Here is a 55700-nt window from a genome sequence, read left to right as displayed (position 1 = left end):
TTGCCGGCTGTTTTGGTATAGTTATTATAGTAGACCTGTTGGGTGGAAAATCCCTTATTGAGGGCCTGCTTCTCAGCGTTATAGAGGGCAAAATACTGGGGGATGGGGATCTGTTTGGGGCAGCCGTCGACGCAGTAGCGACAGCCGGTACAGGGGACGGCGATGGCGGCGCTAATCAGGTCTACTGCCTGGCGCACCACCGCCTGCTCTTCATCGCTGAGGGGAATAAACTGCTGCATATAGCCGGTATTATCGAGCAGCTGCGGCAGGCTGGACATGCCGCTGAGCACCACCATGACCCCCTCTAAGCTGGCGGCAAAGCGAATGGCCCATGACGGGACCGAATTTTGCGGCGCAAAACGGGTGAAGAGCTCTTTGGCACTGGGGGGCACTTCGGCCAGCGTACCGCCTTTTACCGGCTCCATAACGATGACCGGCTTGCCGTGCTTTTGCGCTACCTGGTAGCAGGCGCCCGACTGAATGCTGGGATTGTCCCAATCGAGATAGTTGAGCTGCAGCTGCACGAATTCCACCTCGGGGTGAGCGGTCAGGATCTCGTCGAGCAGCTGGGCATTGTCGTGGAAAGAAAAACCGATATGGCGGATCTTCCCCTCTGCTTTTTTCTGGCTGATAAAGTCGAAGCTGTGAAACTTCTGCGCGATCTGGTAGTGGGACACATTGAGATTGTGCAGCAGGTAGTAATCGAAGTACTCCACACCACATTTTTCGAGTTGTTCATCGAAGATACGCTGCTGATCCTCTTCCTTTTTTAAAAACATGATGGGCATTTTGGTGGCTACGGTAAAGGCATCTCGCGGGTGCCGTTTGACCAGCGCCTCGCGCAGGACCTCTTCGCTGTGAAAGGCGTGGTACATATAGGCGGTATCGAAATACGTAAAACCGCGCTGTAAAAATGTATCTACCATCTGCTCGACCTGGGTCATATCTACGCTGGTCTGGTCAGCGGCGTCGCGCACGGGCATGCGCATCAAGCCAAAGCCCAATTTTTTTACCGGTCTTTCCATCCTGTAAACCTCCTGTTTGGGGCAGTCCCGACATCGGGGCGTACTGTTTCACCTGTGTTAATTTATAGTAACACCTGGAGTGGGCTCCAAGTCAAGTGATACCGAAAAATTTTGTCAAACGCCTGCTGGCAGGTGAAGCTCTGTGCAGCAGACGCGGATCTACGAAAAGGGAAACAAGGCGGCGGCCCAGTACGGGCAGCCGCCTTATTCATTGTAAGACACGTTATAAGCATGTTCAAAATAAAACTTTCCCACCGTCCATCATAAACGGAAGTCGTTTCTTCTCTATCAGGATAAGTATTTACAACAGGAGGAATTCTGTTATGGAGCCATCCCCCCACTTGACCGCCAACTAGATGGGTGGAGCAATTGACACAATAGGCAGCATGTGATTATCCACAAACGCATATGGCGATTCCTGTGCACATAATCACTAGACAAGTTACGTGATCGTATCTATAATGACAATAAAGATTTAGGGAAACGTTTACCTATAACGTTAACCTACAATAACTTTTATATAAATTGATTGTGAGGGGTAGAAATTGAAGAAAAAAACGATGAAAGATATCGCGATGGAAGCTGGCGTTTCTATCACAACGGTTTCTAAAATATTGAACAACGTGGACATGCATATCAGTGAAGCGACCAGAGAAAGAGTATTGGGGATCGTTCAGAAGTACCACTATGTTCCCAATGAGATCGCCAAGGGACTGCGGCGTAAGAGCAGCAATATGATCGGGGTCGTTACCTATGATATAGCCGACCCTTATATCGCTAAAATTGTAACTGGGATCGAATCGGCATGTAGGGCAAAAGGTATCAGCGTTCTCATTTGTAATACCGATACAGAGAAATCCTCAGAGCTGGATAGTTTTCGTTTCCTGCGCTCAAAAATGGTTGATGGGATCATCTTTCTGCGCAGCCTATCTTCTGAGAATGCGGAATCTATCTCGCAATTCAAAATCCCAATTGTTGTTGTCGACCACGGTTTTTCCACAGACATATCTGATGTAGGTATCGTCGATGTCAACTCCCATGCGGCAGCCTATAAGGCCACTGAACTACTCATCCGCAAAGGCTGCCGTCAGATCTCCTATATCGGTCCCTCCCCCTCCACCGGTTCCACCCGTATTGAGGGCTATATAAATGCCCTAAAAGACTGTGGCCGGGAGATCCGTGCAGATCTCATATACCAACAGGGCGATTTTAGCTCCGAAACAGGACTCCATGGGATCGCGAGCCTTTTCGCTGGCGGGTGCATCGATGGGGTCTTGTGTGGCAACGACCTGATCGCAGCAGGCGCGCTTCTTGCCCTCAGCGAAAAGCGCTTGCGTGTACCCGAAGACATCAAGGTGGTCGGTATCGATAATATCTCTATTTCCCAATATCTCAATCCCCCCCTCACAACTGTGGACCTGCACGGCCGCGAAGTGGGCGTTGAGAGTGCAGAAATGCTGATGTCCCGGATCCAAAACGATGTTCCCCTGGGCGAAAAATTCATTGACTGTGAGATCGTGTCACGAAAATCCGTATAAGAGTCCAATGTTTTTATTTGTGTGAACTTACATGATATATTTTGCCGCGGTGCCAGCCGGCAACGCCCCTCTTCTCTCCGGCATGGTGGTCCTTGTTTTTGCCCGCTGTTTGGCCACAAGGCTTACCCTGACGACGTTTCACCACCCAGCATAGATTTTGGGCTGTATCCCCTATATTTTCGCTATTTTGCTGTTTATCAGCAGTGGAATAAAAAATTATTTAAGGAGGGGGAGCGATACTTTCACATATTGCTCCCAGAGAAAGTATGAAACATTTTATGGAGAACGACATGTTTGCCCTGTATACTGCCCGCGTGTATTACGATTGGCAGCAGGCGCGAGATGAGGGGCGCGACGTTGCGCATCTAGAGGAGGTGTGTAAAGCCATACAAAAAAGATTCTACTCGGACGACCGGCAGGATTCCATTGGCGATCTTGAGGTCGCTTATGCCCTGGAAAGGAAGATGCGGGAAGCGCCGATCAAGGAAAAAACGGATCATGTTGAGCCGTCGGTCTACGAGGAAATTCTGCAAGAGCGGCCTGAAAAAAAGCGGGAAATCGCCAACATACCGGATAAGACCATCAAGGATCGCATCCTTGGAGGCTGGACGGGAAGAATCGTCGGCTGTCTTCTCGGCAAGCCCCTCGAGTTTTGGAAGCATGAGAACCTCCTCAATATGTTAAAAGAAATAGGCAACTATCCCGTAAATCGCTATGTATCCACCAAAGACTTTACCCCGGACATGATCGAAAAATACAACATCAAGACGGGTTCGCCTCTGATCAAACAGCCGTGGATCGACGAGCTGAAGGGGTATGCGCCTACGGACGATGACACCAACTATACTGTACTCAATCTGAAACTCATGGAGGAGTTTGGGTACGATTTTGACCCTGGTGATGTGCTGTTTGCATGGATCAACTGGGTCCCAGCTGGGCTGTGTTTTACGGCGGAACGAATAGCCTATAAAAATGTGCTCCGAGGGCTGTCTGCTCCCGCGACTGCCACCTTCCAAAATCCTTATAGAGAGTGGGTGGGGGCGCAAATCAGAGCGGAGATGTTCGGTTGGGTGAATCCCGGCAATACCGTGGCCGCCGCCGAAGCAGCTTTTCGGGATGCTTGCGTATCTCATACGAGAAATGGCATCTACGGCGAGATGTTTACAGCAGCCATGGTAGCAGCTGCCATGCATCTTACGGATGTGCGCGAGATCATAGAAGCGGGGCTTGCGGAGATCCCTGAGAACTCCAGGCTCACCAAAGCCGTGCGCTCCGCGATCGCCGAATTCGACAGTGGGATGACACTCGAGGAGTCTATAGAAGCGCTACATAACCAGCACGATGAATACAATATATTCGAGTGGTGCCACATTGTTCCCAACGAAAAAATCGTGGTGCTTTCCCTGCTACATTCGGGTGGTGATTTTTCACGGGCGATCGGAAACTGTGTATCGTTTGCCTTTGATACCGACTCCAATGCCGCGGTGGTAGGTGCGATCATGGGGACGCTCCTGGGCACTGCGGGCATCGAAGAAAAATGGACGATGCCCCTCGGTGGGCGCTTGGGAAGTACGGTGCTCGGCGAGGAGATGAACCGTATTGAAGATCTGGCAGAGCGGACATTCAAAATTGCCAAACGGGAGGTCACACCAAACACCGAGATAAAAGATGAATACCGTTACAGCGAAACCTTTGCGTAAACCTTTTGCATCATTGTGGCAGATAGCATCGATCCTGTCGCTATACCATCACGAACAATGCTGCGGAAGGACAAACCGGTACCGATGAAAATCGTGCCCGCAGGAGCCTGTGCTCATATTTTAAAGTGAGGGAAGAACAGGTAACGGCTTCTCCCAAAGGCAGCAGGATATTCAAAGCTCGATTCCGGCTAAAATGGGGAGTTAAAATAGACTTACATCAAGCTGTGAGGCGATATCGAATAGATACCGCCTCACAGCTTTTGTCTACAGCTCTTTAGAGCAAAATAAAGATCCGAACTCCTCCCCAATTGGGAAAAATCCGGATCATATCAGTTTGGTGCGGGAGATGGGACTTGAACCCACACACCGAAGTACTGGCTCCTAAGACCAGCGCGTCTGCCATTCCGCCACTCCCGCAAACACGATAGTAGTATACCGTATTTACAGGGGCGTGTCAATCAGCTGCGGCGGTCGATCTGCCGCACGTTCTGGGCGGCGGTGAGGACCCCGATCTGGCCGGTGGCGAAGTTGAGCCCGCCCTGAAACCAGACGGCAAAAGGCTCGCGGATGGGAGCGTCGGCCGAGAGCTCGATAGAGGAACCCATGGTAAAGGCGCCGGCGGCCATGATGACCTGCGACTCATAGCCCGGCATGTCGCAGGGCTCGGGCACGGCGGCGCTGTCCACTGCGCTGCCGGCCTGGATGCCCTGACAGAAGGCACACAGCCGCCTTTCATCCCCCAGGCGAATAGCGGAGATGATATCGCCGCGGGGCTCTGTCACTTTGGGGAACACCTCGTACCCCAACAGAGAAAACAGCGCGTTGGCAAATACCGAGACTTTCGTAGCCTGCCCGGTGACGGTGGGGGCGTGGTAGAGCCCCATATACAGCGCCCGATTTTGCCCCAGCGAACAGCCCAGCTCGCGGCCGGTACCGGGCGAGGTGAGACGGTAGGCGCAGAGCTCGACCAGGTCGTGGCGTCCGGCGATGTAGCCGCCGGACTGGGCGATACCGCCGCCGGGGTTTTTGATGAGCGAGCCCATGATGAGATCGGCCCCCACCTGAGTGGGCTCGATCTTCTGCACGAATTCACCGTAGCAATTATCTACCATGATGATAGCACGGGGCTCGTGCTGGCGCACCAGGGAGATGACATCGCCGATCTCCTCGACGGTGAACGAGCGGCGCAGCGAGTACCCGCGGGAGCGCTGTATGTACACCACTTTTTTACCCACGCAGCGGCGGGCGATCTCGGTGCGGTCGAAGGTGTCGTCTTTTAGCTCGACCTGTTCGTAGTGGATGCCAAAGTCTTTGAGCGAGCCGTTGCCGGTGCCCCGCAGACCGATGACCTCTTCCAGTGTGTCGTAGGGCTTGCCGGTGATCGACAGCATGGTATCGCCGGTGCGCAGTACACCGAACAGGGCCACTGTCAGCGCGTGCGTACCCGAGGCAAAGCCGCTGCGAAACAGGGCGTCTTCGGCTCCCACGATGGTGGCGAACACAGCGTCCAGTGCGTCGCGGCCACGATCGCCATAGCCGTAACCGGTGGTATCGACCAGGTGCGACTCGGCGATCTGGTGCTGCTGGAACGCGTGCAGCACCTTGAGCTGGTTATACTGCGTGATCTCGTCGAGTTCGGCAAATTTATCGGCGCAAAGGTCCATGGCCTGACGCTCTAGTTGCAGCAGCTCGTCGTCAAATGTAAAAAAATTTTGATCTATCACAAGTTTCCCTCCACAATGGTCCCAGCGGGGACATATCCGTTCTTTAAATAAAATGGCACCCGTTCTTCTCGGCAGCAGAGCCACAGCTGCTGCCCGACAAACTGGCCCTCTAGCGCACCCAACAGCGCGCTGGCCAGACCCCGGCGGCGCCAGTCGGGCAGCACCGCGACCCCCTCTATGACACAGCCGCTTGGGGCGGCGGTATATACACCGGCGGTGGCCACCAGCTGGCCGCCCTGATACCGGCCCAATACCCGGGCCTTTGAGTGGCGGACCCGGTGAGACAGATCGCAGTACAGCCCGTCCACATCCAGCCCGCAAAATACCTGGCTCAAAAGCTGGGCTACTTCCCGCAGCGGCGGGCAGACAATCGCCGTATCGGCGGCAGGTCCCGCTCGTGCTCGCCTGCGCAACACGGGGCGTTGGCGCTCACACAGGGAAAACAGCGGCCGGTCGGCATAGTAGCGGCGCACTCCCAGCATGGGTAGAGCAGTAGGCGGCAGGGCCGTTACCCCGCACAGTGTAGCTATGTCGCCCTGCACGCAGAGCAGGCCATCTTCGCCGGCGCGATAAAACTGCAGCAGCGGGCTTTGCAGGCCGTAAGCCGCAAGCAAGCCTGCCAGCTTTACCGCCGGCAGGCCTGAAAGCACCGCTGTTTTTTCGTCCGCCAAAAATCCCGGCGGCAGCTGCTGCCGGCAGTGTACCGGCGTTAGGAGCAGCTGCTCAGCACACATGGTCGATCACGGCGTGCGTGAGTTCCATTACCGCCTGCAGGTCGCCCCAGTCGGCCACGCCGCTGGCCGTGTGCAGATTGCGGCAGGGCAGCGAGATAGCCAGCGTGCGCACCCCGGCGCGGGACTGGTGGATAGCCCCGGCATCGTTGCCGCCGAACACCCCTTTTTTGTACTGCAGAGGAATATTTTTTTCGCGGGAGAGATGGCCGGCCAGCTGTACCAGCTCCCGATCATAGATGGTGGAGCGGTCCATAAAGCCCACCACTGCGCCGGCGCCCAGATCGCATACTGTATCGGCGGCGGACAGGCCCAGATTATCGGCCGCCGTGGTCGCCTCGATGATCAGGGCAACAGCGGGGTCGACGGAAAATGCAGCTGTTTTGGCCCCGCGTAGCCCCACCTCTTCCTGGGTACAAAATACCACCGTACAGCTGTTTTGCAATTCCTGCTCCAGCAGCCACAACAAGACCGCGCAGCCCGCCCGGTCATCGATGGCTTTGCCGGCAAAGCGATTGTCGCCCAGCTGGGTAAACGGATAGGCAAAATAGGCCATATCGCCCGGCTGCACCACCTCTAGCGCCTGCTGGCGGTCAGCGGCGCCGATATCGATGGCCATATCGGAAAACTCGATACTCGCCTCGCGCTGTTTTTTGCTGAGCAGGTGGATGGGCACATTGCCGATAACGCCTGGGTGGCCGTTTACAGCGACGGTACGGCCCGGCGCTACCCGCGGATCGATCCCCCCTACCGGGGCAAAGTGCAGGTACCCCTGTTCATCGACCGAGGTGATGATAAAACCCACCTCATCCATATGTGCACTGACCATGATCGGTTTTGCGGGTATGCGGCGGCCAGTTTTTTGCACGATCAGGTTGCCCAGCGCATCGGTCTGCCAGGAGAGTCCCAATCGCTCTACCTCGCTGGTCAGATAGGTGCGCACTGCGTCTTCGCTGCCCGAGGCGCCGTTTATCGCGCACAGTTCAGCTACCCTTCTCATCATTTTACTATTCACTTCCACTGCGCTCCCCCCTCACTGAGCCAACTGGCTGACATAGGCGGCGATAAGCGCCGCTGTATGCTCGATATCCTGCAGATCCACCACCTCGACTGGGGTGTGCATATAGCGCTGCGGCACCGAGACCAGCAGCGTGCGCACCCCCGCCCGCGACACGGCGATCGCATCGGCGTTTGAGGCGGTGAGCCCGCCCATGATCTCGGGCTGGTAGGGGATGCCCTGTTTCTGGGCCAACGCACAAAATGTGCAGTACATATCGCGGTCGAGTATTGGGCTGTAACCGATCATAGGACCTTTACCGAGCTCACCGCACTTATCTGCATCGCAGCCCGGCGACATGCCAAAACTCACGTCCACCGCTACCGCATGGGTGTAATCGGCGCCAAAGGCCCCTGTTTTTGCCCCCTGCTCGCCGGTCTCCTCCAGCGAGGAGAACAGCAGATCGACACCCACTCCGGCAGGTGCTGCCGCTTTGATCTGAGCGGCAGCCAGCAACTGCACCACACAGCCCGCCCGGTCATCCAGCGATTTGCCGCTGACCCGACTGCCGAGCAGCTGTTGCAGCTCTGTTCGATAGCTGGCTCGATCACCCAGTGATACCAGTTCCTGCAGCGCTTCTCTGTCGTAACCGGTATCGATATAGAGCTTATCGATGTCAGGTATCTCTTCATAGCCCTTCATACCCGAGAGGTGCGGCGGCAGACAGCCAATGACACCAAAGACCGGCTGACTGCCGCTGATGACCACCTGCGAGGCCGGCAGCAACCGCTTGTCGATCCCCCCTACCGGCGCCACTTTGACAAAACCGGCATCGTCGATGGCGGTGACCACAAAGCCCACCTCGTCTAGATGAGCATCTAGCAGCACCCGTGGACCGTTATCCGCAGCCGGTACTACGTGGCAGAGCAAACTGCCCAGCGGGGTGACCTCTACTGGCCCCAGCGGAGCCAGCAGCGAGGCGGCGGCACTGCGCACCGCTGTCTCGCTGCCCGAGACGCCCCGCGCATCGCACAGCGTTTTTAGCATGTCAAATGTATCCATTTCGCACCTACTCTTTCTGTCCGCTCTCTTCTGTATTTCTACACTGTGTTGATAATAGCTTTCTAAATATACGTAAAGTATTATTTTTACAAATATATACTATATATTGGTAATTTTGACTTAAACCGCATTATACATATCGTATTATTAGATTATTCTAAACATTATGTTTAAAGGCTGTTGACGATCTCTTTAAAGTGCCGGCCCCGCACCTCAAAGTTTTTATACAGGTCGAAACTGGCCGATGCCGGCGACAGAGAGATCACATCTCCCGACTGCGCTCCTTTAAAGGCCAGCTTTACTGCCTGCTGCATATCGCTGGCGTGCACGATCTCGAGCCCGCTACCGGCAAAGTTCCCAGCCGCGCGCACCGCCGCTTCGATCTTGGGGGCGGTGGCGCCCATGAGCACCAGCTTTTTGACCCGCTCGCACACCACTGGACCCAGTGGCTCGTAGGGGATCTTTTTGTCGTAGCCGCCGGCGATCATAATGATCTTTTGCGAGAATGCGTACAGGCCGGCGATGCTGCGGGTGGGGCTGGAAGCGATAGAGTCGTTATAGAACTTGACCCCACCGATCTCCCGCACGAACTCGATGCGGTGCTCCACCCCGGCAAAGGTATTCGCCACATGGCGCATGACCTCCGGCTCTACCAGGCCCCACACGGTGGCGATCGCACCCAGGTAGTTTTCGACGTTGTGTTCGCCGGGTATCTTGATCTCGCTCTTGTGGAAGAGCTTTTGCTCCCCCTGCGGGGTGCGCATACAGATATTGCCGTCCCGGTCCAGATAGGCGCCTTTTTCGACCGGCTCGAACCGGTCGAAAAAGTACAGCTTGCCCCGCACATCGGGCGAAAAGCTACGGGTTATGGCGTTGTGGGCATTGAGCACCGTTTTAGAAAAGGCATCTTGATGGGCATAGAGGTTGCGCTTGGCGTCGACATACTCCTCCATATCCCGGTGCATATCCAGGTGGTTGGGTGCCACGTTGGTGATAAGGGCAATATCTGGGCTGTGCCGCATAGAGATGAGCTGGAAGCTGGACAGCTCCACCACCGCCCAGTCGTCGGGTTTTACCTGCTCGATAATGGGCAGCAGTGCACGGCCGATATTGCCGCCAAGGTGTACGGTGTAGCCCTGCTCTTTCATAAAGGCGGCGATGATCGTCGTTGAGGTGGTCTTGCCGTCGGAACCGGTGACCCCGATGATTCTGCAGGGGCAGAGAGCAAAAAACAACTCCATCTCAGAGGTGACGATGATATCCCGGCGGCGAGCTGCCTCCAGGTCCTCGTCGGTAAAGCGCATGCCGGGGGTGCGAAATACGATATCGTCATCGATGTCTTTTAAGTAATCCTCCCCCAGCACCAGCCGAACGCCGAGACGCTGCAGCTCGTCGGCTACCGGCCCCATCTTCTCGCGGCTGTTTTTATCGCGCACCGTAACGGCAAAGCCCTTTTCTGCAAACATGCGGATACAGTCTAAATGGCTGACGCCAGCCCCGATAAATGCCAATTTTTTGCCCTTGATATCACTCAAAAAGCGGTCAAATCTCTCCACGCTCTATTCCCCCCAACAAATTAGACGACAGCTGCGCCGGCAGACCGTGCCAGGCCCAGACCGCCGTCTCCCCTACACAGTGTGCGCCGCGGCGGGCCGGACCAATCATCTATGCCGGCGGCTGCCACAAAAATCACTCTTTTCTCATTATACGTGCATCCGCCCGATATGACAAGAATTCCCGGGGATTTATGTTGAAAACTTCCAATCTCCATGTTATGATAAAAGGTATACAAACGGCTCTATCACGCCATTTATCAGGAAGGAAGCACACTATGGGACTCGATACCTTGATCCTGCCAAAAAAGTACCGTTCCAGTTTAGATATACTGCAGACCGAGATCGCCATCAAGCTTATTAAAGACACCTTTGAGCGCGAACTGGCGCAGAACCTCAACCTCACCCGCGTCTCGGCACCGCTTTTTGTGGCGCCCGAGACCGGTCTCAACGACGACCTCAACGGCGTCGAGCGGCCGGTCTCCTTTGATATTCTAGATATCGGCCGCGACGTGGAGATCGTCCACTCGCTGGCTAAGTGGAAGCGCATGGCCCTGAAAAAATATGGGTTTGCCCCTGACAGCGGCCTGTATACCGACATGAATGCCATCCGCCGGGACGAGGGCCTGGACAACCTGCACTCGGTATATGTAGACCAGTGGGACTGGGAGAAAGTCATTACCCGCGAGACCCGCAACATCTACACTTTAAAAGAGACGGTCAACCAGATCGTAGACGCGCTGTACACCACCCAGCAAAAACTGTGCGACGCCTTTACCCAGGTAAAACCGGTCATCCCGCGGGAGATCACCTTTGTCACCTCACAGGAACTGGAAGACCGTTGGCCCGACTTGACGCCCAAGGAGCGAGAGGACAAGATCTGTCAACAGCATAAGCTGGTATTCATCAGCCAGATCGGCGGCAAACTGCGGCTGGGCCAGCCTCATGACGGCCGCGCCCCCGACTATGACGACTGGGCACTGAACGGCGATATCCTGGTGTGGTTCCCCGTTCTTGGCCGCTCAGTAGAGATATCCTCGATGGGCATTCGCGTAGACAGCGAGAGCCTGCGGCGGCAGCTGGAGCTGAGCGGCCAGACCAAAAGAGAGGACCTGATCTTTCACAAGATGCTGCTGCACGACGAACTGCCGCTGACTATTGGCGGCGGTATCGGCCAGTCGCGCATCTGTATGCTGATGCTGGGCAAGGCGCACATCGGCGAAGTACAGGTGTCGGTCTGGCCGCCGGAGGAGATCGCCGCCTGTACTGCCAGCGGCATCTACCTCCTGTAGATGAGGGGGAGTCTGATGAAAAAAACGCTCTCTCTCCTGCTGGTGCTGTGTGCGGCTCTGTCGCTGCTCAGTGGCTGTTTTGAAGATGGCTCTGGCCAGCAGTTCGAGTACGACTTAGAAGCACACCCCTCTAATCTGGATCCACAGCTGGCAGAAGACGAGTCATCGCTGGATGTAGTGGGCAACATTTTTGAGGGGCTGCTGGTAAAAAAGGCGGACGGCAGCATCGTACCCGGGGTGGCGAAGAGCTACCAGGCTGAAAACGGCGGCACCCGCTATATCTTTACCCTGCGCGACGACGCAACCTGGTCAAACGGCGATCCGGTGACTGCCCACGACTTTGCCTTTGCCTTTAAACGCCTGTTTTCGCCCGAGACCCGCTCTCCTTACGCCAATGATTTTTATATCATCAGTGGCAGCCGCGCCTATATGAGCGGCCAGGTGGGGCTGGAGGGGCTGGGTGTCAAGGCGCTGAGCAACACCAGTTTACAGATCGATCTCTCCCATGCTGACGAGAGTTTTTTAGATCTGCTTACCACCCCAGCCGCCTTTCCCTGCAACGAGAAATTTTTTAACAGCACCAAGGGGGGGTACGGGCTGACAGCCGAGGCGCTGATCTCCAACGGTCCTTTTTCTTTGACCACCTGGATCAAAGAGGGGGAAAAGGATGACTACCTGGTGCTGCGACAAAACGAGAAGTACAGTTCCGACTCGCCGGTAGTGGCGGGCAGTGTGGTGTTCAACATCGTCCCCGACTACGAGGACCGGCTGAAGAATTTCGAAAAGGGCGAGACCGACTGCCTGCTGTACACCGACCACCCCAAATCGGTCTCGGAGGGGGCGGTGTCGTATCAGAATACTACCTGGGCGCTGGTGCTCAACCAAAAGGAGCCGCTGCTGTCTAACGGCAATATCCGCCGCGGATTGGTGCTGGCTACCGACAAAAATGCCATCAAAGATATGCTGCCCGCCTACCAGACACTGGCGGGGGCGCTGGTGCCACCGGATATCCAGATGGGCCAACAGAGCTTTCGCGCCTTTGCCGGCGAGAACCTGATGCCCACCCCCAATGCCCAGGCCGCCAAGGAGGCATACCGGGCGGGGGCCGATTCGTTTGACGCGGCCTACAATGCCGGAACCAGCGATGACGACTACAACTCGCTGGCCAGTCAGATCACCGTTTTGTGCCCCGACGATGAGGCCAGCCTCTCTTATCTGCAAAACCTGCTGCAGCTGTGGCAGCGGGACCTGGGGCTTTTCCCCAAGGTAGAGACTATGTCGCTGGAGGATATTCAGTCTAAGGTGTATTTGGAAGATTACGACATTGCGCTGGTGCCCATCACCGCCACCCAAAATAGTGCCGAGAGTTTTTTGGCCGATTTTTATACCGGTAGTGAGCGCAATCTGCCAGCTCTGTCTGACTCTGCAGTAGATAGCCTGCTGCAGCGCATGGAGGACTCGACCAGTGCCAGCGATCGGGCCGATCTCTGTCGACAGGCGGAGCAGGCGATCCTCGCCACCAACTGTATCATCCCCCTGTACTACCAACCCCAGTTCTTCGTACAGGGTAAGAGCGTGCAAAATATCGAGTACAACCCCTATTTTGGCTATATCAAATTTAAAGAGGCCATAAAAAATTAATGCTGTGACCCCCAGTAGAAAGAGCGCCTGTGTGGTGGACATAAGTCCGCACACAGACGCTCTTTTGGATTTCTGCAGATGTGTTTCATACCGACGGGCAAAGCCGGATGGGGCCGCCGTGCTAATTGCCCGCCACCAGATCATAATAGGTGCCATCTGACAGGTGGATGCGCACCCCCACAACGCCGTAGCTCTTGTTCTCTGCCTCTTCTTCGGTGATATCGCCCAATCGCTGTATGGTGGAGAGGCACAGTTCTGCCCGTTCTTCCTCCATCACATAGGGTAGTGGCGTGGGGATCAGCGTGGTGGCAAACGCCCTCCCAATGCCGCTCTGCAGCTCGGCCACTACCTCATCCGGCCAGTGGCCGCCGTGGCACAGCGGCTGTATCCTGGTGATGGTGACCGGGTGGCCGGTATGGTTACACAATGCCACTCTCCCCCACGTTTCACAGCGGCCCCCCTCTATGCTCGCGCTAAAAGATGGAGAACCCGTCAGCGCTGCCGGCTCCTCCTCTGGCACTATTGACACGACCCAGACACACAGCCCCAGCAGCAGGACTGTGCAGACAGCAACGATCCACCACGGAAATCTCGCCGTGCGTTTTTTCTTCTGTTCCATCAGCGGTCCCTCTTTTCTGCATCACTTATCGGCCGGTATCACACTGCTTATCTGCCCCCATCATAAAGTATTTTGCCGGCAAAAACAACACCTTTCCTTTTCGACAAAAAAAGAGGGCCGGCAGCTGCCAGCTCTCTTTTTATCTGCTATATTATGTACCTATGCCCGGTAGATGATCTCGCCGTTTTTCACCGTCATTTTGCAGTCCATAGCCGCCTCGATGTCCTTGGTGGGGTCGCCGGCAAAAATGGCGAAATGGGCCTTTTTGCCCGGCTTGATGCTGCCCAAGCTGTCCTGCACGCCGCACAGTTCGGCGGCGTTGATGGTACCGGTACGGATGGCCTCCATGGGGGTCATACCCGCCTTGACCATCAGCACCATCTCGTAGGCGGTCTTGTCGTGTCCATTAAATGGGGTGCCGGCATCGGTGCCCAGCGCGATCTTCACTCCGGCCTGATGGGCGCGCTTAAAGGTGTCCATATGAGCCTCTACTGCGCCTTCTGCCTTTCGCACCACATAGTCGGCAATACCGGCCTTGGTGCCGTTGACCACGATCCAGTGTACTGCTGCCAACGTTGGCACATAAAAGACGTTATTTTCTTTCATGTAGTCAAAGCACCAGTCATCCATAAAGAAACCGTGCTCGATAGAGTCGATACCGGCACGCAGCGCGTTTTTAATGCCAGTCATTCCCTGCGCATGGGTGCAGGTCTTGGCTCCTACCTTGTGCGCCTCCTCGATAGCCGCGCGCAGCTCGTCCTCGTTTAATTGGGGGGAGCCCGGCTCTACGCCTTTGGTCATTACGCCGCCAGTAGCCATTACTTTGACCCAGTCTGCGCCGGCGCGCAGCTGCTCGCGGGCCGCCTTGCGGCAGTCGTCGGGGCCGTCGGCCTCGCGGCCCATGGTCCATCCGTGGCCGCCGGTCATACAAATACATTTACCCGATACCTGCATATCCGGCGCCACCAGTTTGCCGGCAGCCACCGCGTTGCGGATATCGATATCGATGGAGTTGATACCGCCCACGTCGCGAATAAAAGTGACACCCGACTGGGTGAACTGGTCGAGATGATGAAGCGACATCATGGTCACTTCGGCGTCGCTCTCGGTATAGGTGGGGGCGGCGACCGGTGCCAGATTCATGTGGGTGTGGCAGTTAAAAAGGCCCGGCAGAACAGTAGAGCCCTCCAGATCGATGACCTCTGCGCCCGCAGGGCACTGCAGGTCTTTGCCCACCTCTTTGATCACGCCGTCTTCTACCAGAATGCTGCCACCGGCCAGCACGCTGCCGGCCTCTACATCCACGATATTGGCATTTTGAAACACTACTGTCTTCATTTTCCGGGTCCTCCTTGTTATTTTAGTTGGTGTGGGATAGCCCGTGTTTGCGGCATCTTGAAAACACATACTGTGCGGGAGCTGTTACAGAGCCGGGCGAGCGCACACCCCAATAAAAATATTATACTAGAGCAGCTGTATATTTTAAAGATTTAAAGTGGAGAAATCTCCTATTTCATAGAGTGTACCAATTGTACGTCTACCAAGGTGGATAAAAACTGTAAAAAGCACCGGCAAGATCTGTAGACTTATCTTCAAGATCCTCCCACTAAAGAAAATAACACTACCGAAAGGCCTGTTTTCAAGCTGTGTTACCGGTTCATCATTTTGGAGGGCCAGATGCCCAAATGGGCGTAGGGGGATTGGTATTGCCGGTTGCGCTGCTCCTGGCTGGGGTCGGCGTTGATCTGCTCTGCCACATCGTCCAGGGCGGGCTCCAGTTCACCCAGCGTCATGTCCTGGGCCTGTTGCCAACTGTAGGGCAAAACCAGCCCCAGCTCTTCTGCACGCTGATAGATATATCGTATTCTTGCATATGATAAAATAACAAGCTTATCTTCAATATCAATCGACTGTTCATAAACCTTGTCTCTATCCAATGTAATTTCTTCAAATAGTTCGGTCGATTCTTTCACACTACCCGATTCAAGAATTGGCAGACTTACCTCTTGGGCTTGTTCCAATGTTATATCAGAAACCTCAAATTTGTAAAAATCTCTCTGATCACCCCAACCATTTTCCCGCATTCGCACGCATATCTGATTACGGAAAAAATTGTGTAGAGAATATACTGTAAATTTATTGTATGGAGCATTGGAAAAAACAGTGCCCATGACACCCGCATATCTGTCATTAAACTCTTCTTTCGAAATGCTTCTAGATCCATCAGTAAATCTATTATATATGTCTATATAGTAGTACATTGAAAGAAAGCCAGATACATTTACTTCAATATAATCGTTGTCGGATAAGAAATTTTCTACTCCCTGCGTATATCTCTCGCAAAAATAGTAAAAATCATCTGAATTCTTTTCTAGAATAATGTTATCTTTTCTAAGAAGCTTTTCAACAACTGGCTCAATAGCTCCTACCGTATAGGCCGTTCTCTGTGGTCCAATAGCATAGTATATGTATATTCCCAAACAAGCCACTAGTACAATGCAAATATTCAATATGAGCACATGATATCTGCTGTAAAAGACCTTTTTTATGCGCTTCATAAAAATCACCTTTTTAAATAGAGTTTGTAACTACTCATCATAACTTTTTCTATCTATATTCATTCCCACAATCAACATCGCTAAACTCATAAGCGCTAATAACCCATATTTATTCAGTAAAACACATTTTGTTATCTCATTATAATATATAAAAATATTCCATATACTTATCTTTGTATAGACAAAATTAAATATTAAATGATATGTAGTAATAATTATAGCGGGCACAAGTACTGAGTTGGTCACTTTCACAACAAAATATTGAAAAGAAAGATAGAATAACATTTGAATCATTATTTTTACGAACATCACAAACATATTGTCCATATAAAAACTATATCCTATCAATAGAACACCTACAAGCGCCACCGTATGGAGCCAGATAAAAATCGTTTTTATAAGATCACTTTTTTGTTTAACCCCATATGCTTTTACCAGCTCTAAAGCCCCTTGATTGCTGTATTCTCTAAAACACAAGGTAAAATACCAGACAGCTATAATGGGTATATACCGTTCAAAATCCGTATACACCGGCGGGACAATCAAAGTAGCTGCGTCTGATACAAAATTTATAGTAGCTGCGTACCTAATCGAAAGTAAAGGTACCATGATGTAAATAATAATGAGTGGTACGAAATACTTCCATCGCATATTTTTAAATTCAAAATATAATAAACGCAAATTATCCATATGCTAGACCTCTTTTATAATGCTCATATACCCATCTTCAACTGTCGGTGAAAGCACTGTCCCGATTTTCTGTCTATCTGAGCACAGCACCTTATAATAGTTCGTACCCCCATCTTCTTCTATATTTTCTATGTATCTTTTCCCTGAAATTTTATCCTGATCCCCACATAAAATCCGATATACTTTTTCTCTTGCAAACGAGCGAATTTCTTCTTTAGTCCCTTGAATAATATTTGACCCGCTTTTCATAATTAAAATGTGATTACAAATAACGTCAACGTCTTGGACAATATGCGTGGAAATGATCACTGTACGGTCTTTACTGATCGATGCAATAATGTCTTTAAAACGCATTCGCTCTTCAGGATCCAAACCGGCAGTAGGCTCATCAAAAATAAGCAATTTCGGATCTCCCAGCAATGCCTGTGCTATTCCAAGCCTGCGCAACATACCTCCAGACAAGGCCCCTACCAATGTTTTCCTATCATGTTGTAAATTTACAACCGATAAACACCTTACAATTTCTTTTTTTAAATCTCTAGCACAAATTCCCTTTAATATAGAAAAATACTCCAGTACTTCAGCCGTTGTCAATTCTTTAAACATCCCAAATTGCTGTGGTAAATAGCCGATCATGCCAGTATTCTTTTTGTTGCTATCCATGATCTTTCCGTCAATAATTATTTCTCCGTCATCGATATCATAAAGCCCCAATATACTTCTAATTAACGTCGTTTTTCCAATTCCATTTGGCCCAAGTAAACCATAAACTCCTTTATCGATTGTTAAATACAGATTATCGAGGACCTTTTTCTTGCCAAAAGTCTTAGAAACACTTTTCATTTCTATCATGTTTATATCTCCTAAAGCTGCAAAAATTCATCTGGTGTTCTTGTATCCATAGGATCGCAGAGATAACGGTATATATCCGGGAGAGCCGCATCTTCTCCCATATTATCAACATACTTGTAAAACAGCATCTCTAAAGAATCTGCCTGTTTTGTTCTTACTCTATACTGAAACTGAATATTTGACTGTAAGTAGCGCAACAGAATATCCTTAAGGTTTATTTTATCATCTGTTATATCACTAAAATACTTTTTATCCATCATACCAATTACCGTATATGCCGGTGATTCCAACATTGGAACGACCATATAGTCGGCAAATAAATATCCCGTAAATCCGCTATTTCCTGTTCCTCCTAGAGATATTACTTTTGATGCATTTTCATAGTCTGCGGGAATGCCCAATTTTTTACAATAACTGTTAAGAAGCTCCACAACTACTTTGGGTGACACTTGTCTGTTTTCGTCACTGTCTAATCCATAATAAGTATCGCTTAAATGCTTATAAACGAGTGGTCTATCTGTGTCGATTCCCTCTATATGTTGCTTCTGTATAAGCCCCCCTATAATCGTCAGCGAATCACTATAGCCTTGATAATGCCCCTCTGATACCTCTCCCAGATTGGTTACTACCTCTGCCGTATTATGTTTTAAAACGAGATCATAATTTTTAAAAGTTGTACTATTTGTCAACATCCACTGATTCCTTACTCTTGTTATTTCATGTTGAGGAATGGGATAATAAGGGAAAAAGCCAAGCAGCCTTATTCCCTGATAGTTACTATAAAATTGTTCTGAACCTCCAGTATAAGTAAATCGAATATTACTTATTTGCATTCCCTCATTTTCTATTTCTATATAATCTCCTTTTCTTTGATATCTAACAGTCTTTCCATCTTGATCGTATATGTTCTTTATCGCATAGCCATGGTATAAAACAAATACATAATTTTTTATTGGTCTATCTGGAGCAAGAGAAACTGTAACATCAGCACTTAGCTGCCTCCCCACATTCAATTTTAATGTATAGTCCGTAACACTGAATTTATTGTTATTCAAAAAAACATTCTCAGAATATAAACTATCAGTGGAAATTTCATCATTATAAAAAAAGCGCTGATTGTCATAGCCAAAATATTGAATATTGCCCCCTTTTATATAACCTACCCCCTGTACAGAAACAAACGTAAATAGCAGTAAAAATGCCGTTGCGGAAGTTTTACTTTTTCTCTTTATAAATTTTAATAAACACAATAGGAGTACCATACCAATCCAAAACAATATTCGATTATACCTTTGCATCTCATTGGGGATCCCATACAGGTAATCAATATTACCTCCCATATCTGTTCTTTCTATCATTATGTGAAATATATCTGCCCACCTAACCAGATTAAGACGCTCGCTCGATATAGAAGACAAAAAAGTCTGTATATAAGGTGAGAAAAATATAGTTACCAATAACATCACTATGTAAGTATTCCACCTATTACAGTACAGCGCGATTAAAAAGCCAAAGCTTAGACCCAATAATCCTATCAGAAAAATATCTAAAAAGTAAACTTTTAATATATGTATCCATATTGCAGTATTTAGAGCATTTTCAAAATAGGTACAGCAAAATGCATATAAACAACAATTTATATATATGATAAAAAGCAGTGTTACAAGGACGACAAGCTGTGCTGCCACATGTTTTACAAGACCTTTACTTTCTACCTTTAACACTTCTTCAGCCGCATCTACTTTTATCTTACTTAAATATGCATAGCTTATAAACATAAGCATGATAAAAATAACTATATTTGAAGAAATATTTGTTTTCATCATTGGAAATAATCTTTTTTGGCTGGTAATAAGTATAACATTCATGCAGTTTATAAATGCAAAAAGCATTGTCATTCCCAAGACCGGTACAAAAGAGCTCAGAAAAAGCTTTATATTTATCTTAATAAGTTTTTTCATTGTACACCTCTATATATTTATAAATGGACTGGACAGGTACCTGTCCAGTCCATTTGGAAATAATTTTAAGTCGTAACTTGAACAGTGGCACTAGCTGGATAACTGCCAGTTGCCTGGCCATAACAACGCCATGTATAATTATCCGGAGCCGAATTTGATGTAGAATATATACCATTATAAGAATCAACACTGTTATTTGTAGTAACATAATTCCCGGTATAGTATTGTGCGTAGCCCCTTACAGATCCTGAACTGGCATACACGCTTAAACTTAATCTGCTACTTGTACTTCCAACGACTGTTCTCCCAGAATAACATCTAGAAGTACCAGACACATTTGCGGTTGCTGTGTCAGCAAATACACTACTTACAAACACAACGCCTAAACACAAAACTGCGGAAATCACTGCCAAAAACTTTTTCATGATAACCTCCTACATATCCAAGGGGGCATCTTTACGTTAATCTTAAAATTTGTATCGCACTCTACTATTTTCTACATTATAACCTATATTTTTTAAACATTCAATATTTTTTAATATTTTTCATCTAAGTGCCTACTTTACATGTGTTTTTTATATAGTATTCTATTTGCAGCACATTTCTCTTACTATTCGTCACTAAAAACATAAAAAAGGAGCTAGGCAAAATGCCTAGCTCCTTTAAACTATCTAACAGGATCGTACCTTTTAGATCAGCTCGATGATGGCCATCTCAGCGGCGTCGCCGCGGCGGGGGCCGATCTTGATGATGCGGGTGCAGCCGCCGTTTACGTCGGCGTATTTGGGGGCTACCTCGTCCATCAGCTTTTTGGCTACATCCTCTTTGGTGATGTAGGAATAGACCTGTCTCTTGGCGTGCAGGTTGTTCTGCTTGCCAATGGTGATCATCTTCTCTGCCGCAGTGCGTACCTCTTTGGCTCTGGTCACGGTGGTCTCGATCTTGCCGTTTTCGATCAGGTAGGTGACCATCGCTCTGAGCATCGCTTTTCTGCTGTCAGAAGCTCTGCCGAGTTTTCTTGGCATCGAATTCACTCCTTTAACGGGATTTCCGAAAGCGGTGGATTACTCCTCGCTCTCTTTTAAGCTCACTCCCAGCGAGTCGAGCTTGTTCAGTACTTCTTCAAAGGATTTGCGGCCCAGGTTGCGCACCTTCAGCAGCTCGTCCTCGGTCTTGTTGATCAGGTCCTCTACGGTGTTGATGCCCGCGCGGCGCAGACAGTTCGACGAGCGGACCGACAGGTCCAGCTCCTCAATGGTCATCTCCAGTACCTTCTCTTTACCCTTATCGTCTTTTTCGACCATGATCTCAGCCGAGTAGGTCTCGCCCGACAGGTCGACGAACAGGTTCAGGTGCTCGATGATGACTTTGGCGCCCAGCGACACAGCTTCTTCGGCCGACAGGGTACCGTCTGTCCACACCTCTAGGGTCAGCTTATCGTAGTCGGTGATCTGGCCCACACGGGTGTTCTCTACAAAGTAGTTCACCTTCAGCACCGGGGTGTAGATGCTGTCCACCGGCAATACGCCAATGGCCATGTGCTGCCCGCTCTTGTTTTTATCGGCGGGCACGTAGCCGCGGCCCTTCTCCAGGGTCAGCTCCATGCTCAGCGAAGCTCCGGCACCCAGGGTGGCAATATGCATGCCCGGGTCGAGTATCTCCACTTCGCTGTCTGCCTGGATAGAACCGGCTGTCACTTCGCACTCACCGCTGGCCTCGATGTAGACCGTTTTGGGCTCGTCGCAGTGCAGCTTGGCAGTCAGGCCTTTGATGTTCAGGATTATTTCTGTGACATCCTCTTTCACACCGGGGATGGTCGAAAACTCATGTTGTACACCGTCGATCTTAATAGAAGTGACGGCGACACCAGGAAGCGAGGAGAGCAGTACTCTTCTCAAGCTGTTGCCGAGGGTCGTACCATAGCCGCGCTCGAGGGGCTCCACTACAAATCTTCCGAAAGAACCGTCGGGAGAGAGTTCATCCGTCTCGATTCTCGGCTTCTCGATCTCAATCATTCAGTACCCTCCTTTTAGACAGAAATAACGCTCTATCCAATCGTGTAAAACTCACAAATGCTCACCGATTATTTGGAGTAGTACTCAACGATCAGCTGCTCCTCGACCTCGAAGTCGATGTCTTCGCGGTTGGGCAGTCTGGTGATGGTCGCTTTCAGATTCTCGCGGTCCACATCCATCCAAACCGGGGAGGGACGAGAGGCATTCTGCTCAGCTACCTCTTTGATCTTGGTGCTGTTTTTGCTGCCGTCGAACACGGCGACTACATCACCGGCTTTTACGCGGTAAGAAGGGATATTCACTCTCTTGCCGTTGACGGTGAAATGTCTGTGCAGCACCAGCTGACGAGCCTCTTTGCGGGAAGAGGCAAAGCCAGCGCGGTAGGCGATGTTGTCGAGTCTGCTCTCGCAGATCTTCAGCAGCGCGGTACCGGTCACTTCGGGGGACTTAACAGCCATCTCGTAGTAGCCGGCGAACTGGCCCTCTAAAATACCGTAGTAGCGTCTTGCTTTCTGCTTCTCGCGCATCTGCAGACCGTACTCGGAGACTTTCTTTCTGCCTTGGCCATGCTGACCGGGAGCGTATGCTCTGCGTGCAATCGCACATTTATCAGAGTAGCAGCGCTCGCCTTTCAAAAACAGCTTCTGACCCTCACGGCGGCACTGTCTGCACACCGCACCAGTATATCTAGCCATCTATTTGCACCTCCTGATAAATGCTATACACGCCGTCTCTTCGGCGGGCGGCAGCCGTTGTGGGGGATGGGGGTCACATCTTTGATCATGTTGACTTCCAGCCCTGCGGCCTGCAGCGCGCGGATAGCGGCCTCACGACCCGAACCCGGGCCCTTAACGAATACCTCAACGGTTTTCAGACCGTGCTCCATAGCGGCTTTCGCAGCAGTTTCCGCGGCCATCTGTGCGGCGTACGGGGTAGACTTTCTGGAGCCTTTGAAGCCCAGACCGCCGGCAGAAGCCCAAGAAAGAGCGTTGCCCTGCACGTCGGTGATGGTGATGATGGTATTGTTGAAGGTGGATTGGATATGTGCTGCACCACGCTCGATATTTTTGCGTTCACGGCGCTTACGAACGGCTGTTCTTTTCATTGCCATCGCTTAGTATCCCTCCCTGATTACTTTTTCTTGTTGGCGATCGTCTTCTTGGGGCCCTTACAGGTTCTCGCGTTGGTCTTGGTCTTCTGACCGCGGCAGGGCAAGCCCTTTCTGTGGCGGACACCGCGATAGCAGCCGATCTCTACCAGCCGCTTCACGTTCAGCGCCACGTTCCGGCGCAGATCGCCCTCTACGTCGAAGTTTTTATCGATATACTCACGCAGTTTGATCTCGTCGTCCTCGGTCAGGTCTTTGACTCTGACGTCGGGGCTGATACCGGTGGCATCTAAGATCTTCTCGGCGGATTTACGGCCAATACCGTAAATGTAGGTTAAGCCTATCTCGACTCGCTTCTCTTTCGGCAAGTCAACACCAGCAATACGTGCCATGTTTGCGTTGCACCTCCATTAAGTGGTTTTGCGCCTTAGCCCTGCCGCTGTTTGTGCTTGGGGTTCTGGCAGATTACCATTACGCGACCTTTGCGTTTGATCACTTTGCATTTCTCGCAAATGGGTTTTACGGAAGGTCTGACTTTCATGTAAATTACCTCCTATGACCCTAGAAAAGTCTTTACTTGGAACGCCAGGTAATGCGTCCCTTGGTTAAATCGTACGGCGACATCTCCACCGTCACTTTGTCTCCGGGCAGGATGCGGATGTAATTCATGCGCAGCTTGCCCGAGATGTGGGCCAGTATCTTGTGCCCGTTCTCCAGTTCTACCTGAAAAGCGGCATTAGGCAGTGCATCTACTACGATACCCTCGACCTCGATAACGTCTTCTTTGGACAAGTGAATGCCTCCCTTTAACTGTTGTGAGCGGCAGAGGACGCCTCGTCGAACTGGCGGAGGATCCTCCCTATGCTCTTATTGGTAGCCCCATCCATCTGTATCAAGTGCCCAGTGGGCCAGATGTGTTTTTTGTTCTTGCGCTTTGGGGTTTCCAATTTCCTCATTTTCCCGTCGGCTATAAAAACGTATTCGTTCTCAAGTGCCACGACCACGCTGTGTCTCTCTTTGTCGCGGCCGGCCAGGCTCTTTACTACAGTACCTATCTGGAGTGCCTTCATCTGCGCATCCTCCAGACTCACAGTGCCGTCAAAATCACCGGGCCTGATGCCGTGATCGCGATCGTGTGTTCAAAGTGGGCCGACAGACCGCCATCTTTGGTGATGACCGTCCATCCGTCCTTTAGAATTTCCACCTGGGAACCGAACTCGTTGACCATGGGCTCGATAGCAATGGTCATGCCGGGGGTCAGCCGCGGCCCGTGGCCCGCGCGCCCGTAGTTGGGCACCTCTGGGTCCTCGTGCAGCTCATGGCCCACCCCGTGGCCGATAAAATCACGCACTACTGAAAAGCCCCGCTCGGTCACATAGGTCTCTACCGCGTGGCCGATATCCCCAATCCGGTTACCCGGCTGGGCGGCCTCGATACCGGCAAGCAAGCTCTCGCGGGTGGCATCCATCAGCTTCTGTGCTGCCGGTGACACCTTTCCGGCGCCGAAGGTAGCAGCATTGTCGCCGTGATAGCCCTTATAAAAGGCGCCCACGTCTACGCTGACGATGTCCCCCTCCTCGATCACGCGGTCACCGGGTATGCCGTGTATAATCTGATCGTTGATCGAGATACACGCGCTGCCCGGAAACCCGCCATACCCCAAAAAGGAAGGTTTGGCGCCGTGAGAGGTTATGAACTTCTTGACTTTGGCATCAATCTCGCGGGTGGTGACACCCGGTGCCACCAGACTGCCGGCCAGTGCTAACGCCTCGGCCGACAACTTGCAGGCAGCTTTCATATCCGAGATCTCTTTGGCAGATCTTAAGGTGATCATTCCTCCACCGCCTTGCGCACGAGCGCGCTGGTGTCGGCGATCTCCTCCTGGCCAATTATGGTCTTTAAAATGCCTTTTTTCTCGTAGTACGCGATGAGGGGCTCGGTCTGCTCGTGATACACGCGCAGCCGGTCCTTCACGATCGAAGCCTCATCGTCTTTGCGGATCACTAATTTTCCGCCACATTTGTCGCACACGCCATCTACTTTAGAGGGCTTATAGTCGATGTGGTAGGACGCGCCACAATCGCCGCACACCCGTCGGCCAGACATACGCCGCACGATCTTCTCGTCGTCAACATGGATGTTGATGACGCGGTCGATCTCGACGCCCATCTGGTCCAGGGCCTCCGCTTGGGCTACCGTGCGGGGGACGCCGTCTAGAACGAATCCGTTTTCACAATCGCTCTGTGCCAGTCTCTCTTTGATGATGCCGATGATGATCTCGTCGGGTACTAGGTCGCCGGCCTCGATGTACTTCTTGGCCTGCAGCCCCATCTCGGTGCCGTTTTTGAGTGCCTCGCGGATGATGTTTCCGGTGCTTATGGCCGGAATGTGCAGCATATCGCACACCTTTTCGGCCTGGGTGCCTTTACCGGCGCCCGGAGCGCCCAAAAATATCAGCTTCATTCGCTTTACCTCCTCACACGCACACGCCATCTACTCAAGGAAACCCTTGTGGTGGCGCATCATCATCTGTGCTTCCAGTGTTCTCACAGTCTCTAAGGCAACACCTACCACGATGAGGATGGAAGTACCACCCAAGGCGATGTTCACCCCTGATATAGCAGTCAGGCCAATAGGCATTACCGCCACGATACCGAGGAAGATGGCCCCGATAAAGGTGACCTTAGAGAGGATCCTGGTAATGAAGTCAACGGTAGGCTTACCGGCGCGGATGCCGGGGATGGTACCGTTGTTCTTTCTGAGGTTGTTGGCGATCTCTAAGGGATTATACTGTACGGCGGTGTAGAAGTAGTTGAATGCCATAATCAGCATAAAGTAGATGATCGCGTAAGCCAGGGAGTTATAGTCAAACAGTCCCAAAAAGCTCGCCCAGAAACCCTTGGTGGCGTTTTTGAAGAACAGCGCCTTGATGGTGCCCGGGATCGAGATGATCGAGCTGGCAAAGATGATGGGCATAACGCCGGTCATGTTCACCTTGATGGGAATATGGGAGCTCTGACCGCCGTACATCTTGCGGCCGACCACACGCTTGGCGTACTGGACCGGCACACGGCGCTCGGCATTGGTCATCAAGACCACGAAGCCGATCACCACTACTGCCAACACCAGAATGATGGGCAGGTAGATGTAGTACTTGTACTCGCCCTCAGCAGCCAGCTGGAAGTAAGCCACGGCTTTGCTGATGACGGTGCTCCCGCGGGAGACGATGCCGGCAAAGATGATCAGCGAGATACCGTTGCCGATACCTTTTTTGTCGATCTGTTCACCCAGCCACACGATCAACATAGCGCCAGCAGTAAAGGTGGCGACGATGATGATGGCCGAGAAGATGCCGGAAAAGCCCTTGGTATAGGTCAGAGCATTTTGGTTTTTAAGCAGGAAATAGTAGGCGATGGCCAGCGCTACGGCCAGACCCAGCGCCACGTACCGGGTGATGCGGTTGAGTTTGCGCCTGCCCTCTTCGCCCTCTTTGGCCAGCCGCTCCAGCGGAGGGATGGCGATAGTCAAGAGGTTGATGATGATGGAGGCGTTGATATAGGGGGTGATGGAGAGCGCGAAGACAGTGGACTTGGCGAAGGCGCCACCAGTGAGCATATCCAGATAGCCCAGCAGGTTGCCGGAGCCCTCCACCATGCTCTTGAGTGCGCCAGGAGAAACGCCAAAGACCGGCAGGGCTACGCCCACCCGAAAGACCACGAGGATCATCAGCGTGTAGAGGATCTTCTTCCTCAACTCGGTGATCTTCCACGCGTTTCTAAAGGTCTCTAGCACCTTACATCACCTCAGCTTTCCCGCCTGCCTTTTCGATCTTTTCTTTTGCAGCAGCCGAGAATTTTGCGGCTTTCACTGTCAGTTTTTTGCTCAGCTCGCCATTGGCCAGCACTTTTACGCCGTCCAGCTCTTTTTTGATCAGGCCACAGGCGATGAGCGCCTTGGCGTCGATCTCAGCACCGTCTTCAAAACGGGCTTCCAGGTCGCCCACGTTTACGTAAGCGTACTGGGTGGCGAAAATGTTCTTGAAGCCTCTTTTGGGCAGACGTCTCTGCAGGGGCATCTGGCCGCCCTCAAAGCCGGGCCGCACGCCGCCGCCCGAACGGGCGTTCTGGCCTTTGTGGCCCTTGCCGGCGGTCTTGCCGTTGCCGGAACCTGCGCCTCTGCCTTTGCGGTATGCCTCTTTCTTAGAGCCCGGGGCCGGAGAGAGTTCATGCAGTTTCATGTTGCGTTGCACCTCCTTAAATTAAGCTTCGGTAACCTCGATGAGGTGAGAGATTTTTGCGATCTTGCCTTTGGTGGCAGCATTATCCGGTTGGATGGTCACGTCGCCGATCTTGCGCAGTCCCAGAGAATGAGCAGTGGCGATCTGGTCATCTTTTCTGCCGGAGAAGCTCTTAACCAGTTTAATTCTAAAATCAGCCATCAGCCGATCCTCCTTAACCCAAGATTTCCTTCGGTGTCTTGCCGCGAACGGCGGCGACCTGCTGTGCGTCTCTCAGGCTCATCAGGCCGTTGACGGTGGCAGTCACCACATTGCAGGGGTTGTTAGAACGCAGGCACTTGGTGCGGATGTCCTTGATACCGGCAGCCTCTACGACTGCACGGACGGCACCGCCGGCGATAACACCGGTACCGCGGCCAGCGGGTTTGAGCAGCACACGGCCGGCGCCAAACTCGCCGATGACCTCGTGCGGGATGGTGGTGCCGTACAGCGAAACCTTCACCATGTTCTTCTTGGCGACTTCGATACCTTTGCGGATAGCTTCCGGTACCTCAGCTGCCTTGCCGATCCCGTAACCGACAGAGCCCTTGCCGTCGCCCACGACGATCAGCGCCGAGAACTTCATGACACGGCCGCCCTTAACGGTTTTGGATACGCGGTTTATAGAGACAACTCTCTCCTGCAGGTCCAGAGTTGTAGCGTCGATTCTAGCCAAAAGTATACCCCCTCACTTAAAATTTCAGGCCGCTCTCGCGAGCACCTTCGGCCAACTCTTTGACCCGGCCGTGGTAGATGTATCCACCTCTGTCGAACACGACATCGGTGATGCCTTTCTCAGCGGCCCGTTTGGCGATGGTCTCGCCGACCTTGCGGGCGCCTTCTTTGTTGCTACCATTGCCCTCAAAGTCCTTGTCCATGGAAGAGGCAGCGGCTAATGTAACGCCGTTTACGTCATCGATGATCTGTGCATAGATGTGTCTGGCGGAGCGAAACACATCCAGGCGCGGACACTCGGGGGTGCCGCTGATCTTAGCGCGCACTCTGCGATGTCTTTTAAGCCTCGCTTTGTTGCTGTCTGGCTTATTCACCATTGTCTGTCACTCCTTTGCTTATTTGCCTTTACCAGCTTTGCCCTCTTTGCGGATGATCACTTCGTCTACGTACTTGATACCCTTACCTTTGTACGGCTCGGGGGGCCGTTTCTCACGGACCTCAGCAGCAAACTGGCCGACTTTCTGTTTGTCGGGACCGGAAATGACGATCTTGTTGGGGGCCGGTATATCTATTTTGATGCCCTCGATCTCCTCGATGATGACCGGGTGGGAGTAACCCAAGCTCAGGTTGGCGGCACTTCCCTGTTTGGCAGCGCGATAACCTACGCCGTTGATCTCCAGCTCTTTCTTGAAGCCCTCGGTGACGCCGACGATCATGTTGGCGATCAGAGTGCGGGTCAAGCCGTGCAGAGATCTGTGCTCTTTTTTGTCGGAGGGGCGGGTGACGGTGATCACGTTTCCCTCCATGGAGATGGCCATGTCACTATGGAATGTATTCTCCAAAGAGCCGTTGGGGCCCTTGACCGACACATGCTGGCCGTCGATCTTGACTTCCACGCCTGCCGGTACTTCGATTGGTTTTCTACCTATACGAGACATTGTCTACACCTCCTACCATTACCATACGAACGCCAGCACTTCGCCGCCAACATTCTCTTTACGGGCCTGTTTATCGGTCATGATGCCCTTAGAAGTGGACACGATGGCGATACCCATGCCGCCGATGACTTTGGGCATTTCCTCACAGCTGGCGTAGATGCGCAGACCGGGTTTGGAAACTCTTCTCAGGCCGGTGATGACCGGAGTTTTGCCCTCGCCGTATTTCAGGGTCATGTGGATGGTACCCTGCTTGTTGTCTTCTATGACCGTGAATTTCTTCACGTAACCCTCATCGACCAAGATCTGGCTGATAGCCTTCTTGATATTGGATGCGGGGATGTCTACCGTATCGTGTTTTGCAGAGCTCGCGTTGCGGATGCGAGTCAAAAGATCTGCAATAGCGTCGGTGATTTGCATACCGTTGACCTCCTTTGCTGTAATTTACCAGCTAGACTTCTTCACGCCGGGAATTTGCCCTTTGTAGGCCAGCTCCCGGAAGCAGATACGGCAAATTCCAAATTTGCGAAGAACGGAATGAGGTCTGCCGCAGATCTTGCATCTGTTGTACTCTCTGGTGGAGTACTTCTGCTCTCTTTGCTGTTTGATTTTCATCGAAGTTTTAGCCAAAACTGTTCCCCCTTACTTCGCGTACGGAGCGCCCAGCAGAGTAAGCAACTCTCTGGCCTCTTCGTCGGTCTTTGCAGTGGTGACAAAGTTGATATCCATGCCGCGGATCGCGTCGATCTTGTCGTAATCGATCTCGGGGAAGATCAACTGCTCTTTGATGCCCAGCGAGTAGTTGCCGTGGCCGTCGAAAGAGTTGGCGTTGATGCCTCTGAAGTCACGCACGCGGGGCAGTGCTACATTGAAGAAGCGGTCTACGAACTCGTACATCTTCTCGCCCCGCAGGGTCACCTTGCAGCCAATGCTCATACCCTCACGCAGCTTGAAGTTCGCAACGGATTTTTTTGCCTTACAGACGATCGGTCTCTGTCCGGTGATTTTGGACAGGTCCCCAATGATGGCGTCGATGACCTTCGGGTTGTCGCGGGCCTCGCCACAACCGACGTTGATCACAACTTTCTCAAGTTTGGGGATCTGCATGACGCTCTGGTAGCCGAACTTGTTCATCAGAGCAGGCGCTACCTCTTTGACATAGAGATCTTTCATTCTTGCCATGTCTGTTCCTCCTTACTTAGAAAGTTTCACCGCAGCCCTCGTGCTTGCAAACACGAACTTTGCTGCCGTCTTCCAGGATCTTGTGGCCCAGTCTGGTGGCTTTGCCACATTTGGGGCATACCAGCATCACTTTGCTGGCGTACAGGGGAGCCTCTGCTTTCACCAGGCCGCCCACTTCACCCATCTGGCGGGGTTTCACGTGTTTGGTCACCATGTTGCAGCCTTCCACGATCACTTTGCCCTCTTTGGGAGAGACCTCCAGGACTTTGCCCTGTTTGCCTTTGTCTTTACCGGAAATGATCACTACGGTATCGCCGGTTTTTACATGTACTTTGTTCACAGCCATACCTCCTTATAATACTTCCGGTGCCAGGCTCAGGATCTTCAGGTAGCTCTTCTCGCGCAGCTCGCGAGCAACTGGCCCAAAGATACGGGTGCCCCTGGGGTTTTTATCTTCTTTGATGATGACAGCGGCGTTCTCGTCGAAACGGATATAGGTACCGTCCTCGCGGCGCACGCCCTTAGAAGAGCGAACGATAACAGCCTTGACTACATCACCTTTTTTAACGACGCCGCCGGGAGCAGCCTTCTTGACCGAAGCCACTACTACGTCGCCGATGTTGGCGTACCTCCTGCGCGAGCCGCCCAACACGCGAATGCACATCAGTTCTTTTGCACCGGTGTTGTCAGCTACCTTGAGGTAGGTTTGCATCTGTATCACAGAGCGTTCCTCCTTTCGGGTCTAAAAAGCTTATTTCGCTTTCTCTATGACGTTCACCAGTCTCCATCTCTTGTCTTTAGACAAGGGGCGGGTCTCCATGATCTCAACGGTATCGCCGATATTGCACTCGTTGTTCTCGTCATGGGCCTTCAGCTTACTGGTGCGTTTGATAATCTTCTTATAAAGCGGGTGCTTGACGTTGTCGGCGATAGCCACGACGATGGTCTTGTCCATCTTGTTGCTGACGACTTTGCCAACCCTGGTTTTTCTAAGGTTTCTCTCGCTCACAGCCGGGTCCTCCCTTTCTTACTGTTTCACGCTGCCGGCGATCTCAGACTCGCGGATGACAGTCATCACACGGGCGATATCGCGCTTTACAGCTTTGATCCGCATGGGATTTTCAAGCTGATTGATAGCGTGCTGGAAGCGCAGGTTGAAAAGTTCAGCTTTGAGGTCTATCAGCTTGGCGCTCAGTTCTTCCGCCGTGAGTTCGCGAATCTCTAAAGCCTTCATTAGTTTTCACCCTCCAATTCTTCCTTTTTTACAAACTTGCACTTGATAGGCAGTTTGTGGGCAGCCAGACGCATGGCCTCACGGGCCACCGACTCGCTCACGCCCGCGATCTCGAACAGAACGCGGCCGGGTTTTACGACAGCCACCCAGTACTCGGGAGAACCTTTACCGGAGCCCATGCGGGTCTCAGCGGGTTTCTCAGTGATGGGCTTGTCGGGGAAAATCTTGATCCAGACCTGGCCACCACGCTTGGTGTAACGGGTCATGGCGATACGGGCAGCCTCGATCTGATTGGAAGTGATCCAGGCCGGTTCCAGGGCAACCAGGCCGTACTCGCCGTAGGTCACCTTATTGCCGCGGGTAGCTTTACCGGTCATGCGACCTCTGTGGACGCGGCGGTATTTTACACGTTTTGGCAAAAGCATTACCTGTTGCCTCCTTCCCTCCGGGGTCTTCTGGCGGGTGCGGCCTCGTGCAGCACTTCGCCTCTGTACAGCCATACTTTTACGCCGATCTTGCCATAGGTGGTGTTGGCCTCGGCAAAGCCGTAATCGATGTCAGCGCGCAGGGTCTGCAGGGGAATGGTCCCCTCGTGGTACTGCTCGGTGCGGGCAATATCCGCACCGCCCAGACGGCCGGAGACCTGGGTCTTGATACCTTTGGCACCCAGTCTCATGGCACGGCCCATAGCCATCTTCATGGCGCGGCGGAAAGAAATACGCCGCTCCAGCTGGCTGGCAATGCTCTCGGCTACCAGCTGCGCGTTCACGTCGGGCTGTTTGACCTCGATGATGTTGATGTTCACCGGCTTGCCGATGAGCTTCTCGATATTCTTTCTCAGCTTCTCGATCTCGCTGCCGCCTTTGCCGATGACCATGCCCGGCTTCGCGCAGTGGATGTGGATGCGCACTTTGTTGGCGTTTCTCTCGATCTCGATGCGGGGAACCCCAGCGCCGTAAATCTCTTTTTTGATGAACTTACGGAGCTTGTAGTCTTCTACAAGGATATCGCCGAAAGCGTTATCCTTAGCAAACCAACGGGAGTCCCAGTCTTTGATAATGCCCACTCTAAGGCCGTGGGGATTTACTTTCTGGCCCATAGTTTACCTCCTCTTTCAGCTTATTCCTTTTCCTTCAGGACCATGGTTACGTGCGATGTCCGTTTCAGGACGCGGAATGCTCTTCCCTGAGCTCTCGGGCGGATCCGCTTCATGATCGGGCCCGGGCAGACAAAGCACTCTGCGACATACAGGTTGTCTTTGTCCATGTTGTGGTTGTTCTCAGCATTGGCCATGGCCGACTTCAGGAGCTTCTGGAGGGGCTCGCTAGCAGCCTTGGGAGTAGCCTTGAGTATCGCCATCGCCTTGGCAGCCGGCTGGTTTCTGATCAGATCCAAAACGATCTGTACCTTTCTGGGCGCAATGCGCAGATGGCGCAGGTAAGCTTTCGCTTCCATTGTTTTTCCTCCTTTCGACCCTAACCTCTGTTGGATGTTTTAGAACCGGCATGGCCCTTGAAGGTTCTGGTGGGTGCGAACTCACCCAGTTTGTGACCTACCATGTCCTCGGTGACGTATACAGGCACGTGTTTGCGGCCGTCATATACTGCAAACGTATGGCCTACGAAATCTGGGAAGATAGTGGAGGATCTGCTCCAGGTTTTTAAGACTTTCTTTTCGCCAGCCTCGTTCATTGCCTCTACTCTCTTCAGCAAAACCGGCTGTACGAAGGGGCCTTTCTTTATGCTTCTGCCCATATTCTAATTGCCTCCTTTCAAAACCGCTATTTGCTGCCAGCGCGTTTGACGATGAACTTGTCCGAACGGTTGTGTTTTTTGCGGGTCTTGTAGCCCAGAGCAGGTTTGCCCCAAGGGGTGACAGGACCGCTGCGGCCGATGGGGCTCTTGCCCTCGCCGCCGCCGTGGGGATGGTCGACCGGGTTCATGACCGAGCCGCGCACAGTGGGTCTGAATCCCAGGTGGCGTTTTCTGCCGGCTTTACCCAGGTTTACATTCTCGTGATCGATGTTCGAGACCTGGCCGACGGTGGCCATGCAGCCGATGGGCACGTTGCGCAGCTCACCGGACGGCAGACGGATCAGGGCGTACTTGCCCTCTTTGGCCATCAGCTGGGCCACGTTGCCAGCCGAGCGGACCAGCTGGGCGCCTTTGCCGGGATACAGCTCGATGTTGTGGATCATGGTGCCCTGCGGGATGTTCTGCATGGGCAGCGCGTTGCCGGGTTTGATATCGGCATCGGGGCCGCTCATCACCTTGTCGCCGACCTTCAGGCCGTTGGGGGCGATGATGTATCTCTTCTCGCCATCGGTATACTCTACCAGAGCGATGAAAGCCGAGCGGTTGGGATCGTACTCCAGAGTTTTAACGGTGGCCTCTACGCCGGCCTTATCTCTCTTGAAGTCGATGATGCGGTACTTTCTGCGGTTGCCGCCGCCGCGGTGGCGGACGGTGATGCGGCCGTAACTGTTGCGGCCGGCACTCTTTTTCAGGGGCGCCAGCAGGCTCTTTTCCGGGCCGTTTTTAGACAGCTCAGCGTAGTCGGTGACGCTCATGCCGCGACGGCCGGGGGTCGTCGGGTTATATTTCTTAATCGCCATTGGGTGTTCACTCTCCTATTGTTGGCTTTGCGGGGGCCGTGTGCACCCCCATACTTTGCCTCACCGCCGCAAACACAGGCGGTACTAGGCAGGGCAGGTTTTACATCATGCTCTCGAAGAACTCGATCCCCTTAGAATCCTCGGTCAGGGTGACGATGGCTTTCTTCCAGTCAGGAGTGTAACCGCTGGTGCGGCCCATTCTCTTCTCGTGACCTTTAACGTTCATGGTGTTGACCTTCGCGACCTTTACGCCGAAGAGCTCTTCTACGGCTTTGCCGATCTCGATCTTACCTGCATCCTTGGCAACTTTGAAGGTGTACTTTTTCAGCTGCATACCTTCCATGCTGGCCTCGGTGATGATGGGCTTCAAGATGATGTCCTGTGCCATCTTCATTATGCATACACCTCCTCGAGTTTCGCCACGGCATCCGCTGCGATGATGAACTTGTCGCAGTTCAGGATGTCGTACACGTTCAGGGTGTTGACCAAAGAGGTCTTGACCCCGGGGATGTTGCCGGCGCTCTTGATGACTTTCTGGTCGGCCTCAGGCATGACGATCATTGCCTTTTTGCCGGCGCCCAGAGCACCCAGCATCTCGACGACCGCCTTGGTCTTGTAGCCGTCCAGTGCGATGTTGTCTACTACGATCAGCTCGCCTTCCAGCACTTTGGTCGACAGAGCCGATTTGAGGGCCAGTCTCTTGACCTTTTTATTGAGGGAGTAGCTGTAGTCGCGCGGTTTGGGGCCAAAGACGATGCCGCCGTGCGTCCACTGGGGCGCGCGGATGGAGCCCTGTCTGGCGTGGCCGGTACCCTTCTGTCTCCAGGGCTTGCGGCCGCCACCGCGAACTTCGGTGCGGGTCAGGGTCGAGTGGGTGCCCTGACGCTGGTTGGCCAGGTAGTTGACCACTGCCTCGTGCATCACGACCTGGTTGGGCTCGATGCCGAAGATCTCGTCGCTCAGTGCGATCTCAGATACCTCTTTGCCGGTCATGTCTAGTACTTTAACCTTAGGCATTTGCTTCTCCTCCTTCCGTTAAGCTTTCACGCTGTTGGTGATGGTGACTACGCCGCCTTTGGGGCCGGGCACCGCACCTTTGAGCGCGATGAGATTGTTCTCTACGTCGATCTTCACGATCTCCAGGTTCTGCACACTCACGCTCTCAGCGCCCATGTGACCGGGCAGCTTTTTGCCCTTGAACACGCGGGAGGGAGAGGAGGTGGAGCCGTTGGAGCCGGCGTGGCGGTGGACCGGGCCGGTACCGTGAGACTCTTTCAGGCGGTGGTTGCCGTAGCGCTTGATGGTGCCGGCATAGCCCTTACCTTTGCTGGTGCCGTGCACGTCTACGTGGTCGCCCACAGCAAAGGTGTCCGCCTTGATGATAGCGCCGACTTCCATTTCGGCTGCGCCTGCGAGCCGAAACTCTTTCAGGTGCTTTTTGGGCGCTACGTCGGCTTTGTCGAAGTGGCCTTTGGCGGGCTTGCTGGTGCTCTTCACACTGGCCTCGCCATAGCCTACCTGCACAGCGTCATAACCGTCGTTGTCGGCGGTCTTTTTCTGTACCACTACGCAGGGGCCGGCCTCCACGATGGTCACCGGGATGATCTTGCCCTCTTCGTCGAAAAGCTGGGTCATACCGAGCTTTTTGCCGATGATTGCTTTTTCCATGTTCTTTTCCTCCTTCGGTTATTGGTTGGCTCTCGCCAACATGACCTCTCTGCCCTGGGGATATCGGCCGAGCTTACAGCTTGATCTCGATGTCCACACCGGCGGGGAGCTGCAGGCTCATCAGGCTCTCTACGGTCTTGTTCGAGGGCCGCAGAATGTCGATGAGCCGCTTGTGCGTCCGTCTCTCAAACTGCTCGCGGCTGTCTTTGTATTTATGCACAGCGCGCAGGATGGTGACGACCTCTTTTTTGGTGGGCAGGGGGATGGGACCAGAGACCCGGGCGCCGGTGCGCTTAGCGGTCTCAATGATCTTCTCGGCCGATTTGTCTACCAAGTTGTGATCGTACCCTTTGAGTCTGATGCGGATTTTCTCTTTGACTGCCATTTAAATCGCCTCCTAAGACATTTGTTTTTTGGGGCGGTTCTTAAAAACTAAACACTGAGCCGGGTGTTTCAAATTGGCCCATAAAAAAACGAATAAACTCGACTACGCAAGTTTATCCGGGAAGGTCAGAAAGACCCGTTTTCGGCGACAGAGCACAGAATTACCCCTGTACTACTACGTCGCCGTGTTCAGTATTTACTGTCGCCCGGTTTAAAATCGGACATACTCCACGGAAAAACCCATGCCAGGGGCATGGCAACCTCCCGCTTCATCGCATATCTGTGCAGTCACGCTCTATTATAATACACGATACTCGTCCTCATTGCAAGACTTTTTTCAGCTTTTTTGAAGATTTTTCAAGTCGATTTTCGTATAGATGCACAATCTTTAGCAGGTGATATTTTCCACCATTTTTTAACAGAATACGGCCTGTATGTATCCCCCAGCCTACAGTCGCCCCTATATAAATAAGGAAGGAACTCGCCGCCTGTTAAGAGCAGACCTATTTTTAACTGGATCTGGCGGGGGTGTTGCCAAGGACCGGTTTTTCCCTGCTGCGGTCGAATATCAGACAGGATAAAGCACTTTCAGCAAACAGCTGACCAAAAATACTGGCACAAGTCTTAGCAGATGTAGGACAGACAAAAAGTGGGGCGCCAAACGGCGCCCCACTGGAAAACGAACTGCAAGCTTAGATGTTTGCCTCGATGTATTTGACGATATCGCCCACCGCTTTGATGTTCTCTACTTCCTCATCGGGGATCTCGATGTCGAACTCCTCCTCCAGAGACATCACCAGGTCCACTACGTCCAGAGAGTCGGCGCCCAGGTCGTCGATGATGTTCGACTCCATGGTAACGGTGTCTTCCTCAATGTCCAGCTGGTCGCACAGGATGGTCTTAACCTTCTCAAATACCATTTTTCGTTTCCTCCAGTATCCGAATTTTAATAAATTTTTTATGATGGTCAAAGGCCGGACTAGCGATCCTTTGACTGCCTAAACAATATATACCCGTTTTACCCGCACCTGTCAATGCCTATTTCTATATTTTTCAAAAAATTCTTGGTTTCCACCGCCGGCTCTGTGGTTTTTGGCCGATCAAAGCGCTATCTATGGCATCGGGTCCAGCCGGCGGCGCTATTCGACAAGCTTTGTCGAGGTGTGCTATAATGGCCACAGTGTGGGGTGCCAAAAAGCTGCAGCCCCACTCATGCAAATCAGTATGCGCCGGAGGTCTGAGTCTATGCAACATTTTGGCCTTTTGGGAGAAAAACTCCCCCACTCACTGTCTCCCCAGATACACAGCCGTCTGTTTGCCCTATCTGGTGTACAGGATGCCGATTATCAGCTGATCGAGATACCCCTCGATGCCTTTGATGACCGCATCGATAAGCTGCTCCAGCAGTACGATGGACTCAACGTCACTATTCCCTATAAGCGGATGATCTTACCGCACCTGCGCCAGATATCGCCCGCCGCCAGCCGTTACGGTGCCGTCAACACCATTGACTGCCGAACACTGGCCGGCCACAACACCGATGTGGTGGGCTTTTTGCAGTCGATAGCTGCACTGGGCAGCGACCTTAAGGGAGATATTTTGCTGCTGGGCGCTGGGGGGGCTGGGCGGATGATGGCCCTAGAGGCAGCCGACAGCTGCAACAGCCTGACTGTAGCAGTGCGCGACCCCGCCAGCGACAATGCCCGGGCACTGGCCGATGATCTGGCAGCCATCGGCGCCCGCTGGCAGATGGTATCTTTTGGCGAGATCGACGGCCAGTTTTCGCTTCTGCTTAACGCCACCCCGGTGGGGATGTACCCGCACTCTGAGGGTTGCCCGGTATCTGAGCAGGTCATTTCCCGCTGTGGGGCTGTTTTCGATTGTATCTACAACCCGCGTCAAACACTGCTGTTGCGCCGTGCCCGGGCGATGGGCATTCAGGCGCTGGGCGGTATGCACATGTTGGTGCTGCAGGCGGCAGCGGCCCAGCACATCTGGCTGGGAACTGATTTTGACCCCGCTGCGCTGGCTGCTATAACGGCAGAGATGGAGGATGGGCTACATGGTTGACGGTATCGCCCTGATCGGCTTTATGGGCTGCGGCAAATCTACGGTGGGCAAAGAGCTTGCCCGGCGTTTAAATTATCACTTTATAGACCTGGACACAGCTATCGAGCACGGGGAGCAGATGCATATCCCGCAGATATTTGCCCAGTTTTCAGAGCAGTACTTTCGCGATTTGGAACACCAATACCTGACAGAGCAGAGACCTCACCGAGTGGTGCTCTCCTGCGGGGGGGGGCTACCCATCTTTGCGCGCAACGCTCAGCTGCTGCAAGAGAACTGGTGTACCGTGTTTTTAGACTGTTCTTTTGAGGCCTGCTATCGCCGCATCTGTCATTCCACTCGGCCGCTGGTGCAAAACAGCACCCCCGACCAGCTGCGCGCACTGTACGACAGCCGCCGTCCGCTATACGAAAACTGCTGCAGCCTGCAGATAGCGGCTGACTCCTCACCTTTTGCTGTGGCCGGAGACATCATCAAGCAGCTGCGCCTGCACCGCCATTAAAAAGTGATGCCTGTGTTACCTCCCCCGATATCGAGGGCGTATCCGTACATGCAAAAAACTTATCAAAGAGCCGCCCGGCACCGATCGCCGAGCGGCTCTTCTGTTGTTCTTTATATGCAGGTCTTTATGTTTTGGTGTCGATACCGCTATTTTCCCTCGTAAAAGTCAAACATCTGACGGTACAGCTCGGTAATGCGGTCGGTGTCTACCTTTAGTGCCACCTCGCAGTTAAATGGCTTGCGAGTGGTCATATTCCAGTCGACCATGGTCCAGCCATAGGTCAGGGGTCCGGTGGTCTCGACCATCACATAGTATTTTTGGCACTGCAGCAGGTCCTCGTCGATCATACCGGCCATAGTCACCGCATCGGGCAGACCGGGCACGTAGTTCTCTACGTCTTTGGGCGGCTTGATGCCCCGGTGCTGGCGGTACAGTTCGGTCTGAGTGGGGTCAAAGGCCATCATCTCGCGCAGCTTTGAGATCACCAGCCCCGGCTTTTGCAGTCCCTGATGCCACACCTGCTTATCACATTGGCCCTGTCGAGTGCAGTCGAGCCCCACCATGCGCAGTTCTACACCGCTATTAAATACAATATCAGCTGCCAATACATCTTCCCAAATGTTGAACTCACCGTAGGGGGAGTGGTTGCCGGTAGTGGTAGAGCCGCCCATGATATGCAGCTTTTTGATGAGGCGCACCACCTCGGGGTACTTTCTGAACAGGATAGCGATGTTAGTCAGCGGGCCGATGGCCGCCACCTCCAGCTGGCCGGGAAACTTGCAGGCCTCGTCGTAAATGATATCCCAGGCCGGGCGCTCGTCAAAGGGGCGATCGGATTCGGGCAGTTCCACCCCGCCGATACCGTCGACGCCGTGGATGTAATCGGCGGTGTCGATCTCGTGCATCAGCGGCTTTTGGGCGCCTCTGCCGATGGGACAGTCGAGGCCGATCATGGCGGCGATATTCTTGGCGTTGCGGGCGGTATATTGGGGCAGTACATTGCCGCCCAGAGTAGTGATGGCACGAATGTCGAACTGACCGCAGCTATTGGCCAGCAGGATGGCGACAAAATCGTCGATGCCCGGGTCGCAATCTATAATAAGTGGTCTTTTCTCCAGCATGTTCTCGTTCCTTTCCGGCCTCAGCCCAGTTTTACCAGCGCGTCGCACAGCTTATCGATAAAGTCGTTGCGGTCCAGATCAAAAGCCACATCCACATTGGGCTGTTTGCCGGGAACCGAGTCGACCATGTCGGTAACAGTGCAGCCGCGGGTGTACTCACCGAAAATGTCGACCTCCACATAGTACTTGTGGGTCTCTACCTTTTCGGGGTACAGCAGCGCGTAGATAGCCACCGGATCGTGCAGGGCGTTCTCCATCATGCCCATGCGCTGAAAAGCCAGACAGTAGTAATCCATCAGCTCAGCGGCAAATCTGCCGGCTCGGGTACCCAGATCGCGAAAGCGCTGGATGTCCGACGGGCCGACAAAGGCGTGCTCAGTCACGTCCAGCCCGCACATGGTTATGGGCACGCCCGAGGAGAATACGATGCGCGCCGCCTCGGGGTCGTGCCAGATATTAAACTCAGCGGCCGGGGTGACGTTGCCGTGCAGTGCGCCGCCGCCCATCAGCGAAATGCGCTCGATCTTACCGATGAGCTCGGGGTAGGCGATCATGAAATCGGCAATGTTGGTCAGGGGGCCCAGCGGTGCCAGCAGCACCTTCTCGTCACTCTCACGCAGTGTTTTGGCAATAAACTCGATGGCCCGCATATCGCGCACCTTCGACGTGGCCGGCGGCAGTATGGGGCCCGCTAAGCCCGAGGCACCGTGGCACATGACCGCCGGCTTGTTATAGCCCCGCATCGGGGTAGCGGCGCCGGCGTATACCGGGATATCGAGTTCCAGGTAATCCAGCGTTTTCAAAATATTGTCCACCGCTTTGGGCAGCGGGCAGTTGCCATTGACACAGGTGATGCCTTTGAGATCGAAACGGCCGCTGGCATAAGCTAGCATAATGGCCATTACGTCGTCATGCCCGGGATCACCGTCGATGATGAGTGGTCTTCTGTCCATTTTTTCCATCCTCTTCCTCTCTTCTCTCACTGCGCCCCGGCCCAGGGGCCGAGCATATACGTGTACAGCCAAAACACTGCCGCCCGGGGCGCCCGGGCGGCAGCCGGTCTGTGCGCATTTAAACAGTTACTTGCTGTAGTGGGCAAACATCTTCTGCATGACCGCCTTAAAGCCGGCGCGGTCTACCGACACCGCTACCTCGCAGTTGCGCGAATGTCCACTGCGGTTTTGCCAGTCGATAATGGTGCGCCCACGGCTGGGACCCTCGGCTGTTTCTACACAGACGTACCGCCGCTCAAATTTGGCAATAGAGGGGTCTACTACGCAGGCTACCGTCATGCAGTCGCACAGCAGCGGCGACGGGTCATCGGATCGGGCGGTAATGCGGTCCATGATCCCCTCCCCGCGCTCGGTCTTGTGGCGCAATATCTCACGGGTGATCTCGCTGATGTGATTTTTTTCGGTGAACAGGTCTTCCCAGTCGCTGCTGGTGAGCTTGGCCCGAAAGATGGTCTCGAGCCCCACCATGGCCATGGGGATATCTGACCGAAAGACGATATCGGAAGCCAGCGGGTCGGCCCACACATTGTACTCGCCGTAGGCGCAGGAATTGCCGTACACCCGGCTTCCGCCCATGATGGTTATCTTTTTGATGTAGCGGGGCGCATCGGGGTACTTGGTGAGCAGTATTCCCAGGTTGGTCAGCGGGCCCATGGCGATGATCTCTAATTCGCCGGCAGCCTTAACTGCCTCGTCGTAGATCACATCCCAGGCGTGGCGGCCATCCTCTGCCTGGGGCGAGCGCTCTAGCACTACCGTGCCCAGACCGGTAGCCCCGTGGGCGCCAACCGATATCTTGGGCTCTACCATCATGGGGCGCGCCGCGCCGCGGGCCACGATGGTATCTAGTCCCACCACGTGACACAGGTCCAGTGCATTGCGGGTGGTGAGATCGATATCCACATTGCCCGCCACCGAGGTGATCGCCCGAATGTCGAAGGCGTCGCAGGAGGCAGCCAGAAAGATGGCTACTGCGTCGTCGATGCCGGGGTCGCAGTCGATGATAAACGGTCTTTTATCCATAACGTTCCCCTCCTCAGCCCAAATTGGCGATGCAGTGCTTAAACATCTGCACGAATTTGTCACGGTCACCGTCGAATACGACCTCTGCCTTCACCGAGTCGTCGCCCAGGTCGCGGCTGATGGCAAACACCTGAGTACACCCGCGCGACAGGCTGCTGCCGGCATCTACCTCCACGTGCAGGCTGCGGGTATAAAACATCTCGGGGTCCAGCAGCCAGCAGACCGCCACCGCGTCGTGGGGGATGACATTGTGCACCCCGCCTTCGCCGTGGTACATCTTATAGTAGTCAAACAGTTCGGCGGCCAGGCGGCCGACACGGCCCAGCGCACGGATCTCCTCCACCTCCGGCTCGGTGATATACAGCCGGTGGGTCACGTCCAGCCCGCACATGGTGATGGGCACCCCTGAGGCAAAGACGATGCGCGCCGCCTCGGGGTCGTGCCAGATATTGAATTCTGCAACCGGGGTGACATTCCCCCCCTCGGCACTGCCGCCCATGATACAGATGCGCTTGATGTCACCTTTGAGTTCGGGGTAGGCCAGCAGCAGGGTGGCGATATTAGTCAGCGGGCCCACTGCCACGATGGTCAGCTCACCGCCGGCTTCTCTGATCTGCTGGGCCAAAAAATCGATGGCGTTTACTTTGGCCAGCTGCTTTTTGGGCAGTGGCAGATGGGGGCCCTCCATTCCGCTGGCACCGTGCACCGATACCGCCGGGTGGCACTCCTGCGCCAGCGGCTTGGGACAACCGGCCACTACCGGTATATCCAGTCCCAAAAACTCGGTCAATTTCAGTGCGTTTTGACTCACCTTGTCGAGCAGATTGTTGCCCGGCACACAGGTGATGCCCCGCAGATCGAACCGCTCGCTGCCCACAGCCATGAACAGGGCCACCGCGTCGTCGTGGCCGGGGTCACAGTCAAAGACGATCGGCATCTTTTGCATACTGTTTACCTCCGTTTCGCACACTGCATCTGGCATGGTGTATGCGCCCGACCGGCAGTGCACGGCGGCGCGCCACTTTTAAAGGTACAGCGCCAGCAGGGCGCCGTCCCATGGATATGCGGCACTTTTATTTCCTATCAATTTGATTATACTGTCTGCCCCGGCACCGGCACAAGCGGCAAAACTTCTTTTCAGCGTTTGCACGGTTTGCAGAGTGCAAATTTGTATCTTTTGGCAATAAAAAAGCCCTTATTGGGCCCTTAGCTGTTCTTGCAATCGCTTGCATAATTTTCAGCAACACATAATACTAATTGTAATATTTTATTTATATATAACAAGATCCCGGACCTTTCTAGCAAGTCCAGGATCTCTGTTCTATTCAGGTGACATCGATCGGCAAACTGGCGCAAGCATTTTGCGCCAAGCTGGCGGTGTTGCCGGCACAGTACTCGTAGTACCCCTGGGCGCCGATCATGGCTCCGTTGTCGCCGCACAGTGCCAGCGGCGGCAGGTACAGCGCGTAGCCCAGCTCGCCGCAGCGGCGCTCCAGCTGGCCCCGCAGGCCCGAGTTGGCACTTACCCCGCCGGCCACAGCGATGGTGCGGTAACCGAGATCGCGGGCAGCCAGCAGCAGCTTGTCGCACAATATAGTGGCCACCTTATTTTGAAAGCTGGCGCACAGGTCCTCTACCGGCAGCTGTTGCCCCTTTTGCGTGGCGTTGTGTACCAGGTTGATGACTGCCGTTTTGAGGCCAGAAAAGCTGAAGTCGTACGGGGTATCGAGCCGGGGCGTGGGAAAGGCGAAAGCCGTGGGGTCGCCGCTCTGAGCGGCGCGGTCGAGCTGCACCCCGCCGGGATAGGAAAAGCCCATGGTACGGGCGGCCTTATCAAATGCTTCGCCAGCGGCATCATCCCGGGTGCGGCCAACGACCCGAAAACTGGTGTAATCGAGCGCCTCGATAATGTGGCTGTGCCCGCCGGAGGCCACCAGGCATAAAAAAGGTGGCTTTAGGTCGGGGTGAGCTATGTAGTTGGCGGCGATGTGGCCGCGCAGGTGGTGTACCGGCACCAGCGGGATGCCGCTCGCGTAAGAGAGGCCCTTGGCAAAATTGAGCCCTACCAGCAGGCAGCCGATGAGCCCCGGCGCATAGGTCACGCCGATAGCATCGATATCGCCGAGACCGGCTCCGGCTTCGGACAACGCCTGCTCGTAGATCTGGCTGATGGCCTCAGCGTGGCGGCGAGAGGCGATCTCGGGCACCACGCCGCCGTACAGCCGGTGCTCCTCGATCTGCGAGGCGACGATATTCGCGTGCACAATGCGCCCGTCCTCCACTACCGCGCAGGCAGTTTCGTCGCAGGACGACTCTATTCCCAATACCAGCATGCAGTATCCCCCTATATCTCTATCTCGCCGCCTACAGCGGTTCGCTCGCTCCTGTCTTGTGTGGGCCGCGGCGGCTGCCACAACATCACCAGCGCGTCGTCGATCGGGGCGCGGTAAAAGCCCCGGCGGCGCCCGACCGGAATAAACCCCTGATCCCGGTACAGCGCGATAGCTGCCCGGTTTTGAGCGCGCACCTCCAGCCCCATAGCGGTACAGTCACGGCGCAGCGCCTCTTTTTGTGCTGCCTGCAGTAAGGCCCGGCCCACGCCCCGGCGGCGGGCCGCGGGGCTCACCGCCAGGCTGAGCAGCTCGCCGTCACCGCATACCACTCGGCACAAAATATGCCCCACTACCGTACCGCCACCAGCACAAGCGACCAAAAACAGCTGTTGTTGATCGCACAGAGCATTCGCCAGCTGCTGTTTACTCCAGGCCTCAGCCGGCAGCGCCGCACACTCGATAGCGGCGATCTCCCCCAGCTGCTCGGCCACTGCCGGGGCTATTGTCACTGACATCGGCCGATCCGCAGCTGCTGTAGGGCAGCAGCGATCTCGTCGCGGCAGCGGCGATAGGTGTCTAAGTCGCCGCCATAGGGGTCGCTGATACCCGCCGGTGCGCCCAACACGTGTATTTTCTGGCGGGTGGCCGCGTCCACCATTTGCTCCAGCAGCTGGGCGTGCTGAGGGGTCATCACGCAGATGGCGTCGGCCTCCTCGACCATGTACAGCGAGAGCGGCCGGGCCCTGAACCCGCTGGCATCGATGCCCCGCTCAGCCAACACCTGGCGGGCCCCCTCACTGATGGGATCGCCGGCAAAAGCCGAGAGACCGGCACTCTGGCAGCTGTCGCCCGGGTCGGCGTACAGCTGCTCATACAGCAGCTGGGCCATAGGGCTGCGGCAGGTGTTCCCGGTACACACAAACAGTATCTTCATGGTCTCCTCTTCTCAAAAACTTCCGGGGCGCAAACTGTCGCTCACCCCTTAGCAATATACCAATTTTTTCCCACATGGGCGTCTACCACCAGCGGCACCTGCAGATCAGCAGCGCCCTGCATCTCCTGGGCTACCAGCGCGGCTACCTGGTCGGCAATATCCTCTCTGGCCTCGACGATGAGCTCGTCGTGCACCTGCAAAATGAGCTTGGCGTCGAGTTTTTCACGAGCCAGACGGTCATATACCCGGCACATAGCGATCTTGATGATATCGGCGGCGGTGCCCTGGATAGGGCTGTTCATGGCCATGCGTTTGCCCAGTGCCTGTATGATCCGGTTTTTGCTCTGCAGTTCAGGCAGGTAGCGGCGGCGGCCAAACAGCGTGCTCACATAGCCGCACTCGGTGGCCTCGGCCACCGTTTTCTCCATAAAATCGTGTACTCCATGGTAGGTGTTCAGATAGCCCTTGATATAGGAGTCGGCCTCGGGCACCGACACGTCGATATCCTGCGCCAGCGAGTAGGCACCGATACCGTACACGATACCGAAGTTGACCGCCTTGGCCCGGCGGCGCATCTCGGGTGTCACAAAATCGAGCTGCATGCCGAACACCTGCGAGGCGGTGGTGGTGTGGATATCCATCCCCTCGGTAAAGGCCTCGATCATCTTTTCGTCGCCGGCCATGTGGGCCAGCACCCGCAGCTCGATCTGGGAGTAGTCGGCGTCGACCAGCGTATACCCCTCTTTGGCCACAAAGAACTTGCGCAGCTCACTGCCCAGGGCGGTACGCACCGGGATATTTTGCATGTTGGGTTCGGTGGAGGAGATGCGGCCGGTGCGGGTCTCGGTCTGTTTAAAATTGGTATGGATGCGCCCGTCGTCGGCCACCACCTTGAGCAGGCCGTCGACGTAGGTGGATTTCAGCTTGGAGTAGCTGCGAAAATCCAGAATATCGCGCACCACCGGGTGCTTATCTACCAGACTGTTGAGCACGTCCACGTTGGTGGAGTAGCCGGTCTTGGTCTTTTTTCCGTGGGGCAGGCCCAAGTCTTCAAACAGCGCCACCCCCAGCTGTTTGGGGCTGTTGATGTTGAATTCGCGGCCCACCACCTGCCAGATATTTTGCTGTACTTCACTTATGCGGGCGTCGAGCACCTGACCGTAGGCGGCGGTACTGGCGGTATCGATCTCAAAGCCCTCTTTTTCCATATCGGCCAGCACCGCCGCCAGTGGCAGCTCGATCTCGTCCATCAGCTGCCGCTGACCCAGTTCTTCCAGCCGCTGGGCCAACTTGTCGCAAAGCGGCTGAAAACCGGCGATGAGCTGGGCGCCGGGCAGGTCCTCCGGCAGCGCCATGACCGGCTGTATCTCGTACTCGCCCAACAGGTTCTGCGGATCGTAGCTGCTGGCGGTGGGATTGAGCAGATAGGCGGCCAGCATACAGTCGAACTGCACGCCCGCCAAATCGCCGCACAGGTGATACAGCGCCTTGCTGTCAAACACCCGCTTGGGGACCGACTGGTCGGCCAGCACCGGACCCAGTTGGTCCACATCCTGACAGAGCTGCACTTGTCGGCCCCATATAGCCGCCCACCGGTCCTCTACCGGCACCAAGTAGAGAGGCTCGTCCGCCTGCTGCAGCGTTTCTACCACCTCGCCGGCGGGCAGCACCGGCGCTTCTGTGTCCGCTGCCGCCGGGGCCGCACCGGGGACCAGCCCCAACTTGGCGATAAAGGTCTGCATCTCCAGTTTGGAAAAGGTGTGAAACAGCCAATCCTCATCGACCACCTCCACCCGGTAGTGGGATAGTTCGGGATCGATATCCACCTCGGTATAGATCTCGGCCAGCTCCCGCGACAGGTAGGCGATATCGCGGTCTTTTTGCAATTTGGCGCGCACGCCGGGCTTGATGGCCTTATCTTCCAGGTGCTCGTACACCCCGTCCAGGCTGCCGAACTGGCCGATGAGGGCCAGTGCCGTTTTTTCACCGATACCGGCTACGCCGGGTATATTGTCGGAGCTGTCGCCCATGAGGGCCTTGACATCGATGAGCTGGCGGGGCTCGACGCCGTATTTTTGACGGATATCGTCGGGGGTGACGATATCGGACTTGTTGGTGGCCGACATGCGCACGAAAACATGGTCGGTGATGAGCTGATAGGAGTCGCGGTCGCCGGTGGCCAGCACGCAGTCGGCCCCCTGCTGCTGGCACAGCCGGCCAAAGGTGCCCAGGATATCGTCGGCCTCGTAGCCCTCGCGCTCCAGCAGCGTATAGCCCATTTTCTGCAGGATCTCTTTGAGTACCGGCAGTTGGGCAGCCAGCTCTTCAGGCATGCCTTTGCGGGTCCCCTTATAGCCGTCGTACCGCCGGTGGCGAAAAGTGGGCGCCGGCAGGTCGAAGGCGATAGCCACCCCATCGGGTTGCTGTTCCTCCTGGATCTTAAACAGGATGTTTAAAAAGCCGTATATGGCGTTGGTGTAGGTGCCGTCTTTGGTGGTGAGCAGCTTGATACCGTAAAAGGCGCGGTTGAGAATGCTGTTGCCGTCGATGCAGACATATTTCATAGGTCGTTGTTACCTCACTGTATGGAAATGGTCTTTGCCGCCGGGCCAGGGCCATCCTCCTGTACGCGCCGGCAGGTCTGCCGCGGCCAAAAGAGCCGAGAGCAGAAATGCACATATATGTTTTAGTATAGCACAAAATCGCCTGTGTTTGTAAAAAGCACGGCATTTTGTTAAAATGAGATACGCAAAACAAATCGCAGACCGATGAGAGAGGACTACAACATGCAGATAGCAGACAAAATGATACCCGGGCACACCGTTTTAGCCCCTATGGCCGGGGTGGGCGACAGCGCCTTTCGCGCGCTGTGCCGCTCGTACGGGTGCTCGCTGGTGGTCAGCGAGATGATCAGCGCCAAAGCCCTGACTTTGGGGGACAAAAAGAGCCGTGATCTGCTGTTTCGGCGAGATATCGAGCGTCCCTTCTCCATCCAGCTATTCGGCGACGACCCGGCGATCATGGCCGCGGCAGCGGAGATGGTCATGGACTACGGCCCCGACTTTATCGATATCAATATGGGCTGCCCGGCCCCCAAGATCACCCAAAACGGCTGTGGCAGCCGGCTGATGCTGCGCCCCGAGCGGGCCTTTGCGGTGGTGGCGGCAGTGGTGGCGGCGGTGGACGTGCCGGTGACGGTAAAGATGCGCAAGGGATGGGACGAGAGTTCGGTCAACGCGGTGGAGATGGCCCTGGGCTGCCAACAGGCCGGGGCGGCGGCTATTACCGTGCACGGCAAGACCCGCGAGCAGATGTACGCTCCGCAGGTAGACCTGGATATCATCCGCGCAGTCAAAGAGGCGGTGGCGGTACCGGTGATCGGCAACGGCGACATCGCCACCCCCGAGGATGCCCGGCGGATGCTGGATGAGACCGGCTGCGACGCGGTGATGGTGGGGCGGGCGGCGCTGGGCCACCCCTGGCTGTTTGGACAGATAGAGTCGTACCTGCAGAGCGGCCGGTACGAACCGGCACCAGCTATGCCCCAGCGCATGGAGGTGCTCCAGCGCCACGCGCGCATGTGCATAGAGGAAAAAGGCGAGCGCCGGGCCATGCTGCTGATGCGCACCCATGCCGCCTGGTATATAAAAGGAGTGCGCGGGGCGGCCAAGCTGCGGGCCATGACCGGCAGTTTATCTACCTTTGAGGACCTGGAGGCGCTGTGCGCCACGGTATGTGATGAATCGTGAGACAAAATGAGCCGAGCGGCAGCGGTGAAGGCTGGGCGGATCTTTAAGGTCATTTTTAACAGATAGAAAATGAGGCGGGCCGCGGGGCGGCCCGTTTTTCTGTGGTCAAAAATTGTTAATAAACTGTAAAAACGGCCCTGTTTACAACTGTTGGTACCTTTTTAAGGGCCGGCTGGCCAAAACACTGCATACCGGCGCGTATCCGGGCTGACTGATAAAAAGTGGGTGGGAAATGTTCGTGGGTCAAAAGGGCTGAACGCAGGGGGATAGCAAGTAAACTATGCGGCGGCTATAAGGAGTTGTGCGCGCAATATTTGTGCCGTATACTTGAGCACATTTTTCACTTTAAGGCAGAAGCGGTGCGGCTGCTGGGTGAGATCACAGTTCCTGCAGGTCGTCGAGAGAGAGGTAGTAGCCGGGGAGGAACAGCTCGCAGAACAGGTCGACTTCGGGCAGGTCCATCTGCCTGAGGGCCTGCAGCTGGGCGCGGCGGGCGCTCTCGAACTCGCTGCTGCCGCTCTTTTGCTCCTCGATACACTTACACAGCGCCGAGAGCTTGTCGGCGGCTTTGCACAGCGCCAGCACCTCCTGCTGGCCCCGGCCCAGCAGGTAGGGGGCAAAAGCCGGCTGCAGATCGGCGGGCAGCTGGGAGAGCAGCCGGGCGGCGGAGAGCTCCTCGAGCTGCTTATAGGCGCTGCTGAGGGCGGGGTCGTGGTACTTGACGGGGGTGGGCAGGTCGCCGGTGAGCACCTCTGGCGCGTCGTGGTAGAGGGCGTAGAGCACCAGCTGGCCCAGGTCGACGCTGCCGCCAAAGCGGGTGTTGCGCAGTACCCCCAGGCAGTGGGCGATGATGGCGGTATCGAGGGTGTGTTCGCTGAGATTTTCGGGGCGGCTATTTTTCATGAGCCCCCAGCGCTGGATGTAGCGCATGCGCCACAGCTGGCCGTAGAACGGAAAACTCTTCACGGTTTTTCCTCCCTTTTCTGGCTATCTTTCCAAATTACCGGCGGTCAGGTACCAAAATCTGCTGATTTTTTGTATAGTAGTAGGTATACACTGACTTTATGCGCAGACTGCCGGCGCCTTTGGCGGCCGGCCGACAGGCTCTGCCCGGGCGCTGTGGCCGGGGCGGGCGCTGCGTACCGATAGTTTTATTTTACCACCGACCGGCCGGGACCACTACCCGGCCAGCCGGCGGTGGGCAAAAAAATTTTGGGGAGACTGTGACCATGCAACCATTCACCAGCTACCTGACCGACCGGGAGGACACCGGTAAAAACCGCTATCTGGCGGCATTTTTGCTCGCCTGTCTGGTAGCGGCGGCCATTTTTATCCCGTTTATGATCCAGGACCAGGGGTACTTTTTTTATTTTGGCGACTACAATGTGCAGGACATCCCGTTTTACCAGCATGCCCACGAGATGATCCGCTCGGGAAACTGGAACTGGGATTTCGGCACCGACCTGGGGGCCAACTTTATCGGCTCGTACAGCTTTTACATGCTGGGCAGCCCCTTTTTTTGGCTGATGCTGCCGTTTCCCAACTGGATGATCCCCTACCTGATGGGGCCGATGTTCATTTTAAAATTTGGGGTGTGCGGGCTGACCGCCTACTGCTACATAGCGCGGTTTTTGCGCAACAAAAATTTTGCCCTGCTGGGCAGCCTGCTGTACGCCTTTTCGGGCTTTACGGTGTACAACGTATTCTTTAACCACTTTGTGGACGTGGTGGCGCTGTTTCCGCTGCTGCTCATTGGGCTGGAGATGTACGTGGTGGACGGCAAAAAGGGCTTTTTTGCGGTGGCGGTGGCCATCAACATGATGGTCAACTACTTTTTCTTTGTGGGACAGGCCGTGTTTTTACTCATCTACTTTTTGTGCCGGCTTCCGTCCCCCCACTTCTGCATAAAAAAACGGGTGTTTTTTGGGCTGGCTTTCGAGACAGTACTGGGCTGCCTGGGCGGGATGATCATCTTTTTGCCGGGCATTTTGGCCATTACCGGCAACCCGCGGGTGGATAACTTTTTATATGGGCACGACCTGCTGTTTTACGCCGACACCCAGCGCTACGGGGGGATCTTGTCGTCGCTGTTTTTTATGCCGGAGGTGCCTTCCCGCCCCAACTTCTTCCCCCAGGAGTGGGCCAAGTGGTCGTCGCTCTCGGCGTGGCTGCCGCTGTTTTCGGTGACCGGGGTGCTGGCCTTTTTTGGCAACACCGGCAAGAACTTCGTCAAGCGGGTGCTGTCTGTCTGCCTGGTGATGGCGCTGGTGCCGGTGCTCAATAGCGCCTTTTACGCCTTTAACAGCTCCTACTACGCGCGCTGGTTCTACATGCCGGTTCTGCTGATGGCGCTGGCCTCGGTCAAGGTGCTGGAGGACCGGGGGGCCAGCTACCGGCGGCCTATTTTGATCACCGCAGTGGGGGTGGGCTTTTTCACCCTGATCGGGCTGGTGCCCACCCAGGACGGCGACAAGGTGAAGATCGGCGCCGAGGCCATGCCCGACCGCTTTTTTATGTGGGTGTTGGTATCGGTGATCAGCCTGCTGCTGTTTTACCTGCTCATCTACCACCTGCGGCCGCGGGGGATGTTTTTCAGGCCGGCGCTGGCACTCTTGTGCGCGGTGGCGGTGGGGTACAGCCTGATCCACTACGCCTGCGGGCGCAGCCACTCGTACGGGCTGGCCTACATGAAAGACACCGCCCTGGGCGGCAGAGAGGCGGTGGCCATACAGCCCGACCCGGAAAATGGCGACTTTTTCCGCAGCGACTACTATGCGGCCATGGACAATTTGGGCATGTTCTGGAACACCCCCACCATCCAGTGCTTTCACACGGTGGTGCCGACTTCGGTGATCGAGTTTTACGAGTACCTGGACATCACCCGGGACGTGCACTCGTCGCCGCCGGTGGAGCAGTACGCGCTGCGGCCACTGCTGTCGGTAAAATACCTCTACGACGATCAGACTTTTGCCCAGTCGACGCCGCTGTCGGTGCCCACCGGCTTTTCGCTGTATGAGGACAGGGGCGATTTTCGCATCTACCAAAACGACCTGTACCTGCCCATGGGCTTTGCCTATGACACCTATTTGACCCGGCAGCAGTGCGACGTGCTGGACACCTCGCAGCGGGCCAGAGCCATGCTGCAGGCCATTGTGCTGGAGACCGAGGGCGTGGAGCCCAACGCCCACCTGATGGAGAACGTGGCCGACCCGCTGACCATGAAGCTGTACCGCCAGAATATGGCCGAGGACTGCCAGAAATTGCAGGACCAGGCGGCGGTGGATTTTCGCACCACCAAAGACGGTTTTCTCTCGCACACCGACTATGACAGCGAGAAGCTGGTGTTTTACTCGGTTCCTTACGACGAGGGCTTTACCGCCTATGTAAACGGCAAAGAGGTGCCTATCTACCGGGCCAATGTGGGTTTTATGGCGGTGCAGGTGCCGGCCGGGCAGGCGGAGATAGAGTTTCGCTACCGGGCGCCGGGGCTGGCGGTGGGCGAGGTGTGCCTGGTGGCCTTTGCGGCCATCTATTTGGGGTACATCGCCTACATCGTGCTGCAAAAGCGGCGGCAGAGAGCCTGCGACCAGGCGCAGCAGTGAGCGGATAGAAAAGAGAGACCGGCACCGGGCCGGTCTCTCTTTTTGCGGCGCGGCCTGCAGGGCGCGCCCCGTGGCACGAGGTATATACGGAAAAAGTGAGACTTTCTAACAGCCGCCACTTTATGGTATAGTGGAGGGAGAAAACACGTGCGCGCCGGCCGGAACCACCGAGGGACCGCCAGCGCCACCAGACGAAAAGACTGAAGGAGGCTACTTACCTATGGCCGATTATGCACATTTGAAAAATGGAAGTGACATCCGCGGCGTGGCGCTGGACGGGGTGCCGGGCGAGGCGGTGAACCTGACCGAGCAGGCCGCCCGCGACCTGGGCGCCGCCTTTGCGGTGTGGCTCGCAGACAAAAAGAAAAAGGCGACCGGGGCGCTGACGGTGGCGGTAGGCCGCGACTCGCGCCTGTCGGGGCCCAGCCTGCTGACAGCGGTGAGCGCGGGGCTGCGCGGCGCCGGTGTTACGGTATACGACTGCGCGATGGCCTCGACCCCGGCGATGTTTATGTCGACGGTGCTGCCGGGCCACGGCTACGACGGGGCCATTATGATCACCGCCAGCCATCTGCCGTTTAACCGCAACGGGCTGAAGTTTTTCATCTCGGACGGTGGGTTGGAGCACGAGGATATCGAGGCGCTGGTGGCGCTGGCGGCGGGAGAGCTGCCCAGCGGCGGCGACGGCGGCTGCCGCCAGGTAGACCTGATCAGCGATTATGCCGCCCACCTGGTGGAGAAGATCCGCGCCGGTATCGGCGGCGGAGAGCAGCCGCTCTCTGGCTTTAAGATCGCGGTGGACGCCGGCAACGGCGCCGGCGGTTTTTTTGCCACCAAGGTGCTGGCGGTGCTGGGGGCCGACATCTCGGCCTCGCAGTATCTGGAGCCGGACGGGTCGTTCCCCAACCACATCCCCAATCCCGAAAACGAGCAGGCTATGGAGGCCATCATCCGCGCCACCGTCGAAAACGGCTGCGACCTGGGGCTGATCTTCGACACCGACGTGGACCGCGCCGGGGCGGTGGACGCCGGCGGCCACGAGATCAACCGCAACCGGCTCATCGCGCTGCTGGCGGCCATTGTGCTGGAGGACTGCCCGGGCGGCACCATCGTCACCGACTCGGTCACCTCGTCGCATTTGGCGGCGTTCATCACCGACGAGCTGCACGGCGTGCACCGCCGCTTTAAGCGCGGCTACAAAAACGTGATCAACGAGGCCATCCGCCTGGAGAAGACGGGGGTGGCGGCGCCGCTGGCCATCGAGACCTCGGGCCACGGGGCGCTCAAGGAGAACTACTACCTGGACGACGGCGCCTACCTGTGCGCCAAGATCCTCATCAAGGCGGCCAAGCTGCGGGCCGAGGGCAAGACCATCGACAGTATGCTGGCCGACTTAAAAGAGCCGGCCGAGGCCGCCGAGCTGCGCTTTAAGATAGAGCTCGACGACTTTGCCCCCTATGGCAAGCAGGTGCTCTGCGACCTGGAGCAGTACGTGAATACCCAGCCGGGCTGGCAGATGGCCGCAGACAACTTTGAAGGCATTCGGGTAAACTTTACCGAGGCCGGGCAGCGGGGCTGGTTTTTGCTGCGCATGTCGCTGCACGACCCGATACTGCCTTTAAACATCGAGAGCGACGACGTCGGCGGGGCCAAAAAGATCGCCCAGCAGGTGTACGACTTTATAAAGAGCTATGACAAACTGGATCTGTCGCCCCTGGAGTGCTACATCCGCTAGCGGCGTACAGCGGGCGCCAGTAGTGGCTGACAGATACAGAAACGCCGCGGCCGGCAAGCTTTAGGGCCGAAAGCAGGCGGGGAACCTGGCTGTTCCCCGCCTGCTTTTTTTGCCTTTTAAGGGCATTGGGATGGCGCTCGGGGCCGCTTAGGGGGATGCCGGCGGGCGACTCAACCGGCGGTTGGGTGAAAACACAACCGCCGGTTGGGCAAAACAGGCGCTTTTCAACCACTGCTTTCTTCCGCCGGCGGCGCGGGGGCGGTATGATAGAGGCACCGGATAGAAATTGCCGCGGGGAGTTGGGGCGCGGCGGCGCATTGAGCAGCCGCCGGCCGCTTGCCGGACAGTTTTTAAAAACGCGCGGCCAGGCTGACGCCGGTGCGCTCTGCACCGGCAAGACCGGCAGGCCGGCCCACACCACGACGATAGAGGAGTGACCGATACGATGGAAAACACATTGGGCAAAAAGATCGCCACCCGGCGCAAGGAGAGAGGTTTTACCCAGGACGAGCTGGCCGAACAGTTGGCCGTATCGCCCCAGGCGGTGAGCAAGTGGGAGAACGATCTCTCCTGCCCCGACATACAGCTTTTGCCGAAACTGGCCGGGCTGCTTGGCTGCACTGTGGACGAGCTGCTGAGCGACCGCCCACAGCCGGACACCCAGCTGGTGCCCCCCGAACAGCGCAAGCGGGTGGAGGAGATGATGTTTCGGGTGGTGGTAAATTCCACCGATGGCGACCGGGTGCGCATCAATCTGCCCATGGCCCTGGTGAAGATGGCCCTGCAGATGGGCATGGAGGTGCCCCAGTTTGCCGGCAGCGAGGCACTGCGCGGGCTGGACCTGGAGCAGATCTTACAGATGGTGGACAGCGGCGTGATCGGCAAGCTGGTGGAGGTAGAGAGCAAGGACGGCGACGTGGTGGAAGTGGTGGTGGAGTAGGTGCGCATTTTGGTGCAGCAAAAGGGCGGGCCCAGCTTTTGGCTGGGGCTGCCCACCCGGCTGCTGTTTTGCAGGACCACGGCCCGGCTGGTAAGTGGGGCGCTGCAAAAGTACGCGCCCGCATACCTGCCCCGCTACACCTCCCAGCAGCTGCACCAGCTGTTTTTGGAGCTGCTGCGCATCAAGAAAAAGTACCGCCGGTTGGAGCTTTTGGACATCCGCTTCAAAGACGGCGCGGTGGTGCGCATACGCCTGTGACGGCGCGGTCTTGTATCTGGCGGGGGGCGGTGGTATACTGCTGCTAGACGGCGGGGCATACCGGCCCGGCCGCAGTGAGGAGGCGTATCGCAGGTGTTCTGGTTTATTTTGGTGACGGCACTGCTGTTGCCGGTAACGATGATCGCTTTTGGGGCGGCCTGGAAAAAGCACCCGCCGCGGGACGTAAACGGGGTCTATGGCTACCGCACGGCCATGTCGATGAAGAGCCAACAGACCTGGGACTTTGCCCACCAGTGCTGTGCCCGGTGGTGGTTTTGGACCGGACTTTTGCTGGCGGTGGTGACGGTATTGGTGCTGGTGCTGACGGAGGTGCTGTTTGACAGCCACAGCGAGACAGCCCTACTGTGGCTGATGGGGGTGCAGCTAGT

At 55.0% G+C, this 55700-nt stretch carries 67 protein-coding genes and 1 tRNA gene (2 of these 68 cut by a window edge); 12 read left to right on the top strand and 56 right to left on the bottom strand.

The annotated features are described in order from the left end of the window. Positions 1 to 1025, bottom strand: partial view of an aldo/keto reductase gene (locus tag H8K20_RS00590; protein ID WP_186487155.1) — the 5' portion only. The gene continues 103 nt to the left of window position 1, outside the view; 1025 of the gene's 1128 nt are visible here — the first part of the coding sequence; it begins with the start codon at positions 1023 to 1025; the stop codon falls past the left edge of the window. 545 nt (positions 1026 to 1570) lie between these two features. Between H8K20_RS00590 and H8K20_RS00585 the strand changes: the two genes are divergently transcribed. Together H8K20_RS00585 and H8K20_RS00580 are read left to right on the top strand one after the other, a co-directional pair. Continuing rightward, positions 1571 to 2563, top strand: coding sequence for a LacI family DNA-binding transcriptional regulator (locus H8K20_RS00585; protein ID WP_186487153.1), 993 nt, complete (start codon positions 1571 to 1573; stop codon positions 2561 to 2563). Positions 2564 to 2829: 266 nt separating this feature from the next. Further along, complete coding sequence (locus tag H8K20_RS00580; protein WP_186487151.1) at positions 2830 to 4263, top strand: ADP-ribosylglycohydrolase family protein; 1434 nt, start codon at positions 2830 to 2832, stop codon at positions 4261 to 4263. A gap of 335 nt (positions 4264 to 4598) precedes the next feature. On the opposite strand, the gene H8K20_RS00575 is transcribed toward H8K20_RS00580, so the two are convergent. The 6 genes from H8K20_RS00575 to murD form a co-directional block, all read right to left on the bottom strand. Then, positions 4599 to 4680 (bottom strand) — tRNA-Leu (locus H8K20_RS00575). A gap of 41 nt (positions 4681 to 4721) precedes the next feature. Next, positions 4722 to 5984, bottom strand: coding sequence for a methionine gamma-lyase family protein (locus H8K20_RS00570; RefSeq protein WP_407938502.1), 1263 nt, complete (start codon positions 5982 to 5984; stop codon positions 4722 to 4724). Further along, positions 5984 to 6721 carry a GNAT family N-acetyltransferase gene (locus H8K20_RS00565; protein WP_186487147.1) on the bottom strand — a complete coding sequence of 246 codons (738 nt, stop codon included), beginning with the start codon at positions 6719 to 6721 and terminating at the stop codon, positions 5984 to 5986. The genes H8K20_RS00570 and H8K20_RS00565 overlap by 1 nt, the downstream gene beginning before the upstream one ends. Further along, positions 6711 to 7739, bottom strand: a complete 1029-nt coding sequence (locus tag H8K20_RS00560) for a M42 family peptidase (protein ID WP_186487145.1) — start codon at positions 7737 to 7739, stop codon at positions 6711 to 6713. The genes H8K20_RS00565 and H8K20_RS00560 overlap by 11 nt, the downstream gene beginning before the upstream one ends. 12 nt (positions 7740 to 7751) lie before the next feature. After that, positions 7752 to 8777, bottom strand: coding sequence for a M42 family metallopeptidase (locus H8K20_RS00555; RefSeq protein ID WP_186487143.1), 1026 nt, complete (start codon positions 8775 to 8777; stop codon positions 7752 to 7754). Between the two features lie 170 nt (positions 8778 to 8947). Beyond that, on the bottom strand, positions 8948 to 10333 hold the full coding sequence (gene murD / locus H8K20_RS00550; protein ID WP_186487141.1) for a UDP-N-acetylmuramoyl-L-alanine--D-glutamate ligase: 1386 nt from the start codon (positions 10331 to 10333) through the stop codon (positions 8948 to 8950). 275 nt (positions 10334 to 10608) lie between these two features. Between murD and asnA the strand changes: the two genes are divergently transcribed. Both asnA and H8K20_RS00540 read left to right on the top strand, forming a co-directional pair. Further along, on the top strand, positions 10609 to 11622 hold the full coding sequence (gene asnA / locus H8K20_RS00545) for an aspartate--ammonia ligase (RefSeq protein ID WP_186487139.1): 1014 nt from the start codon (positions 10609 to 10611) through the stop codon (positions 11620 to 11622). 15 nt (positions 11623 to 11637) lie between these two features. Further along, positions 11638 to 13263 carry a peptide ABC transporter substrate-binding protein gene (locus H8K20_RS00540; RefSeq protein ID WP_186487137.1) on the top strand — a complete coding sequence of 542 codons (1626 nt, stop codon included), beginning with the start codon at positions 11638 to 11640 and terminating at the stop codon, positions 13261 to 13263. Positions 13264 to 13384: 121 nt separating this feature from the next. Here H8K20_RS00540 and H8K20_RS00535 read toward each other — a convergent pair whose 3' ends face one another. From H8K20_RS00535 to acpP, 40 genes are all read right to left on the bottom strand, one after another. After that, entirely contained in the window at positions 13385 to 13690 is a 306-nt protein-coding gene (locus H8K20_RS00535) for a hypothetical protein (RefSeq protein ID WP_186487135.1), read from the bottom strand. A 351-nt stretch (positions 13691 to 14041) separates the two neighbouring features. Beyond that, complete coding sequence (locus H8K20_RS00530; protein WP_186487133.1) at positions 14042 to 15220, bottom strand: metal-dependent hydrolase family protein; 1179 nt, start codon at positions 15218 to 15220, stop codon at positions 14042 to 14044. Positions 15221 to 15531: 311 nt separating this feature from the next. After that, positions 15532 to 16440 (bottom strand): hypothetical protein, encoded by a 909-nt coding sequence (locus H8K20_RS00525; protein WP_186487131.1) that lies wholly within the window; start codon positions 16438 to 16440, stop codon positions 15532 to 15534. A gap of 30 nt (positions 16441 to 16470) precedes the next feature. Next, complete coding sequence (locus H8K20_RS00520) at positions 16471 to 17130, bottom strand: hypothetical protein (protein ID WP_186487129.1); 660 nt, start codon at positions 17128 to 17130, stop codon at positions 16471 to 16473. Positions 17131 to 17133: 3 nt separating this feature from the next. Then, positions 17134 to 17982, bottom strand: a complete 849-nt coding sequence (locus H8K20_RS00515; protein WP_186487127.1) for an ATP-binding cassette domain-containing protein — start codon at positions 17980 to 17982, stop codon at positions 17134 to 17136. 11 nt (positions 17983 to 17993) lie between these two features. Continuing rightward, the gene (locus H8K20_RS00510; protein WP_186487125.1) at positions 17994 to 19943 is read right to left on the bottom strand and encodes a hypothetical protein; all 1950 of its coding nucleotides are present in this window, start codon (positions 19941 to 19943) and stop codon (positions 17994 to 17996) included. Between the two features lie 65 nt (positions 19944 to 20008). Continuing rightward, positions 20009 to 20368, bottom strand: a complete 360-nt coding sequence (locus H8K20_RS00505; RefSeq protein ID WP_186487123.1) for a hypothetical protein — start codon at positions 20366 to 20368, stop codon at positions 20009 to 20011. A 264-nt stretch (positions 20369 to 20632) separates the two neighbouring features. Further along, positions 20633 to 20968, bottom strand: coding sequence for a 50S ribosomal protein L17 (gene rplQ, locus H8K20_RS00500; protein ID WP_105203213.1), 336 nt, complete (start codon positions 20966 to 20968; stop codon positions 20633 to 20635). A 39-nt stretch (positions 20969 to 21007) separates the two neighbouring features. Then, on the bottom strand, positions 21008 to 21958 hold the full coding sequence (locus tag H8K20_RS00495; protein ID WP_105203212.1) for a DNA-directed RNA polymerase subunit alpha: 951 nt from the start codon (positions 21956 to 21958) through the stop codon (positions 21008 to 21010). Positions 21959 to 22026: 68 nt separating this feature from the next. Continuing rightward, positions 22027 to 22653: a 30S ribosomal protein S4 gene (gene rpsD, locus H8K20_RS00490; RefSeq protein WP_105203211.1), complete on the bottom strand. Its 627-nt coding sequence runs from the start codon at positions 22651 to 22653 to the stop codon at positions 22027 to 22029. Positions 22654 to 22676: 23 nt separating this feature from the next. After that, the gene (rpsK, locus tag H8K20_RS00485; protein WP_105203210.1) at positions 22677 to 23069 is read right to left on the bottom strand and encodes a 30S ribosomal protein S11; all 393 of its coding nucleotides are present in this window, start codon (positions 23067 to 23069) and stop codon (positions 22677 to 22679) included. 20 nt (positions 23070 to 23089) lie between these two features. Next, positions 23090 to 23458 carry a 30S ribosomal protein S13 gene (gene rpsM / locus H8K20_RS00480; protein ID WP_105203209.1) on the bottom strand — a complete coding sequence of 123 codons (369 nt, stop codon included), beginning with the start codon at positions 23456 to 23458 and terminating at the stop codon, positions 23090 to 23092. Between the two features lie 35 nt (positions 23459 to 23493). Beyond that, positions 23494 to 23607, bottom strand: a complete 114-nt coding sequence (rpmJ, locus tag H8K20_RS00475) for a 50S ribosomal protein L36 (RefSeq protein WP_105203208.1) — start codon at positions 23605 to 23607, stop codon at positions 23494 to 23496. 32 nt (positions 23608 to 23639) lie between these two features. Beyond that, positions 23640 to 23858: a translation initiation factor IF-1 gene (gene infA / locus H8K20_RS00470; protein WP_105203207.1), complete on the bottom strand. Its 219-nt coding sequence runs from the start codon at positions 23856 to 23858 to the stop codon at positions 23640 to 23642. A gap of 14 nt (positions 23859 to 23872) precedes the next feature. Next, entirely contained in the window at positions 23873 to 24136 is a 264-nt protein-coding gene (locus H8K20_RS00465; RefSeq protein ID WP_186487121.1) for a KOW domain-containing RNA-binding protein, read from the bottom strand. Between the two features lie 17 nt (positions 24137 to 24153). Continuing rightward, positions 24154 to 24900, bottom strand: coding sequence for a type I methionyl aminopeptidase (gene map, locus H8K20_RS00460; protein ID WP_105203205.1), 747 nt, complete (start codon positions 24898 to 24900; stop codon positions 24154 to 24156). Continuing rightward, positions 24897 to 25529 (bottom strand): adenylate kinase, encoded by a 633-nt coding sequence (locus H8K20_RS00455; RefSeq protein ID WP_186487119.1) that lies wholly within the window; start codon positions 25527 to 25529, stop codon positions 24897 to 24899. Before H8K20_RS00455 ends, map begins: the two co-directional genes overlap by 4 nt. Positions 25530 to 25559: 30 nt before the next feature. Next, positions 25560 to 26858 carry a preprotein translocase subunit SecY gene (gene secY, locus H8K20_RS00450; RefSeq protein ID WP_154866116.1) on the bottom strand — a complete coding sequence of 433 codons (1299 nt, stop codon included), beginning with the start codon at positions 26856 to 26858 and terminating at the stop codon, positions 25560 to 25562. A gap of 1 nt (position 26859) precedes the next feature. Then, complete coding sequence (rplO, locus tag H8K20_RS00445; RefSeq protein ID WP_105203202.1) at positions 26860 to 27303, bottom strand: 50S ribosomal protein L15; 444 nt, start codon at positions 27301 to 27303, stop codon at positions 26860 to 26862. 21 nt (positions 27304 to 27324) lie between these two features. Beyond that, positions 27325 to 27504, bottom strand: coding sequence for a 50S ribosomal protein L30 (gene rpmD / locus H8K20_RS00440; protein ID WP_186487117.1), 180 nt, complete (start codon positions 27502 to 27504; stop codon positions 27325 to 27327). A 13-nt stretch (positions 27505 to 27517) separates the two neighbouring features. Then, positions 27518 to 28018 carry a 30S ribosomal protein S5 gene (gene rpsE, locus H8K20_RS00435; protein WP_105203200.1) on the bottom strand — a complete coding sequence of 167 codons (501 nt, stop codon included), beginning with the start codon at positions 28016 to 28018 and terminating at the stop codon, positions 27518 to 27520. A gap of 16 nt (positions 28019 to 28034) precedes the next feature. Next, positions 28035 to 28394 carry a 50S ribosomal protein L18 gene (rplR, locus tag H8K20_RS00430; protein ID WP_105203199.1) on the bottom strand — a complete coding sequence of 120 codons (360 nt, stop codon included), beginning with the start codon at positions 28392 to 28394 and terminating at the stop codon, positions 28035 to 28037. Positions 28395 to 28412: 18 nt separating this feature from the next. Further along, entirely contained in the window at positions 28413 to 28955 is a 543-nt protein-coding gene (gene rplF / locus H8K20_RS00425; RefSeq protein ID WP_105203198.1) for a 50S ribosomal protein L6, read from the bottom strand. A gap of 18 nt (positions 28956 to 28973) precedes the next feature. Further along, a complete protein-coding gene (rpsH, locus tag H8K20_RS00420; protein ID WP_105203197.1) occupies positions 28974 to 29372 on the bottom strand; it encodes a 30S ribosomal protein S8 in 399 nt (132 codons plus the stop codon). 24 nt (positions 29373 to 29396) lie between these two features. Further along, the gene (locus H8K20_RS00415; protein WP_105203196.1) at positions 29397 to 29582 is read right to left on the bottom strand and encodes a type Z 30S ribosomal protein S14; all 186 of its coding nucleotides are present in this window, start codon (positions 29580 to 29582) and stop codon (positions 29397 to 29399) included. A gap of 12 nt (positions 29583 to 29594) precedes the next feature. Next, positions 29595 to 30134: a 50S ribosomal protein L5 gene (gene rplE / locus H8K20_RS00410; RefSeq protein WP_105203195.1), complete on the bottom strand. Its 540-nt coding sequence runs from the start codon at positions 30132 to 30134 to the stop codon at positions 29595 to 29597. A 16-nt stretch (positions 30135 to 30150) separates the two neighbouring features. After that, entirely contained in the window at positions 30151 to 30474 is a 324-nt protein-coding gene (gene rplX / locus H8K20_RS00405; protein WP_105203194.1) for a 50S ribosomal protein L24, read from the bottom strand. A 12-nt stretch (positions 30475 to 30486) separates the two neighbouring features. Continuing rightward, complete coding sequence (rplN, locus tag H8K20_RS00400) at positions 30487 to 30855, bottom strand: 50S ribosomal protein L14 (RefSeq protein ID WP_105203193.1); 369 nt, start codon at positions 30853 to 30855, stop codon at positions 30487 to 30489. Between the two features lie 30 nt (positions 30856 to 30885). Then, on the bottom strand, positions 30886 to 31143 hold the full coding sequence (gene rpsQ / locus H8K20_RS00395) for a 30S ribosomal protein S17 (RefSeq protein ID WP_105203192.1): 258 nt from the start codon (positions 31141 to 31143) through the stop codon (positions 30886 to 30888). Between the two features lie 18 nt (positions 31144 to 31161). After that, positions 31162 to 31368 carry a 50S ribosomal protein L29 gene (gene rpmC, locus H8K20_RS00390; RefSeq protein ID WP_105203191.1) on the bottom strand — a complete coding sequence of 69 codons (207 nt, stop codon included), beginning with the start codon at positions 31366 to 31368 and terminating at the stop codon, positions 31162 to 31164. After that, positions 31368 to 31793 (bottom strand): 50S ribosomal protein L16, encoded by a 426-nt coding sequence (rplP, locus tag H8K20_RS00385; RefSeq protein WP_105203190.1) that lies wholly within the window; start codon positions 31791 to 31793, stop codon positions 31368 to 31370. The genes rpmC and rplP overlap by 1 nt, the downstream gene beginning before the upstream one ends. After that, positions 31793 to 32467 carry a 30S ribosomal protein S3 gene (rpsC, locus tag H8K20_RS00380; RefSeq protein WP_105203189.1) on the bottom strand — a complete coding sequence of 225 codons (675 nt, stop codon included), beginning with the start codon at positions 32465 to 32467 and terminating at the stop codon, positions 31793 to 31795. The genes rplP and rpsC overlap by 1 nt, the downstream gene beginning before the upstream one ends. Before the next feature lie 20 nt (positions 32468 to 32487). Beyond that, entirely contained in the window at positions 32488 to 32823 is a 336-nt protein-coding gene (gene rplV / locus H8K20_RS00375) for a 50S ribosomal protein L22 (RefSeq protein ID WP_105203188.1), read from the bottom strand. 20 nt (positions 32824 to 32843) lie between these two features. Further along, positions 32844 to 33122, bottom strand: a complete 279-nt coding sequence (gene rpsS / locus H8K20_RS00370; RefSeq protein WP_105203187.1) for a 30S ribosomal protein S19 — start codon at positions 33120 to 33122, stop codon at positions 32844 to 32846. Between the two features lie 26 nt (positions 33123 to 33148). Beyond that, entirely contained in the window at positions 33149 to 33982 is an 834-nt protein-coding gene (gene rplB / locus H8K20_RS00365) for a 50S ribosomal protein L2 (protein WP_105203186.1), read from the bottom strand. 100 nt (positions 33983 to 34082) lie between these two features. Continuing rightward, positions 34083 to 34376 carry a 50S ribosomal protein L23 gene (rplW, locus tag H8K20_RS00360; protein ID WP_105203185.1) on the bottom strand — a complete coding sequence of 98 codons (294 nt, stop codon included), beginning with the start codon at positions 34374 to 34376 and terminating at the stop codon, positions 34083 to 34085. Continuing rightward, on the bottom strand, positions 34376 to 34999 hold the full coding sequence (rplD, locus tag H8K20_RS00355) for a 50S ribosomal protein L4 (protein WP_105203184.1): 624 nt from the start codon (positions 34997 to 34999) through the stop codon (positions 34376 to 34378). Before rplD ends, rplW begins: the two co-directional genes overlap by 1 nt. Positions 35000 to 35017: 18 nt before the next feature. After that, the gene (gene rplC / locus H8K20_RS00350) at positions 35018 to 35650 is read right to left on the bottom strand and encodes a 50S ribosomal protein L3 (protein WP_105203183.1); all 633 of its coding nucleotides are present in this window, start codon (positions 35648 to 35650) and stop codon (positions 35018 to 35020) included. 73 nt (positions 35651 to 35723) lie between these two features. Beyond that, a complete protein-coding gene (gene rpsJ, locus H8K20_RS00345; RefSeq protein WP_105203182.1) occupies positions 35724 to 36035 on the bottom strand; it encodes a 30S ribosomal protein S10 in 312 nt (103 codons plus the stop codon). A gap of 691 nt (positions 36036 to 36726) precedes the next feature. Beyond that, positions 36727 to 36954, bottom strand: coding sequence for an acyl carrier protein (gene acpP / locus H8K20_RS00340; RefSeq protein ID WP_105203181.1), 228 nt, complete (start codon positions 36952 to 36954; stop codon positions 36727 to 36729). Between the two features lie 325 nt (positions 36955 to 37279). Between acpP and H8K20_RS00335 the strand changes: the two genes are divergently transcribed. Then, positions 37280 to 38104 carry a shikimate dehydrogenase family protein gene (locus H8K20_RS00335; RefSeq protein WP_186487115.1) on the top strand — a complete coding sequence of 275 codons (825 nt, stop codon included), beginning with the start codon at positions 37280 to 37282 and terminating at the stop codon, positions 38102 to 38104. Next, complete coding sequence (locus H8K20_RS00330) at positions 38097 to 38603, top strand: shikimate kinase (RefSeq protein ID WP_186487113.1); 507 nt, start codon at positions 38097 to 38099, stop codon at positions 38601 to 38603. The genes H8K20_RS00335 and H8K20_RS00330 overlap by 8 nt, the downstream gene beginning before the upstream one ends. Positions 38604 to 38749: 146 nt before the next feature. On the opposite strand, the gene H8K20_RS00325 is transcribed toward H8K20_RS00330, so the two are convergent. The 8 genes from H8K20_RS00325 to polA form a co-directional block, all read right to left on the bottom strand. Further along, positions 38750 to 39724 (bottom strand): nucleoside hydrolase, encoded by a 975-nt coding sequence (locus H8K20_RS00325; RefSeq protein ID WP_186487112.1) that lies wholly within the window; start codon positions 39722 to 39724, stop codon positions 38750 to 38752. A 20-nt stretch (positions 39725 to 39744) separates the two neighbouring features. Continuing rightward, positions 39745 to 40677, bottom strand: coding sequence for a nucleoside hydrolase (locus H8K20_RS00320; RefSeq protein WP_186487110.1), 933 nt, complete (start codon positions 40675 to 40677; stop codon positions 39745 to 39747). Between the two features lie 126 nt (positions 40678 to 40803). After that, the gene (locus H8K20_RS00315) at positions 40804 to 41760 is read right to left on the bottom strand and encodes a nucleoside hydrolase (RefSeq protein WP_186487108.1); all 957 of its coding nucleotides are present in this window, start codon (positions 41758 to 41760) and stop codon (positions 40804 to 40806) included. A 13-nt stretch (positions 41761 to 41773) separates the two neighbouring features. Beyond that, positions 41774 to 42706 (bottom strand): nucleoside hydrolase, encoded by a 933-nt coding sequence (locus tag H8K20_RS00310; RefSeq protein WP_186487106.1) that lies wholly within the window; start codon positions 42704 to 42706, stop codon positions 41774 to 41776. 379 nt (positions 42707 to 43085) lie between these two features. Next, complete coding sequence (gene tsaD / locus H8K20_RS00305) at positions 43086 to 44093, bottom strand: tRNA (adenosine(37)-N6)-threonylcarbamoyltransferase complex transferase subunit TsaD (RefSeq protein WP_186487104.1); 1008 nt, start codon at positions 44091 to 44093, stop codon at positions 43086 to 43088. An 11-nt stretch (positions 44094 to 44104) separates the two neighbouring features. Further along, positions 44105 to 44608, bottom strand: a complete 504-nt coding sequence (gene rimI / locus H8K20_RS00300) for a ribosomal protein S18-alanine N-acetyltransferase (protein WP_186487102.1) — start codon at positions 44606 to 44608, stop codon at positions 44105 to 44107. After that, positions 44599 to 45027, bottom strand: coding sequence for a low molecular weight protein arginine phosphatase (locus H8K20_RS00295; RefSeq protein ID WP_186487100.1), 429 nt, complete (start codon positions 45025 to 45027; stop codon positions 44599 to 44601). Before H8K20_RS00295 ends, rimI begins: the two co-directional genes overlap by 10 nt. 41 nt (positions 45028 to 45068) lie before the next feature. Further along, positions 45069 to 47591 (bottom strand): DNA polymerase I, encoded by a 2523-nt coding sequence (polA, locus tag H8K20_RS00290; protein ID WP_186487098.1) that lies wholly within the window; start codon positions 47589 to 47591, stop codon positions 45069 to 45071. A 222-nt stretch (positions 47592 to 47813) separates the two neighbouring features. On the opposite strand from polA, the gene dusB reads away from it, so the two are divergent. Further along, complete coding sequence (gene dusB / locus H8K20_RS00285; protein ID WP_186487096.1) at positions 47814 to 48776, top strand: tRNA dihydrouridine synthase DusB; 963 nt, start codon at positions 47814 to 47816, stop codon at positions 48774 to 48776. Between the two features lie 378 nt (positions 48777 to 49154). Here dusB and yfbR read toward each other — a convergent pair whose 3' ends face one another. Then, entirely contained in the window at positions 49155 to 49742 is a 588-nt protein-coding gene (yfbR, locus tag H8K20_RS00280; RefSeq protein WP_243562417.1) for a 5'-deoxynucleotidase, read from the bottom strand. 263 nt (positions 49743 to 50005) lie between these two features. On the opposite strand from yfbR, the gene H8K20_RS00275 reads away from it, so the two are divergent. The 5 genes from H8K20_RS00275 to H8K20_RS00255 all read left to right on the top strand — a co-directional run. Further along, positions 50006 to 52378 (top strand): YfhO family protein, encoded by a 2373-nt coding sequence (locus tag H8K20_RS00275; RefSeq protein ID WP_186487094.1) that lies wholly within the window; start codon positions 50006 to 50008, stop codon positions 52376 to 52378. Positions 52379 to 52598: 220 nt separating this feature from the next. Next, complete coding sequence (locus H8K20_RS00270) at positions 52599 to 54113, top strand: phosphohexomutase domain-containing protein (protein ID WP_186487092.1); 1515 nt, start codon at positions 52599 to 52601, stop codon at positions 54111 to 54113. 445 nt (positions 54114 to 54558) lie between these two features. Further along, positions 54559 to 55053 (top strand): helix-turn-helix domain-containing protein, encoded by a 495-nt coding sequence (locus H8K20_RS00265; RefSeq protein ID WP_186487091.1) that lies wholly within the window; start codon positions 54559 to 54561, stop codon positions 55051 to 55053. Then, entirely contained in the window at positions 55054 to 55311 is a 258-nt protein-coding gene (locus H8K20_RS00260; RefSeq protein WP_186487089.1) for a hypothetical protein, read from the top strand. Positions 55312 to 55404: 93 nt separating this feature from the next. Next, positions 55405 to 55700 carry the 5' portion of an SdpI family protein gene (locus tag H8K20_RS00255; protein ID WP_105203166.1) on the top strand. Its footprint extends 94 nt past the window's final position, so only the first 296 of its 390 coding nucleotides appear in the window; the start codon lies at positions 55405 to 55407; its stop codon lies off the right edge, out of view.

The organism is Neobittarella massiliensis (ex Bilen et al. 2018) (assembly GCF_014269355.1).
Classification (GTDB): domain Bacteria; phylum Bacillota; class Clostridia; order Oscillospirales; family Ruminococcaceae; genus Neobittarella; species Neobittarella massiliensis.
The sequence above is the reverse complement of the archived record's forward strand: the minus strand, read 5'-3'. Positions and strand labels throughout refer to the sequence as shown.

Bases quoted from the DNA above. Each gene is read 5' to 3' on its own strand.
- H8K20_RS00565 (WP_186487147.1), bottom strand. From the start codon at position 6,721: ATGTGTGCTGAGCAGCTGCTCCTAACGCCGGTACACTGCCGGCAGCAG.
- H8K20_RS00265 (WP_186487091.1), top strand. From the start codon at position 54,559: ATGGAAAACACATTGGGCAAAAAGATCGCCACCCGGCGCAAGGAGAGA.
- rpmC (WP_105203191.1), bottom strand. From the start codon at position 31,368: ATGAAGGCTTTAGAGATTCGCGAACTCACGGCGGAAGAACTGAGCGCC.
- dusB (WP_186487096.1), top strand. From the start codon at position 47,814: ATGCAGATAGCAGACAAAATGATACCCGGGCACACCGTTTTAGCCCCT.
- tsaD (WP_186487104.1), bottom strand. From the start codon at position 44,093: ATGCTGGTATTGGGAATAGAGTCGTCCTGCGACGAAACTGCCTGCGCG.
- H8K20_RS00310 (WP_186487106.1), bottom strand. From the start codon at position 42,706: ATGCAAAAGATGCCGATCGTCTTTGACTGTGACCCCGGCCACGACGAC.
- rplQ (WP_105203213.1), bottom strand. From the start codon at position 20,968: ATGCCAAGAAAACTCGGCAGAGCTTCTGACAGCAGAAAAGCGATGCTC.
- rpsM (WP_105203209.1), bottom strand. From the start codon at position 23,458: ATGGCACGTATTGCTGGTGTTGACTTGCCGAAAGAGAAGCGAGTCGAG.
- rpmJ (WP_105203208.1), bottom strand. From the start codon at position 23,607: ATGAAAGTCAGACCTTCCGTAAAACCCATTTGCGAGAAATGCAAAGTG.
- rplE (WP_105203195.1), bottom strand. From the start codon at position 30,134: ATGGCAAGAATGAAAGATCTCTATGTCAAAGAGGTAGCGCCTGCTCTG.
- H8K20_RS00325 (WP_186487112.1), bottom strand. From the start codon at position 39,724: ATGCTGGAGAAAAGACCACTTATTATAGATTGCGACCCGGGCATCGAC.
- H8K20_RS00540 (WP_186487137.1), top strand. From the start codon at position 11,638: ATGAAAAAAACGCTCTCTCTCCTGCTGGTGCTGTGTGCGGCTCTGTCG.
- H8K20_RS00295 (WP_186487100.1), bottom strand. From the start codon at position 45,027: ATGAAGATACTGTTTGTGTGTACCGGGAACACCTGCCGCAGCCCTATG.
- H8K20_RS00515 (WP_186487127.1), bottom strand. From the start codon at position 17,982: ATGATAGAAATGAAAAGTGTTTCTAAGACTTTTGGCAAGAAAAAGGTC.
- H8K20_RS00495 (WP_105203212.1), bottom strand. From the start codon at position 21,958: ATGATTGAGATCGAGAAGCCGAGAATCGAGACGGATGAACTCTCTCCC.
- H8K20_RS00510 (WP_186487125.1), bottom strand. From the start codon at position 19,943: ATGAAAAAACTTATTAAGATAAATATAAAGCTTTTTCTGAGCTCTTTT.
- H8K20_RS00270 (WP_186487092.1), top strand. From the start codon at position 52,599: ATGGCCGATTATGCACATTTGAAAAATGGAAGTGACATCCGCGGCGTG.
- rpmD (WP_186487117.1), bottom strand. From the start codon at position 27,504: ATGGCTGATTTTAGAATTAAACTGGTTAAGAGCTTCTCCGGCAGAAAA.
- H8K20_RS00335 (WP_186487115.1), top strand. From the start codon at position 37,280: ATGCAACATTTTGGCCTTTTGGGAGAAAAACTCCCCCACTCACTGTCT.
- polA (WP_186487098.1), bottom strand. From the start codon at position 47,591: ATGAAATATGTCTGCATCGACGGCAACAGCATTCTCAACCGCGCCTTT.
- H8K20_RS00530 (WP_186487133.1), bottom strand. From the start codon at position 15,220: ATGAAGACAGTAGTGTTTCAAAATGCCAATATCGTGGATGTAGAGGCC.
- H8K20_RS00525 (WP_186487131.1), bottom strand. From the start codon at position 16,440: ATGAAGCGCATAAAAAAGGTCTTTTACAGCAGATATCATGTGCTCATA.
- rimI (WP_186487102.1), bottom strand. From the start codon at position 44,608: ATGTCAGTGACAATAGCCCCGGCAGTGGCCGAGCAGCTGGGGGAGATC.
- rplB (WP_105203186.1), bottom strand. From the start codon at position 33,982: ATGGCGATTAAGAAATATAACCCGACGACCCCCGGCCGTCGCGGCATG.
- rpsS (WP_105203187.1), bottom strand. From the start codon at position 33,122: ATGGGCAGAAGCATAAAGAAAGGCCCCTTCGTACAGCCGGTTTTGCTG.
- H8K20_RS00275 (WP_186487094.1), top strand. From the start codon at position 50,006: ATGCAACCATTCACCAGCTACCTGACCGACCGGGAGGACACCGGTAAA.
- rplW (WP_105203185.1), bottom strand. From the start codon at position 34,376: ATGAAGATGGCACAGGACATCATCTTGAAGCCCATCATCACCGAGGCC.
- map (WP_105203205.1), bottom strand. From the start codon at position 24,900: ATGATCACCTTAAGATCTGCCAAAGAGATCTCGGATATGAAAGCTGCC.
- H8K20_RS00555 (WP_186487143.1), bottom strand. From the start codon at position 8,777: ATGGATACATTTGACATGCTAAAAACGCTGTGCGATGCGCGGGGCGTC.
- rpsK (WP_105203210.1), bottom strand. From the start codon at position 23,069: ATGGCAATGAAAAGAACAGCCGTTCGTAAGCGCCGTGAACGCAAAAAT.
- H8K20_RS00505 (WP_186487123.1), bottom strand. From the start codon at position 20,368: ATGAAAAAGTTTTTGGCAGTGATTTCCGCAGTTTTGTGTTTAGGCGTT.
- rplO (WP_105203202.1), bottom strand. From the start codon at position 27,303: ATGAAACTGCATGAACTCTCTCCGGCCCCGGGCTCTAAGAAAGAGGCA.
- rpsH (WP_105203197.1), bottom strand. From the start codon at position 29,372: ATGCAAATCACCGACGCTATTGCAGATCTTTTGACTCGCATCCGCAAC.
- rplV (WP_105203188.1), bottom strand. From the start codon at position 32,823: ATGGAAGCGAAAGCTTACCTGCGCCATCTGCGCATTGCGCCCAGAAAG.
- H8K20_RS00455 (WP_186487119.1), bottom strand. From the start codon at position 25,529: ATGAAGCTGATATTTTTGGGCGCTCCGGGCGCCGGTAAAGGCACCCAG.
- asnA (WP_186487139.1), top strand. From the start codon at position 10,609: ATGGGACTCGATACCTTGATCCTGCCAAAAAAGTACCGTTCCAGTTTA.
- H8K20_RS00330 (WP_186487113.1), top strand. From the start codon at position 38,097: ATGGTTGACGGTATCGCCCTGATCGGCTTTATGGGCTGCGGCAAATCT.
- H8K20_RS00580 (WP_186487151.1), top strand. From the start codon at position 2,830: ATGAAACATTTTATGGAGAACGACATGTTTGCCCTGTATACTGCCCGC.
- H8K20_RS00320 (WP_186487110.1), bottom strand. From the start codon at position 40,677: ATGGACAGAAGACCACTCATCATCGACGGTGATCCCGGGCATGACGAC.
- H8K20_RS00315 (WP_186487108.1), bottom strand. From the start codon at position 41,760: ATGGATAAAAGACCGTTTATCATCGACTGCGACCCCGGCATCGACGAC.
- rplC (WP_105203183.1), bottom strand. From the start codon at position 35,650: ATGGAAAAAGCAATCATCGGCAAAAAGCTCGGTATGACCCAGCTTTTC.
- rplD (WP_105203184.1), bottom strand. From the start codon at position 34,999: ATGCCTAAGGTTAAAGTACTAGACATGACCGGCAAAGAGGTATCTGAG.
- rpsD (WP_105203211.1), bottom strand. From the start codon at position 22,653: ATGGCTAGATATACTGGTGCGGTGTGCAGACAGTGCCGCCGTGAGGGT.
- rplP (WP_105203190.1), bottom strand. From the start codon at position 31,793: ATGCTTTTGCCAAAACGTGTAAAATACCGCCGCGTCCACAGAGGTCGC.
- rpsC (WP_105203189.1), bottom strand. From the start codon at position 32,467: ATGGGCCAGAAAGTAAATCCCCACGGCCTTAGAGTGGGCATTATCAAA.
- acpP (WP_105203181.1), bottom strand. From the start codon at position 36,954: ATGGTATTTGAGAAGGTTAAGACCATCCTGTGCGACCAGCTGGACATT.
- rplR (WP_105203199.1), bottom strand. From the start codon at position 28,394: ATGGTGAATAAGCCAGACAGCAACAAAGCGAGGCTTAAAAGACATCGC.
- H8K20_RS00465 (WP_186487121.1), bottom strand. From the start codon at position 24,136: ATGAAGGCACTCCAGATAGGTACTGTAGTAAAGAGCCTGGCCGGCCGC.
- rplF (WP_105203198.1), bottom strand. From the start codon at position 28,955: ATGTCTCGTATAGGTAGAAAACCAATCGAAGTACCGGCAGGCGTGGAA.
- H8K20_RS00520 (WP_186487129.1), bottom strand. From the start codon at position 17,130: ATGGATAATTTGCGTTTATTATATTTTGAATTTAAAAATATGCGATGG.
- rpsJ (WP_105203182.1), bottom strand. From the start codon at position 36,035: ATGGCAGTCAAAGAGAAAATCCGCATCAGACTCAAAGGGTACGATCAC.